Origin of the sequence: Clostridium sp. (assembly GCF_036642255.1) — a bacterium.
Classification (GTDB): domain Bacteria; phylum Bacillota; class Clostridia; order Clostridiales; family Clostridiaceae; genus Clostridium_J.
In genome coordinates, this window is the sequence record NZ_JAVWDJ010000015.1 from 1 (window position 1) to 57,671 (window position 57,671).

General features: G+C 31.1%; 47 protein-coding genes, 1 pseudogene, 2 riboswitches and 1 other annotated feature (1 of these 51 running past the window's edge). Of the genes and pseudogenes, 8 read left to right on the top strand and 40 right to left on the bottom strand.

Features of this window, described 5'->3' with window-relative positions; genetic code table 11:
* From RR409_RS10095 to asnA, 9 genes are all read right to left on the bottom strand, one after another.
* The coding region (locus tag RR409_RS10095; protein ID WP_332557627.1) for an SLBB domain-containing protein at positions 1 to 1,345 on the bottom strand (1,345 nt) is incomplete at its 3' end.
* 1 nt (position 1,346) lies between these two features.
* Positions 1,347 to 1,823, bottom strand: a complete 477-nt coding sequence (locus tag RR409_RS10100; RefSeq protein ID WP_332557628.1) for an NAD(P)H-dependent oxidoreductase subunit E — start codon at positions 1,821 to 1,823, stop codon at positions 1,347 to 1,349.
* A gap of 636 nt (positions 1,824 to 2,459) precedes the next feature.
* Positions 2,460 to 4,139 (bottom strand): methyl-accepting chemotaxis protein, encoded by a 1,680-nt coding sequence (locus tag RR409_RS10105; RefSeq protein ID WP_332557629.1) that lies wholly within the window; start codon positions 4,137 to 4,139, stop codon positions 2,460 to 2,462.
* Between the two features lie 328 nt (positions 4,140 to 4,467).
* Complete coding sequence (gene fdhD, locus RR409_RS10110) at positions 4,468 to 5,241, bottom strand: formate dehydrogenase accessory sulfurtransferase FdhD (RefSeq protein WP_332557630.1); 774 nt, start codon at positions 5,239 to 5,241, stop codon at positions 4,468 to 4,470.
* Between the two features lie 6 nt (positions 5,242 to 5,247).
* Positions 5,248 to 5,859 carry a molybdenum cofactor guanylyltransferase gene (locus RR409_RS10115; protein WP_332557631.1) on the bottom strand — a complete coding sequence of 204 codons (612 nt, stop codon included), beginning with the start codon at positions 5,857 to 5,859 and terminating at the stop codon, positions 5,248 to 5,250.
* A gap of 330 nt (positions 5,860 to 6,189) precedes the next feature.
* Positions 6,190 to 7,050 carry an FAD/NAD(P)-binding protein gene (locus RR409_RS10120; RefSeq protein WP_332557632.1) on the bottom strand — a complete coding sequence of 287 codons (861 nt, stop codon included), beginning with the start codon at positions 7,048 to 7,050 and terminating at the stop codon, positions 6,190 to 6,192.
* A complete protein-coding gene (locus RR409_RS10125; protein ID WP_332557633.1) occupies positions 7,050 to 8,165 on the bottom strand; it encodes a 4Fe-4S dicluster domain-containing protein in 1,116 nt (371 codons plus the stop codon). Before RR409_RS10125 ends, RR409_RS10120 begins: the two co-directional genes overlap by 1 nt.
* Positions 8,166 to 10,202, bottom strand: coding sequence for a formate dehydrogenase subunit alpha (fdhF, locus tag RR409_RS10130; RefSeq protein ID WP_332557634.1), 2,037 nt, complete (start codon positions 10,200 to 10,202; stop codon positions 8,166 to 8,168).
* Positions 10,203 to 10,603: 401 nt separating this feature from the next.
* Positions 10,604 to 11,626, bottom strand: coding sequence for an aspartate--ammonia ligase (asnA, locus tag RR409_RS10135; protein ID WP_332557635.1), 1,023 nt, complete (start codon positions 11,624 to 11,626; stop codon positions 10,604 to 10,606).
* A 92-nt stretch (positions 11,627 to 11,718) separates the two neighbouring features.
* Positions 11,719 to 11,968: a binding site (T-box leader), on the bottom strand.
* A gap of 446 nt (positions 11,969 to 12,414) precedes the next feature.
* On the opposite strand from asnA, the gene RR409_RS10140 reads away from it, so the two are divergent.
* Positions 12,415 to 13,518: a DEAD/DEAH box helicase gene (locus tag RR409_RS10140; protein ID WP_332557636.1), complete on the top strand. Its 1,104-nt coding sequence runs from the start codon at positions 12,415 to 12,417 to the stop codon at positions 13,516 to 13,518.
* Positions 13,519 to 13,798: 280 nt separating this feature from the next.
* On the opposite strand, the gene RR409_RS10145 is transcribed toward RR409_RS10140, so the two are convergent.
* From RR409_RS10145 to RR409_RS10255, 23 genes are all read right to left on the bottom strand, one after another.
* Positions 13,799 to 14,563: a MerR family transcriptional regulator gene (locus RR409_RS10145; RefSeq protein WP_332557637.1), complete on the bottom strand. Its 765-nt coding sequence runs from the start codon at positions 14,561 to 14,563 to the stop codon at positions 13,799 to 13,801.
* Between the two features lie 358 nt (positions 14,564 to 14,921).
* Positions 14,922 to 15,620 carry an L-ribulose-5-phosphate 4-epimerase gene (gene araD, locus RR409_RS10150; RefSeq protein ID WP_332557638.1) on the bottom strand — a complete coding sequence of 233 codons (699 nt, stop codon included), beginning with the start codon at positions 15,618 to 15,620 and terminating at the stop codon, positions 14,922 to 14,924.
* A gap of 195 nt (positions 15,621 to 15,815) precedes the next feature.
* Positions 15,816 to 16,658, bottom strand: coding sequence for an L-ribulose-5-phosphate 3-epimerase (locus RR409_RS10155; protein WP_332557639.1), 843 nt, complete (start codon positions 16,656 to 16,658; stop codon positions 15,816 to 15,818).
* Positions 16,659 to 16,703: 45 nt separating this feature from the next.
* A complete protein-coding gene (locus tag RR409_RS10160) occupies positions 16,704 to 18,215 on the bottom strand; it encodes an FGGY-family carbohydrate kinase (protein WP_332557640.1) in 1,512 nt (503 codons plus the stop codon).
* Positions 18,216 to 18,248: 33 nt separating this feature from the next.
* Positions 18,249 to 19,037: an inositol monophosphatase family protein gene (locus RR409_RS10165; protein ID WP_332557641.1), complete on the bottom strand. Its 789-nt coding sequence runs from the start codon at positions 19,035 to 19,037 to the stop codon at positions 18,249 to 18,251.
* A gap of 217 nt (positions 19,038 to 19,254) precedes the next feature.
* Positions 19,255 to 20,787 (bottom strand): FGGY-family carbohydrate kinase, encoded by a 1,533-nt coding sequence (locus RR409_RS10170; protein ID WP_332557642.1) that lies wholly within the window; start codon positions 20,785 to 20,787, stop codon positions 19,255 to 19,257.
* A 65-nt stretch (positions 20,788 to 20,852) separates the two neighbouring features.
* Complete coding sequence (locus RR409_RS10175) at positions 20,853 to 21,929, bottom strand: alcohol dehydrogenase catalytic domain-containing protein (protein ID WP_332557643.1); 1,077 nt, start codon at positions 21,927 to 21,929, stop codon at positions 20,853 to 20,855.
* A 76-nt stretch (positions 21,930 to 22,005) separates the two neighbouring features.
* Entirely contained in the window at positions 22,006 to 22,998 is a 993-nt protein-coding gene (locus tag RR409_RS10180; protein WP_332557644.1) for an ABC transporter permease, read from the bottom strand.
* On the bottom strand, positions 22,999 to 24,495 hold the full coding sequence (locus RR409_RS10185; protein WP_332557645.1) for a sugar ABC transporter ATP-binding protein: 1,497 nt from the start codon (positions 24,493 to 24,495) through the stop codon (positions 22,999 to 23,001).
* A 181-nt stretch (positions 24,496 to 24,676) separates the two neighbouring features.
* Positions 24,677 to 25,621, bottom strand: a complete 945-nt coding sequence (locus RR409_RS10190; RefSeq protein WP_332557646.1) for an ABC transporter substrate-binding protein — start codon at positions 25,619 to 25,621, stop codon at positions 24,677 to 24,679.
* A 700-nt stretch (positions 25,622 to 26,321) separates the two neighbouring features.
* Positions 26,322 to 26,906, bottom strand: coding sequence for a response regulator (locus RR409_RS10195; protein WP_332557647.1), 585 nt, complete (start codon positions 26,904 to 26,906; stop codon positions 26,322 to 26,324).
* A gap of 14 nt (positions 26,907 to 26,920) precedes the next feature.
* Positions 26,921 to 28,798 carry an ATP-binding cassette domain-containing protein gene (locus RR409_RS10200; protein ID WP_332557648.1) on the bottom strand — a complete coding sequence of 626 codons (1,878 nt, stop codon included), beginning with the start codon at positions 28,796 to 28,798 and terminating at the stop codon, positions 26,921 to 26,923.
* A 527-nt stretch (positions 28,799 to 29,325) separates the two neighbouring features.
* Positions 29,326 to 29,553, bottom strand: coding sequence for a TIGR04540 family protein (locus RR409_RS10205; protein WP_332557649.1), 228 nt, complete (start codon positions 29,551 to 29,553; stop codon positions 29,326 to 29,328).
* Positions 29,554 to 29,960: 407 nt separating this feature from the next.
* The gene (locus RR409_RS10210) at positions 29,961 to 30,449 is read right to left on the bottom strand and encodes a hypothetical protein (RefSeq protein WP_332557650.1); all 489 of its coding nucleotides are present in this window, start codon (positions 30,447 to 30,449) and stop codon (positions 29,961 to 29,963) included.
* 69 nt (positions 30,450 to 30,518) lie between these two features.
* A complete protein-coding gene (locus RR409_RS10215; protein ID WP_332557651.1) occupies positions 30,519 to 31,397 on the bottom strand; it encodes a radical SAM protein in 879 nt (292 codons plus the stop codon).
* A 699-nt stretch (positions 31,398 to 32,096) separates the two neighbouring features.
* Positions 32,097 to 32,840 (bottom strand): lysoplasmalogenase family protein, encoded by a 744-nt coding sequence (locus RR409_RS10220; RefSeq protein WP_332557652.1) that lies wholly within the window; start codon positions 32,838 to 32,840, stop codon positions 32,097 to 32,099.
* A gap of 330 nt (positions 32,841 to 33,170) precedes the next feature.
* Positions 33,171 to 33,365, bottom strand: a complete 195-nt coding sequence (locus RR409_RS10225) for a YwbE family protein (RefSeq protein WP_332557653.1) — start codon at positions 33,363 to 33,365, stop codon at positions 33,171 to 33,173.
* Positions 33,366 to 33,593: 228 nt separating this feature from the next.
* A complete protein-coding gene (locus tag RR409_RS10230) occupies positions 33,594 to 34,397 on the bottom strand; it encodes a MetQ/NlpA family ABC transporter substrate-binding protein (protein WP_332557654.1) in 804 nt (267 codons plus the stop codon).
* 217 nt (positions 34,398 to 34,614) lie between these two features.
* Entirely contained in the window at positions 34,615 to 35,256 is a 642-nt protein-coding gene (locus RR409_RS10235; protein WP_332557703.1) for a methionine ABC transporter permease, read from the bottom strand.
* Positions 35,249 to 36,217 (bottom strand): methionine ABC transporter ATP-binding protein, encoded by a 969-nt coding sequence (locus RR409_RS10240; RefSeq protein ID WP_332557655.1) that lies wholly within the window; start codon positions 36,215 to 36,217, stop codon positions 35,249 to 35,251. Before RR409_RS10240 ends, RR409_RS10235 begins: the two co-directional genes overlap by 8 nt.
* Positions 36,218 to 36,335: 118 nt before the next feature.
* Positions 36,336 to 36,441, bottom strand: a riboswitch (SAM riboswitch).
* 251 nt (positions 36,442 to 36,692) lie between these two features.
* Positions 36,693 to 36,813, bottom strand: a riboswitch (SAM riboswitch).
* Between the two features lie 218 nt (positions 36,814 to 37,031).
* Positions 37,032 to 37,637: a DUF3793 family protein gene (locus tag RR409_RS10245; protein ID WP_332557656.1), complete on the bottom strand. Its 606-nt coding sequence runs from the start codon at positions 37,635 to 37,637 to the stop codon at positions 37,032 to 37,034.
* A gap of 59 nt (positions 37,638 to 37,696) precedes the next feature.
* A complete protein-coding gene (locus tag RR409_RS10250) occupies positions 37,697 to 38,122 on the bottom strand; it encodes a flavodoxin (protein WP_332557657.1) in 426 nt (141 codons plus the stop codon).
* Positions 38,123 to 38,804: 682 nt separating this feature from the next.
* A complete protein-coding gene (locus RR409_RS10255) occupies positions 38,805 to 38,954 on the bottom strand; it encodes a hypothetical protein (RefSeq protein ID WP_332557658.1) in 150 nt (49 codons plus the stop codon).
* A 152-nt stretch (positions 38,955 to 39,106) separates the two neighbouring features.
* Between RR409_RS10255 and RR409_RS10260 the strand changes: the two genes are divergently transcribed.
* Positions 39,107 to 39,235: a DUF819 family protein gene (locus RR409_RS10260; RefSeq protein WP_332557659.1), complete on the top strand. Its 129-nt coding sequence runs from the start codon at positions 39,107 to 39,109 to the stop codon at positions 39,233 to 39,235.
* 160 nt (positions 39,236 to 39,395) lie between these two features.
* On the opposite strand, the gene RR409_RS10265 is transcribed toward RR409_RS10260, so the two are convergent.
* The 3 genes from RR409_RS10265 to RR409_RS10275 form a co-directional block, all read right to left on the bottom strand.
* Positions 39,396 to 39,758, bottom strand: a complete 363-nt coding sequence (locus RR409_RS10265) for a VOC family protein (protein WP_332557660.1) — start codon at positions 39,756 to 39,758, stop codon at positions 39,396 to 39,398.
* A 115-nt stretch (positions 39,759 to 39,873) separates the two neighbouring features.
* Complete coding sequence (locus tag RR409_RS10270; RefSeq protein ID WP_332557661.1) at positions 39,874 to 40,725, bottom strand: GNAT family N-acetyltransferase; 852 nt, start codon at positions 40,723 to 40,725, stop codon at positions 39,874 to 39,876.
* Between the two features lie 418 nt (positions 40,726 to 41,143).
* Positions 41,144 to 42,595, bottom strand: coding sequence for an amino acid permease (locus tag RR409_RS10275; RefSeq protein ID WP_332557662.1), 1,452 nt, complete (start codon positions 42,593 to 42,595; stop codon positions 41,144 to 41,146).
* A gap of 668 nt (positions 42,596 to 43,263) precedes the next feature.
* Between RR409_RS10275 and nadA the strand changes: the two genes are divergently transcribed.
* The 6 genes from nadA to RR409_RS10305 all read left to right on the top strand — a co-directional run bounded on the left by nadA (position 43,264) and on the right by RR409_RS10305 (position 49,291).
* Entirely contained in the window at positions 43,264 to 44,169 is a 906-nt protein-coding gene (gene nadA / locus RR409_RS10280; protein ID WP_332557663.1) for a quinolinate synthase NadA, read from the top strand.
* A gap of 5 nt (positions 44,170 to 44,174) precedes the next feature.
* Positions 44,175 to 45,521: an L-aspartate oxidase gene (locus RR409_RS10285; RefSeq protein ID WP_332557664.1), complete on the top strand. Its 1,347-nt coding sequence runs from the start codon at positions 44,175 to 44,177 to the stop codon at positions 45,519 to 45,521.
* Positions 45,457 to 46,299, top strand: a complete 843-nt coding sequence (gene nadC / locus RR409_RS10290) for a carboxylating nicotinate-nucleotide diphosphorylase (RefSeq protein WP_332557704.1) — start codon at positions 45,457 to 45,459, stop codon at positions 46,297 to 46,299. The genes RR409_RS10285 and nadC overlap by 65 nt, the downstream gene beginning before the upstream one ends.
* Before the next feature lie 256 nt (positions 46,300 to 46,555).
* On the top strand, positions 46,556 to 47,131 hold the full coding sequence (locus tag RR409_RS10295) for a GNAT family protein (protein ID WP_332557665.1): 576 nt from the start codon (positions 46,556 to 46,558) through the stop codon (positions 47,129 to 47,131).
* A 226-nt stretch (positions 47,132 to 47,357) separates the two neighbouring features.
* Positions 47,358 to 47,489: a hypothetical protein gene (locus RR409_RS10300; RefSeq protein ID WP_332557666.1), complete on the top strand. Its 132-nt coding sequence runs from the start codon at positions 47,358 to 47,360 to the stop codon at positions 47,487 to 47,489.
* A 509-nt stretch (positions 47,490 to 47,998) separates the two neighbouring features.
* A complete protein-coding gene (locus RR409_RS10305) occupies positions 47,999 to 49,291 on the top strand; it encodes an NCS2 family permease (RefSeq protein ID WP_332557667.1) in 1,293 nt (430 codons plus the stop codon).
* 164 nt (positions 49,292 to 49,455) lie between these two features.
* Here RR409_RS10305 and RR409_RS10310 read toward each other — a convergent pair whose 3' ends face one another.
* From RR409_RS10310 to RR409_RS10330, 5 genes and pseudogenes are all read right to left on the bottom strand, one after another.
* Positions 49,456 to 50,082: a GyrI-like domain-containing protein gene (locus tag RR409_RS10310; RefSeq protein ID WP_332557668.1), complete on the bottom strand. Its 627-nt coding sequence runs from the start codon at positions 50,080 to 50,082 to the stop codon at positions 49,456 to 49,458.
* 303 nt (positions 50,083 to 50,385) lie between these two features.
* Entirely contained in the window at positions 50,386 to 50,961 is a 576-nt protein-coding gene (locus RR409_RS10315; protein ID WP_332557669.1) for a phosphate propanoyltransferase, read from the bottom strand.
* A gap of 356 nt (positions 50,962 to 51,317) precedes the next feature.
* Positions 51,318 to 54,344 (bottom strand): helicase C-terminal domain-containing protein, encoded by a 3,027-nt coding sequence (locus RR409_RS10320; protein WP_332557670.1) that lies wholly within the window; start codon positions 54,342 to 54,344, stop codon positions 51,318 to 51,320.
* A gap of 317 nt (positions 54,345 to 54,661) precedes the next feature.
* A complete protein-coding gene (gene helD / locus RR409_RS10325; RefSeq protein WP_332557671.1) occupies positions 54,662 to 56,947 on the bottom strand; it encodes an RNA polymerase recycling motor HelD in 2,286 nt (761 codons plus the stop codon).
* Between the two features lie 494 nt (positions 56,948 to 57,441).
* Positions 57,442 to 57,671: pseudogene (locus tag RR409_RS10330) on the bottom strand (MDR family MFS transporter); it runs 1,237 nt beyond the window's last position.

Genomic DNA, 57,671 nt, shown 5'->3' on the forward strand with positions numbered 1-57,671 from the left:
CTGCCTTTTTAAGAGAATCAAAGTCTAAAGGTAAATCAAGATGTTCCTTTGTTAGGCATCCGCCTGATGGGCCCCCTATTTGTACAGCCTTGAACCCTGTACCACCTCTCATGCCTCCACCTATATCGAAGATAACTTCTTTTAAAGTCGTTCCCATTGGTACTTCAATTAACCCTGTATTTTCAATATTTCCAGTTAGGGCAAAAGCCTTTGTCCCTGGACTTTTTTCAGTTCCAATGGTTTTATACCACTGTGCTCCTCTATAAATTATTGAAGTTATATTAGCAAAAGTTTCTACATTATTAAGAACAGTAGGTTTACCAAAAAGTCCTTGTTCCACAGTTCTTGGCGGTTTTACCCTTGGCATTCCACGTTTTCCTTCAATAGATGCAGTTAGAGCACTTCCTTCACCACAAACAAAGGCACCTGCACCTTTATTAATCTTTATATCAAAATTAAAGTTCGTACCAAGAATATTTTCTCCTAGAATACCGTATTGCCTTGCTTGATTTATAGCATTATTAAGTCTACTCACTGCAAGAGGGTACTCTGCACGAACATATATATATCCTTCTTGAGCTCCACAAGCAATTCCAGCTATCATCATTCCTTCAAGTACTCGATGTGGGTCTCCTTCCATCATACTTCTATCCATGAAAGCTCCCGGATCACCTTCATCTCCATTACAAACAATATACTTTATCTTTTCCTGTTGACGTTTTACTTGAGACCATTTACGGCCAGCCGGAAAACCTCCACCACCACGTCCTCTTAAAGTTGACTCCTCTATGGTATTAATAATATCGTCAGCACTCATTTCAAATAGTGATTTTTGAAGAGCTGTATACCCTCCTACTGCAAAATATTCCTCTATAGATGTTGCATCAATATGACCACAATGTTCTAGCGCAACTCTAGTTTGTTTTTTATAAAAAGGGATCTCTTCTTGTCTCTTATGTATTTCTCCATCTTTGCTATACGCAAGTCTCTCTACACATTGATTATTAACAATAGTTGTATCTAAAATCTCCTCACAATCCTCTGGTTTTACTTTTATATATAAATAACCCCAAGGCTCAATTCTCACAAGTGGTCCCATTTCACAAAAACCATGACATCCACTTTTCTTAATTCCCACTGATTCATCATGTGGCTCTTTTTCAAGACTTACTTCACAGTTTATATCTTTTTCTTTCATCAGTCTTGTAAATTCATCATAAATATCTAACGCACCACCAGCAACACAACCAGTACCTGCACAAATAAGTATCTTTATTGTTTGCGATTCTAATCTCTTATTATATGTCCCTTGAATATTAATTAAATCCTGTCTATTAAGAAGCATATTATTTCTCCTCCTTAAGAGCATTTAATAGTTCTGTTACTTTTTCTGGAGTCATAGACCCGTAAACTTTTTCATTAATCGTTATAACTGGAGCAAGTCCACATGCACCAAGACAGGAAACAGTTTCTACCGTAAACTTCAAATCATCTGTAGTAGTCTTAATTTCAGATAATTTTAATTCTTTTCTTAACTTCTCCAATATTGGAATAGACTTTCTAACATGGCAGGCTGTTCCATCACATATCTTTATAATGTATTCGCCCCTAGGTTCTAAAGAAAAGTTTTCATAAAAAGTTGCTATACTGTATATCTTAGCTCTACTTATACTAAGTTTCTCTGAGAGATATGCAAATATCTCCTTAGGCAAATACCTATATATTTCTTGAGTATCCTGAAGAATTGCTATGATGTTGCTAGCTTTAAACTCATGTTTTTCTAAAATATTGTCTAAGTCCCGATAATCAAATAGCCTACTCATTATATTTCCCCCTTGAAATATTGTTAAATTATTATCACGATTATATATTATGCTAATTTTTAAAATATTTCAATAGTGACTAATATTTCTAATATTAAATAATTATGGGTAAAAAAAGCTTTTTTATTAATAAATGATTTTTATTAAGTTAAATCCTTCACAATTTTCAATAAACCTCCAATGTCAACGACAACGATATTTTGATAAAAGCAACGTGTTTTTATTTGTTTTTATTATATTTCCTCTATATTCTTTGGCCCTAGACCCTCCTAATAATTTTCTAACTATTTTATATAGGATACCAATTAAACCTCATATTCAAGATTTCTTTTATTTGTAAAAAGGAAATGCAAGAATATCGCAATATTATTGCTAAAAATTTAACTATTTATTCATTGATACTTTTTTATCAAATACCACTCTTGCTTTTTTAAATTGACACCCATTCATGGGACTTTTTTTGCACAATAACTTTAATACTAAGAACATTCATAAACTGAATAAGTAACAAATTTTAGTCACCGAATCTTTTCCTCAAAATAACTTCTCCTTTTTTGTTATTTTCTATTATAAGTTCTTTAAAATAGATATTTTACGGTAAAAAACAAAAGAGCTATACAATAGCTCTTTTGTAACTTATATTTTAAACTTATCAATATTATCATTTAATCTATTTGTCAGATCATTGATTTTGTCAGATAAATTTGATAATTCTTCCATGGTAGAGGCATGTTCTTGCACAGAAGATGCTATTTCTTGAGTAGATGCAGATATTTGCTCTGATATTGCAGATACTTCTTCCACATTACTCATTATCGCTTCTTCCTCTGATACTACGCTCTTTATAGCTTGAAAAATGTTTTTAAACTCAGGAGTAGTTTTATTAACTTCTGACTGTATATTTTTAAAGGCAGTCATTGTATTATCTACCATATGCATTTGATTGTCCATTTTAACTGAAATATCTTTTGTAATACTAGATACACTTTGTACACTGGTAAGAATTCCTGTAGTTATTTCATTAATACTCCTAGATGAATCCATTACCTGCTCAGCTAGTTTTCTAATTTCTTCAGCAACCACCGAGAATCCTTTACCTGCTTCACCTGCTCTAGCTGCTTCTATAGCAGCATTTAATGCAAGTAAATTTGTTTGTTCTGCCACACTATTTATAACGCTCATTATCTCGCCAATTTTATTTGCATCTCCATTTAAATACATTATATTTTCTGTTGCAGCACCAAATGAATTTCTAACATCTTCTATAGATTTAACTAATTCTGTCAGCCTTTCTGCTCCAACATTTGCAGTGCTTTCAATAGCTACACTGCTTGTAGTGGTATCTTTCACTTTTTCCTGTATATGATATAAAGAGGTACTAAATTTTTCTATGGCTTTAGTTGCATGATTCATACTACTATCTTGTTCACAAATTCCTTGTGCTACCTCTTGAATAGAATCAGAAACAATCTTACTAGAGTTTTCTACATTTCCACTTGAAGTTTTTAAGTAAACCGATATGCGACTAAGATCATGCATACTATCCTTCATTTCTCTTAGCATTTGTTTTATTATATATATGGACTGATTAAGAGCATCAGCTAATTTCTTTGTTTCATCATTTCTATTACTATTAAATTCTACTGTAAAGTCTCCCTTTGCAAAATCATCTAACTTATCTATAACATTAGTTATTGGTTTTGTTATTCTTTTAGCCATAATTACACCAACGACGATGGCGAGAGCCTGAACTATTAAAGCGATAATAATAATTTGCTTTAAGCTTGCAGTAATCATGTCATTCATTACATTTAAGGAAATTCCAATACTAATAGTTCCAACTAACTTTTCACCTTGATAAAAAGCAGTAGACACATTATAAACCTTCTCTCCAGTTTCTGTTTCAAAAATATATCCTGAAGATTTTCCTTCTTTTATACTCCCTGCAACTTCTTCACTTTGTTGCTCACTAGCACCAGTTACTGCATCGGTGCTTTCTCCTGAGTCTTGTGAACCTTCATTATCACTAGAAGCAATTATCTTTAGATCTGTATCTGCAAGAGATATGTATTTTATATTTTCTTTACTTTGCGACTTAACTTCCTTTAGTATTGTTTCAATTTTCTTTGAATCATTAAAATCATATTTACCTATTTCTCTGTTAATAACAGTAACAAGATTTGTACCATCATTTTTCATTTGATTGGTTACTGCAGATCTAATTTGATAGATAGAAACTGCTGTAAATATAAGTGTACAAACAAAAGTTAGCACTATGAAAGATGTCAATATCCTCATTTTTAATGATTTAAACATTATATTCCCTTACCCCCTAGTTCGACTAATTGCATTTTTTTCTCATAAAATAAACAAGTTCTTAAATTTATTTCGACACCCACTATTGAAATCCTCTATTTTTCACATGAATAAAAGTTTGTAATTGTTTACCATTACTTTATTATAGTTTTAAAATTAAGCTCTATTTGAATAGTCCTTACTTATGTACCTATTTATCTTTTTCACAAAAAAATCTGTGCAATCTTTTAATATAAATTAAAAATTATTATCTAAAAGAAACCACAGATTTTTATGGTATATAACAAATTATACTAATGAATTTTACCATGATTCTTTTAACTAGAATTCATCTAGTAATCCTATTTGCCCCACAATAAACATTCATTCTAAATCCACGTGCAAAGCCTATAACTGTTAGATTTGCAGATTCAGCTATTTCTAAGGCTAATTTTGTCGGGGCTGAATGTGATATTATCACTGGAATACCTGCTTTTATTGCTTTAATAATTATATCTGAAGAAATTCTACCAGTAGTCATTACAAGCTTATCTTGAAGATTAATGTTATTCATAATAGCTTTTCCAATAACTTTATCTAAGGCATTATGTCGTCCTATATCCTCTGCGAAAAGAAGAATACCTTCATTATCGCAAATAGAACAACTGTGTACTCCCCCTGTTTCTATAAAAAGCTCAGATTTACAATTAAATTCTCTCATAAGTTTTAAGATAGTCTTAAATGAAAATTCATGATTACTTTGAATTGCTTCAATTCCCCAACCCTCAATAAATCTTAGTTGAATACTCCCTTTTCCACAACCAGAAGTTGTGGCCTGTATTGTATCAAAACCCATTTTAATGTGCTCTTTTAAAATTACACATACCCTATCATCGAACTTCTCTTCGATACTTTCAATAGATTCCATAGATGAAATGACGCCTTCAGAAGATAGAAATCCTATTGTCAATTCAATGGCTTCACTTGGTGTGCACATCATAACTGTATAAAATTTCTCATTTATATATATTTTCAATGGCTTTTCTACTATTATAGAATCATGCACTTCTTCCCATGCTTCATTATTTATTTTTAAAATGTTTATTTTTTTTGTATTATTCATAGGCAACTATTCCTCCAAAGTTAAATTACAAGCTTTTTCCAGCAAAATCAAATCTGTCTTATAGTTTAAGTTTGTAAAAATACACATATCCTTACAGTATGTTCTTACAATTTCATCTTCTACATAATGCATATTGCAATTGCTGATTACCTTTAATAACTTAAAGTTATTTTCATCTAACTGATGTTTAAAAATAGACACCATTCCTTTTGAATAAAAAGCTTGTAGAGGCTCAATTTGTCCAGAATTATATGAAGCCACACCCTGATAATTTTCACTTTTTATAAGTTCTTTCATGTATTTTATATAATGTAGATTTATTATAGGCATGTCACATGCAGTTATAAAGACATAGTTAGAAACTGCATAGTTTAAAGCAGTATAAATTCCGCCTATAGCTCCAGAGTCAGGAAGCGAATCTTCAACTACCCTGTATTTCATATGTCTAAACTTTTTCTTGTCATTTGACACTAAAATTATCTCTTCAAAAACTTGCTCCAATTGTTCTGCAATGATTTCAATAAGGAGTTTACCATCAATTTTAATATCTCGCTTATCAAAACCCATTCTTCTACTTTTTCCACCACATAAAATTGCCGCAGTTCCAAATTCTTTCAATTGTTTTCCTCCATTGTGTGTACATACCAAGTTTGTGTGTACAAAATTAAATTTTCTGTGCAAAATCTAGTTTTCTGTCCAAATAGATAGCTTCAACAGCACTAAGGTAATTTTGTGAACGAAAAAATGTCTACATACTTACGTAATAGGCATTTACAAAATTGAAAATTTAAATCCACCTAAAAATCAATTCATCTATGCTTTAGTTTTCATATATAAATTGTGGTTTGTAATCCCTTAATAAATTTAAATACAAGCTTATCGGATAATCTCACGTTGATAATCTTCATTATAAGTTACCTGAGAAATGCCCGAATAGCATTTATATTCTTAGAACTCAGGTGGTAATGCTAGCATCTCCTCATAGTTGAAAACTGGTCCATCAATGCACATATACTTACTTCCCACCTTGCAGTGTCCACATTTACCTATACCACAGCGCATATGTGTTTCCAGCGAAGTATATATATCCGTTGCTTTCATACCGAGATTTATTAAATCCTTAGCTACTGCTTTTATTCTTCTAGGTGATGCACAAATAATTGCAGAAGCATTTTTCCAATCTAGGCCCAAATCAGGTAGCAAATCATTTATATAACCTACATGAGCTTCAACCTTATCCGTGGGATTGCTTAATGCATATAGAACTTCCGCACCTTCACTATTTTTCCATTGTATCAAATCTTCCTTATAAACTAAATCCTCATAAGAAAGAGCGCTTCCGATAACAACAACTTTGCCAAAATCTTGTCTATTTTCCAACATTCTAACTATCATTGTCCTTACTGGAGCAAGTCCTACTCCACTTCCCACAATTATTACATCTCTACCTTTGAAGTTCTCATCTTCAAAACCTTTACCAAATGGTCCTCTTAACCCAACCTTATCTCCAACCTTCATGTCGTGTATTGCTTTAGTTACTTTTCCAGCTTTTTTTATACAAAAATCGAATTGATTCTTTGTGTTTGGAGAAAATGGAATTGATATAGCTATTTCCCCTACACCAAATACTGTTATTTCAAAAAATTGTCCATGGAATTTAAAATTATCATGTAAGGTTTTATCTTCATACTGCATTATAAAACGCTTTATATTTCTTGTTTCCTCAATTATATCTGTAATCACTGCAACTTGTGGTGTGTAAACCTCCTCACAACTAGTTCCTTGATTTAGTTCATGATTATGGTTCATTACGCTTTCACCCCTTCTACATTGCTATATTTCTTATTAAATTCACTATCACTGGCAACTTCGCTATTTAACGTATCTAAATCACTTTCAATGTCAATGCCTTTTTCTGATAACTCATTGATGATATTAACAATATTTATGTTTGCTGGACAAACTTTTATGCATCTTCCACACCCAGTGCAGCCCTTCATATTAAATCTTTCTTCTATATATTTCAATTTGTCGTATATTCTATATCTTACTCTTGAAACACCATTCCTTGGATTATGCTCTCCAGCATTTCTAGTAAAGGAATCACTTTGGCAAGAATCCCAATATCTAACTCTGCAGCCGCTATTATTACAATTATTTTCCTCTACCACATTGAAACATGTACATGTAGGGCACATCATTGTGCACCCTGTACATCTAATACAGTCCTTAGAAAGTTGTTCCCATATTGTGTTATTGAAATTTTCCTCAAGAACCTTATGCACATTATGTGCCTTAATCTCTGTTTTGAATTCCTTCATAACATTGTGCTGTATTACATTTTTTTCATCTAAGCTTAATTCATCAGCTTTCTCAAAGAAATCTTCAGCAAGAGCCATTAGTTCTTCGCCTTTTTTGCTTCCTATCTCTATTAAATAAACATCTTCAAGAGGGGTTAATAGAACATCATACCCCACTTCAGCAAAAGGCCCGATCTTCAATGAATTACAAAAACAACTTTCTCCAATCTTTACACAGTTTGTAGCCACAATATAAGTTGAATCTCTATGTTGTTCGTAATTCCCATCAACGTAATCTTCTAAGAAAAATTTGTCCATATATGCAATCCCATAAGCGTCACAGGATCTAACTCCAAAAAGTATCTTTTTAGTATTTTTAGAATCTTTGTAAGTCTCAACTTTTATGTTTTCACCCTTTCTTTCCCATTTAAAAAGTGCCTCTCTTTGTTTAAAAAGAAATTCCTTTACAGGAAAGGTAAAATTAATATAATCTAAAGTTAATTTATCTTCCTCATAAGGAAGAAGCATAACTTCTCCTTCCTCTTCTGTGGGTGCATAAACTACAAACTCCTTAGACCAAAGTTTCAGTAAACCTTGCAAATTTTCTTTTTTTAGTGTTACCATTTATTTCACCCCTTCTATTTTCACTGCACAAACTTTGTACTCTGGAATTTGTACAACTGGGTCTAAATTCCTTCCTACAAGGTTATTTACGGCTACTTCCCAAAAATGGAATGGAATAAACACAACACCTTGCACTATTTTATCAGTGATGTGAACTTCAGTAATTACATGCCCAATACTAGAAGTTACCTTAACTTTACCACGCTCTCTTAAGCCAAGATTTTTTGCATCGATTGGATTAATCTCCATAAAACCATGAGGATATTCTCTATCTAGTGCCCAAGCTCTCCTAGTCATAGTACCAGTATGATAATGATGCTGCAAACGACCTGTAGTTAAAATATATGGATATGCTTCAGTAGACTTCTGACTTGATTCTTCATATTCATTTACAGTAAACTTTCCAAGTCCACGTACAAACTTTTCTTTATGCAAAAATTTTGTTCCTGGATGATTTATATCTGTACAGGGCCACTGCAAACTTCCTTTATCAAGTCTTTTGAAAGTTATACCACCATAACTAGGCACCAACGATCTAATTTCTTCCATTATTTCTTCTGGTGAAGAATACTCTGCAGGATGTCCTAAAGCTTTAATTACTTGGCATAAAACTTCCCAATCTGCCTTACTGTTTCCAACAGGTTCTATGGCTTTTCTTACCCTTTGAACTCTTCTCTCTGTATTTGTAAAAGTACCATCCTTTTCAATAAAGCTTGCTCCAGGTAATATTACATGCGCAAGCTTTGCAGTTTCAGTTATAAAAATATCTTGAACTACAAGAAGTTCTAAACTTTCTAAAGCTTTTTTAACATGATTAAGATTTGGATCAGAAAGCATTGGATTTTCTGCCATTATAAAAAGTGATTTTACACTTCCATCAATTGCACCATCCATCATTTCGCCTAAGGTCTTTCCATTATCACAGGCAAAATCTTCTCCCCATACCTTAGAAAATTTATTAAATATCTTTTCATCTTTTAGAGATTGATATCCTGGAAGTGTATTTGGAAGTGCTCCCATGTCACAGGCTCCTTGCACATTATTTTGTCCCCTTAAAGGATTCACACCTGTGCCTTCTCTTCCAATATGCCCAGTTATTAAAGCAAGGTTAGCAATTGCTCCCACAGATTTTGTTCCTGTAACATGCTGTGTTACCCCCATTGCATAAACAATTGAAGCTGTTTTTGCCTTAGCATACAATCTTGCTATATGTCTAATGGTATCTTCAGATATCCCGGTTTCAATAGAAACCTTGTCAGGGGTATACTTTTCAACTGAAGCTTTAAATTCCTCAAAACCTTCAGTTAAATTGACCACAAAATTTTCATTGTATAAATTTTCACTTATAATTACATTCAATATACCATTTATAAGTGCTAAATTACTTCCTGGTTTAATCGGAGCATAAGTATCTGCATATTCTGCAAGAGGTATCTTTCTTGGATCTGCTACAATAAGCTTAGCCCCCTTACTTTTAACTGCATTTATTATCCTCATGCCAATTAAGGGATGCTGCTCTGTAGTATTAGACCCCATAACAAGAATAACTTCTGCATCTTCTAATTCTTCAATGGAATTCGTCATAGCTCCACTTCCAAATGCTGTAGCTAAACTAGCTACTGTGGGGCTATGTCAGAGACGGGCACAATGATCAATATTGTTAGTTTTCAAAATAGCTCTTGCCAGTTTTACAATTAGGTAATTTTCTTCATTAGTACATCTTGCAGAGGATAAGAATCCAAGCGCATCAGAACCATTTCTTTTTATAATATTCTTCAAAGATGTTGCAATAAATTTAAGTACAGTATCCCAAGAAACCTCTTTAAAACTTCCATCTTCATTTCTCATTAAAGGCTGTTTAATTCTATCTTTATGTTTAACAAAACTATATCCTTGCCATCCTTTAACGCATAGTTTTCCTTTGCTCACTGGATGATCATTTTTAGGCGTAACACCGACTATTTCGTTTTCTTCAACATTCAAGTAAAAATTGCAACCACAACCACAATAACCACAAGTAGTGAGTACTTTTTTCATGTACCTTTACCTCCACTTAAAATACTAATAAATTTTTAAGAATCATTTTAAACTTATGAATATCTTTTAATTTCATTACTATTTATTCAATATTTTTAATGGTTTTTCCTTCTTTAACAAGATATTTAATTTACCTTTTTAACATTGTTAATAAAATGTCAATATTGAACATTACAAAAATTATCGTAAGTTCAGCAAGTTTAATGAAAATATCTATTTTTTAGACTAAATTTAATTAAATTAGATTTTGATAATATATATTCTAAGTTTTTATAGAAATTTCATGAATAAAGCTTCAAGAAATTATGATTTATAATTAATTAATTAACAATTTTATTAGTTATCTTTTAAAAATAAAACTCCCACCTTAAGTAGATGGGAGTTTTGCGTTATAAAATAGATTATAGTAAAATAATATTTTCTTCCATGCAGTCCTGTATCATTTCTGGTGACCATATTGAAGCGTGAACTTCTCCGATATGAGCCTTCCTTAACATGTACATACATATCCTCGATTGTCCTATTCCACCACCTATAGTATAAGGAAGTTTGCCTTCCATTAATAACTTATGGAACTCTAATGATTTTCTATCTTCACAATGTGCTAACTTAAGTTGCTTTTCAAGAGTTTCTTCATCAACCCTTATTCCCATTGATGAAAGTTCAAAAGCTTTTTCTAACACAGGATACCAAAATATAATATCACCATTAAGTGTCCAGTCATCGTAGTCTGGAGCTCTTCCGTCATGCTTTTCTCCAGATTTTAGCGTGTCTCCTATTTTCATAATAAATACTGCTTTTTTGTCTTTACATATAGCATCTTCTCTTTGCTTTGGAGTAAAATCCGGATACAAATCTTCTAGTTCTTGAGTAGTTATAAAATAAATATCTTCTGGTAAAATTTTCTCTATTTGTGGGTATAATTTGTTAATACAGTGTTCAGTATCTTTAAAAACCTTATATATAGTTGTTACTATTTCTTTTAACTTATTTATTGTTCTTTCTTCTTTTAAAATTATCTTTTCCCAATCCCATTGGTCAACATATATAGAATGAAGATTATCTAAGTCCTCATCTCTTCTTATTGCATTCATATCTGTATATAATCCTTCACCATTATTAAACCCATATCTAAATAAAGCCATTCGCTTCCATTTAGCAAGTGAGTGTACAATTTCTACATTAGCTCCAGCCATATCCTTAATATCAAAGGTAACAGGGCGTTCAACACCATTTAAATTATCATTCAAACCAGTGTCGGTTTTTACAAAAAGAGGTGCTGAAACTCTAGTAAGATTTAATTCTTCTGATATTTTTGTTTCAAAAAAGTCCTTCACTTGTTTAATGGCAATTTCTGTGTCCTTAAGTCCAAGAAGTGGTTTATACCCACTTGGTATTGCAAGTTGTTTTTTATAAGTTATCATAGTTTTTACCTCCCGAGTTATTATTGATATTAATCATGGCCATGATTAGTTTTAGAAAATGAAAGAGAATACAAAAAGCCCTTCATCCTATACAATAGGACGAAGGGCTGGACTTTCGCGGTACCACCTAAATTAGCTATAAAAGCTCACTCTAAATCAGTACGGAATTTTCTTCGATACTGCCCTATATATAACGGTTAGGCTCCGTCCACACCTACTCTCACAAAGATTTCAGCTAGCAACTCAGAGATGTTCTTCACTATAGACTTCGTGTGGAACTTTCACTATCGTCCACTCGCTTTGACTACTTTCTATACCTACTCTTCTCGTCATAGTTTTTCAGAAAATTAACTTATTGATATTTTAACTTGCAAAAATAACTTTGTCAATATATCATTTTTTCCCATATATAAAAAATAAGATTATTGATTATTCAATTTGTTGATTTATAACAATTGAATACGATTACACTTTTTCTTGAATTTTTTAAAAAATATTAAACTTATATTAATTGATGATAATGTAATAAAAAATCTCATACTAATTATACTATTATTAGTATTAATTCTCACAGTATGGTATTATTAACTGATTAAATAAGTTGCTTTAAATACAATCAGTTAATTTATAGTGTTTCTTACTTCATATTTTGTAATATGAACTTTAGCTTTAAGAAACATCGCATGGAAATATGTTTTATTATCTAACATAAAATATTGGTAACATTTATCCATCCTTATTTAAAATGGTAAATAAAAATGCAAGCTTCAAATGAAAGGTAGAAAAGAATGAATTTTAGAGAATTAGGTATTAGTGAAGATATAATAAAAATATTAAAACATAATGGCATTACTGAGCCAACAGCTATTCAACAAGAATGTATTTCTGTTATTAAAGCTGGTAAAGATGTTATAGCAGAATCCCAAACTGGCACTGGAAAAACCCTTGGATTTTTACTCCCTCTTTTTGAAAATATATCTATAGAGAAAAGTGAAATTCAAGGGTTGATTGTAACTCCCACAAGGGAACTAGCTATTCAAATTACTGAGGAAGCTATGAAGCTTAAAGAAGGTAAAGATATAAATATTTTAGCTGCATATGGTGGTAAAGATATCGGCTCTCAATTAAAGAAGCTAAAAAACAACATTCATCTCATTATTGCTACCCCAGGCAGACTTTTAGATCACCTTGAAAGAAAGACAGTGGATCTAAGTAAATTACAAACCTTAATAATAGATGAAGCAGATCAAATGCTACTTATGGGATTTAAGAATGAAGTTGAGTCTATTATAAAAGAAACTTCAAAAAAGCGACAGACTCTTTGTTTTTCTGCCACTATAAATTCTGATGTTAAAAAGTTAGCCTATAAGTATATGAATGAACCTTCAATGATTTCCATAAAAAAGGAAGAAATTACTCTTGATGCAATTAAACAATACGTGGTAGAAACTACTGACAGAAGAAAACAAGATGCCTTATGTGCTATTCTAGATCAAGATAATCCCTTTATGGCCATCATCTTCTGTAGAACTAAAAGAAGAGCTGACGACCTTGAGGTTGCACTATATAGACGTGGGTATAACTGTACTAAGTTACATAGTGATATAGTTCAATCAAAACGCGAAAGATTGATGAAAGCTTTTAAAAATGCTGATTTCCAGTATTTAATAGCGACAGATGTAGCCTCTAGAGGTTTAGATATTAGTGGAGTTAGCCATATCTATAATTATGATATTCCAGAAACTGTTGAAACCTATATACATCGTATAGGTAGAACCGGAAGAGCTGGTGAAGAAGGCTACACTTGTTTATTTGTAGATCCAAAGGATTTTAGGCTCTTAGAAGATATTGAGAGAACTATAAAATTTAAGATCCCTAGAAGAACTGTATAGTGTGTAAGTGTATATAATAAAAAAAGTTTTTATATAAATTAACCCTCTACCTTACTAAAATTATTAAGGTGGAGGGTTTTCGTATGATTTTTTATAATTTTATATAGAATCTATCTATAAATCAGTTAAATATTTAGTACATAAATTATCTAAAATTATTTAAATCCAATATTATTTATCTTTAGCTTTATGCTACCCCTGTAATTGAACTCTTCTTGAAAATCAATCTTTAAGGATATTGAACTTTTTAAATCAGAATAGAGTTTTCCTTATTTTAGATTTATTTATTCATTCCAGTATAAATAAAAATTGCATCCCTTAAAAATTCAGCACATCCAGGTTGCTTATCATCATAGTAGGCTTTAAATCTTTCATCATCCACATACATTTGAGCAAGACCTGCATGAGCTTCTTTGCTATACTTTGGCCAAGAGTAAGTTAACCATTGCTTGTGTAAATCTGCTGCTTTTTGTGCTAATTCACCAGCTGGGTCACCAGTTTTAAATGCCTCCGCTAAAATTTCTCTTACTTCTTTTTCAAGACTTGCTACAGCCTCATACTGTTCTTGAGTCATATTCTTGAACATTTTATTGGATTTTTCTATTGTATCATCACCGTATTTTTCTCTGATTTCTTTGCCATATTTCTTCTCATTATCATCTATCATCTTTTGTTTAAAACCTTCAAATTTTTCTTTATCTGCCATTTTAATTCTCCCTTCAGTTAGAGCTATGGTTTTATCCACATTAGCTATTAACATGTCTAATTGTTGTCTTTTTTCAAGGAGTTTTTCACGATGTTCTCTCAGTGCATTTGCTCCATCAAAGGAAGGTGCAGTTACTATATCCTTTATACTTTCTAAGCTTACACCTAACTCCCTATAAAATAGAATTTGTTGTAGTCTATTAACTTCTGCTTCACCATAAATTCTATATCCTGAGGAATTAATTCTTGCCGGCTTAAGAATTCCTATTTCATCATAATATCTTAGGGTTCTGGTGCTTACTCCTGCTAATTTTCCAAGCTTTTGCACTGTGTACTCCATGGTTTCGCCTCCCTTTATTATTACTTTACACCTTTACGTCGCGTTAAGGTCAATAGGTATTTTAAAAATATATATCTTTTTATTGTTTATCATAAATAAATGTTTAACAATATATTTTATCTTTGAATATCACTTTAAAGTTGTAAAAAATGTGATTTTTTTAACTCAATACTGAGGTATAATTCTGGCTTTTAGAATAACATTTATATAATTTAACTCTAAAACTACTAAGTTTATTATAATATAAGCAAAAACACCTCAACATATAAGTTGAGGTGTTTTCTATATAAGAACAACAACGGGGACTAATTGTTCTTCACTTCTACCCAGTGAAAAGCAGCCTGTGTTGAAGTTTTCATTATGCTTGTTTCTTTTGACCGTAATAAGCATTACTACCATGCTTTCTAAGAAAATGCTTGTCTTGTAAATAACTTTCAGTTGCACTTTGGCTAGAGTTTATTGTTATGGTTCTATAAGCCATTTTTGCTACTTCCTCTAAAACCACCGCATTGTGAACGGCCTCTTCTGGACTCTTTCCCCATGAAAAAGGTCCATGATTACATACTATTACACCTGGAATAAAGTTTTCATTTAGTTCATTAAATCTTTCAAGTATTACATTACCAGTTTGTAATTCATATTCTCCTTCAACTTCTTCTTGGGTCATCTTTCTTGTACAAGGAATATTTCCATAGAAGTAGTCACAGTGTGTTGTCCCAAAGCATGGTATATCTTTTCCTGCTTGAGCCCAACTAGTAGCCCATGGTGAATGGGTATGTACAACCCCACCTATCTCAGGAAAAGCCTTATATAAAACCAAATGAGTTGGTGTGTCTGATGAAGGATTTAACTTTCCCTCAACTATGTTTCCATTTAAATCTACTACTACCATATCATCTGCTTTCATATCTTCATAAGATACTCCGCTTGGCTTTATAACTACTAATCCTTTTTCTCTATCAATTCCACTTACATTACCCCAAGTATAAGTTATTAATCCCTTTTTGGGCAATTCAAGATTAGCATTTAAAACCTTTTCTTTCAATGCTTCTAACATAATTCTTCTCCTTTCATTTCTAATATATATTTTTCCACTAACTAATAAACAAGTTGTTTTATTCAATAACTTTCACAGAAGATTTAGTTGTTATCCGGATTTTAATTTAAAGCTGTTACTTCACTTTAGGGTGAAGTGGACACTTTTAATGAAAATCCTGTTAAAAAGTAGTATATAATCACCTAACTACCATGTTCAATTTTGGTTGCTTTTAAAATTTGCTCTTAAAAAGTTATTAGCAAAAATCAATTCTTGTCTCCAATTTAAATTCTCATTGTACCAAAACTCCGCAGTAAACATATTAACACCATTTTCTTTAAGCAATTTAATAGCACTTTGAAAATCTACGTGGCCTGTGCCATAAGGAATTTCTCTAAACTTTCCTGGCAAAGATTCTTTAAGATGTGCTGCTACAATCTTTCCTTTTCCTTTTGAGATATCATCTAATACATCTGTAAAGTATTTCTTAGATGCATTTGTAATATTCCCAATATCAGGATATACATTTAGATATGGTGAATTAATTGCTTCTACATATTTCATTGCTTTTTCAACAGTGTTCATAAACTCCGTTTCCATAGTCTCAAAGCCTAAAATAACACCTTTTTGTGATGCATATTCAACAGCTTGTTTTAAATTTTTACCAAATCGCTGTATTGTTTCAGATGTAGATTCCTCATAATAAACATCATATCCAGCAATTTGTATAATTCTAATCCCTATATCACTTGCTAGATCAATAGCTTTTTTCATTATATCCATTGCTTTTTCAACAATTACTTTATCATTACTTCCAATTGGAAACTTTCTGTGCCCACTCAAACACATAGTTTTTATCGGAAGCCCTGTACGAAACATGGCTTCAACTATTGCCTTTCTTTCTTCATGGCTCCATTGAAGTCTCTGCAACTTTGCATCTGTTTCGTCAATGCTAATTTCTAAAAAATCAAAGCCAGCATTTTTACCTTCCATTAATTTTTCTTCTAAAGAAAGTTCATTAGGCATGGATTTTTCATATAGTCCTAATAGATATGACATAAAAGCCTCCATTTCAATTCATATACTATAAAAAGCTTTAGTAATTTAAAACTTCTTCCATAAGCTATCTAAAGCTTCAGTAGTTTCCTTATATAAATTAAATTTAGATTTATAAATTTCAACATTTTCTTTAATGGGTTCAACTCTTTGTTTTACTTTAACTAATACTTTTGCTGCTTCTTTTAAATCTTCAAAAACACCAGCAGCTACACCAGCAGCCATAGCAGAACCTAGTGCCCCTAACTCCTTCGTTTCTATTATCTCAATAGGTAAGTTAAACACATCAGCAAATATTTGAACCCAAACTTTAGAATTTGCAGCACCACCAGCTAATCTAACAGCCTTAGGCTTTGAACGATTCATAAGTAGCTTTTCAGTATGAACCATATGACAAAAAACAATTCCTTCAAACACTGCGCGGGTCATTTGCTCTTTTGTGTGGGAACTATCCATTCCAATTAGACAAGCTTTTGCTTGTGGATTATAGTTTGAACCAAAGATATATGGTAAAAACATGATGTTCTGTTCACCTGGATTTACAGATTCCACCATTTCATTAAGCAAGTCATAAACATTAATCCCTTTTTCCTTAGCTAATGCTCTTTGCTCACCCATAAATTTATTTAAAAACCATTCGTTATTTGCCGCAGAAGTTGGGCTGCACTCTTCAATAAGGTAATAACCAGGAATACAATATAATGAATTCATCATAACTGTTTTATTAAGAACTGGTTCCTTAGAAATATATTCATTAATGCTCCATGTACCTGCAATAACACAAAGATTGTCCTCATCTGTAATATCCATAGCAATAGCACAAGCATCAATGTCAAACATTCCAGCTGCCACAGGAGTTCCTTCAGCTAGTCCTGTTTTTCCACTAGCATCTGCTGTAATATATCCTGATATTTCTGTGGAGTATTTCAGTGGAGGAAGCTTGTCATAGATATCTTCCAATCCAAAGTCCTTTAAAAGTTCTCTATCATATTTTGCTTCAATAATATTTACAAAGCTTGAACCTGAAATATCTGTAATTTCAGCATTAGCCTGTGCTGTTAATCTAAATCTAATGTAATCTTTAACTCCAAATATCCACTTAGTATTTTCTATTACCTCAGGATTATTATCCTTCAGCCAACTAACAAGCGATACAGGCTGACAAGCTAAAATCTTTTGGCAAGTTTTTTCAAATACCTTCTCTGCTGTTCCATCACTATTCCACTTTTCTGGATACATATAGGCCCTTGTATCAGTTGAAACAATCCCGTTATATGCAGGCTTGTTATCTTTACCCCATAAATAAAGTCCTTTTCCATGCCCTGAAAGAGAAATTCCCAAGATTTCTTTTGGTTTAATCCCAGCTTTTTCAATGGATTGCTTTAAGACTCCACAATTTGCCTCCCATAAGGCATCCATATCTCGTTCTGTACGTCCCTCACCAGGTGTAATCAACTCAACCTGTTCATATGCAGAAGCTATTGTATTCCCTTCTACATCAAAAATAACTGACTTTATATATGTTCCACCATTATCTAAACCCACTAAATATTTTCCCATAATAGCCTCCTAATTGTAGTAACTGCTATAGCATTAATAATTTTTATCAACTTCTTGAACTTCATTAAGAAGCAAATTGCATATTGTTTCATTACCAGCAATAATTGAGATTTTCCTATCATCTCTGAAGTTAACAACTTTACCTCCCGCCTCTTCTACTAAGAGGATTCCAGCCGCTACATCCCACAGATTTATATTCATTTCCCAATATCCATCAAAAAATCCTGCCGCTACATATGATAGATCAACAGCGGCAGCACCACACCTTCTAAATCCTCTTACTTTTGGTACAATTGCTGTAGTATATGTAATGTTATTTGCTTTGTGAGTAGCTTTATCATATGGAAAACCAGTAGCTACAATGGACTGCACTAGTGAATTTTTAGTTCCTATCCTTAATTTCCTCTGATTTAAGAATGCACCTTCACCTTTAATTGCCGAAAACATTTCATTAATATAAGGTGCATACACAACACCTAGCATAGTCTCAACTTTATATTGAAGTGCTATGGATATGGCGAATATTGGAATACCATTAGCATAATTATTCGTGCCATCAAGCGGGTCCACCACCCACAGATAATCTGATTCTTTATCAAACTTTCCACTCTCTTCAGAGAGAATCCCATGATTCGGGTACACATTCTTTAAATGATTTAGAATTATTTCTTCTGAAAGTTTATCTACTTCTGTAACCAAGTCTATAGCGGTGGATTTTGATTCAATATATAAATTCTCTTTTCTAAAGTTAATTAACTGTATACTTCCTACCTTTTTAGCAAGTTCCTTAACATCATCTAAAATTTCATGTAAATCTTTCATCACAAACCTCCATATCCTTCAATTTCCTAAGAAAAATCACACAATAATTTTGCAATTTATTTTTATATCTTCAAAACTAATCAATCTATATGCTAGTGATTTTTGGTAATATCACAACAACAGGACCTATTAATAACCTAACTATCAATAAGGCCCAGTCTGTATCTGTTTTAGATTATTGTTAGACGAAATATATTAGATAACTTTAACATGTTAATTATTTCAAACATGCTATTTCAGCCATATTATCTTTTAAATTCAAATAAATCTTTTTATATATTGCAAAATTTCTATCATATAATTTTGTATTTTCTAAGTTAGGCTCAATTGTTTCATCAAATTCTAACCACTGAGCCAATATGCTTGGATTTTCGAAAACCCCTGTTGCTAGCCCCGCTAACAATGCATCAGCTAACGGTGCTTCCACGTCATTTTTTATAATCCTCACCGGCTTACCTGTAACATCAGCAAAAATTTGTGGCCAAATCTTTGATTTTGAACCTCCACCAACAAGAATAATTTCTTTATCCAACTGCACATTTGTACCTGATACCATTTCAATATTGTGACGTAATGAGTAAGCTACACCTTCCATAAATGCTTTATATAGGTGTCCTTTATTATGAACAAGACTTAATCCAAGTATAGTTCCACGAGCGTTACTATCCCAAATTGGACTTCTTTCTCCCATAAAGTATGGAAGTACAATCAACCCTTCCGAACCTGCTGGGATATTCACAGCCTTATCTTCCAATAAGCTATAGGCATTAATTCCTGTTTCTTCTTCCTGAGATAATTCCTCTACTCCAAGCACATCTCTAAACCATCTCATCACAGCTCCTGCAGTAGCAGCTCCTCCAAAGGTATAAATTTTATTTATTGAGTCTATCACATGAGGCATACTAACTAAACTCTCTGAAAGATTAGACTCTTCAGTAATAAATCCCCAACACATAGAAGTCCCCATCATAGCCACATGATTTCCATCATTAAATGCTCCTGCCCCTAATGTAGCAACCGCTGCATCAACACCACCACAAATGATTGGAGTTCCAACTTTCAATCCTGTTAGTTTAGCAGCTTTTTCAGTGACTCCACCTACTACTTCAGTACATTCTACAAGTCTTTGAGGGAAGAATTTCACTGGTATTTCTAAGCTTTCTAGCATCTTAGTTGACCATTTTCTTTCTTTTAAATCATATACCCCACCGATATTTCCTGCTGATGAATGATCAGCAGCCACTTCTCCAGTCAGCTTATATACAATATAAGAAGCTGGTGGTAAAAAATAATGTATTTTATCCCATATATTTAGATTGTTTTTCATCCATAAAATTTTAGTGAACCCGAAATATGAATTAACAGAGTTGCCAGTGGTTTTAAACAATTCATCCAAATCAACATTATCTTTTACCCAAGTAACTTCATCTTCAGCTCTACGATCCATCCAAATTAAACAAGGAGCTAAAGGATTCATTTCTCTATCAACAGGGATGCCGGAACCACCATACAAACTACTTATAGCAACCCCTTTAATATCTTCTGCGTTAACATTAGATTTATCAACAACACCTTTTATGGTTTCGAAAGTGGCTTCCACCCATGGCTCAGGCCATTGCTGTGCCCAGGAAGGCTTTGGAGTTTCAACATCATATCCTTTATAACTATGTGCTAGCACTTCACCTTTTGGATTTATCAAAACTGCTTTAGTTCCCTGAGTTCCTATGTCAACTCCAATTAAATATTTCATATCTTCAACTCCTCTTGTTAATTCAAGTATTAGATTTATTTTTATCACTTTTAAAGCATTCCCTTTTAAAAGGTAATTGCTACTTTAAAATCTCCATGTTTACCTGTTGCGTACTCAAAAGCCTCTTCCCATTGTTCTATCGGAAAACTGCGTGACACTATACCATCTGTTTTTAAGTTTCCATTAGCAATGTTTTCAATAACAAATGGATAGCAATATGGGCTTAAGTGAGCACCTAAAATATCCAATTCTTTACGGTCACCAATGATTGACCAATCAACAGTTGTTGGAGCACTAAACACACTAAACTCAACAAAACGACCTAACTTTCTTATCATACTTAGTCCTTGAGTCACGCTAGAAGGATGACCGGTTGCTTCAATGTAAATATCACAACCATATCCCTCTGTCATATCAAGAATTTCTTTAACCACATCAGTTTTTGATGGATTCATTACAATATCTGCACCAAATTCTAATGCTTTTTCAAGACGTGAATCAACCATATCTAAAACAATTAGTTTTCTAGGATTTTTCATTCTTGCATAAGTAACCATACCTAATCCAAGGGTACCTGCACCAGAAATTACAACAATATCTTCACATCCAATTTGAGCTCTATCTACACAATGCTTAGAACAAGCATAAGGTTCAATTAACAATGCATCTTCTAGTTCCATTGACTTTGGCACTTTGTGAATCACAGAAGTTTTAGGATAGCGAACATATTCTGCCATACCACCATTGTTTTGTTTCTGGAATCCGAAAATATCATGAGGTTGGCACATCCAATAATGTCCGTCCTTGCAGAATCTACATTCCCCACAAGGAACTATTTGGTCAGCAGTTACTCTATCCCCTATTGAGAAATTCTTTACATTTTCACCTACTTCAACAATTACTCCAAGAAATTCATGACCTGGTATAAATGGAGGTTTTACCCATGAAGGTTGTACTTCATCTCCCCAGAACATTGCTGCACCATGTTGGCATTTTAAATCTCCAGCACAAACCCCGCAGCCTTCAGTTTTTATAATAATGTCGTCTTTTCCACATTGTGGTGTAGGGTAATTTGCTTCAAAACGATAATCACCCTTACCATATGCTACTAAAGCTTTCATTGTTTCAGGTAGTTTTGACATATTAAATCCTCCTTAATATTTCACATTCATTAATAATTTTTATTCATTCATTAGTTTTCAAAATTCAAACTACAATCTATTTTTTCTTTTTTGAACTAAAGTAAATAGCTAAAAGTATTATTAGTCCTTTTAACACTCTTTGAACGTATGGAGAAACTCCCATAAGGTTAAGTCCATTGCTTAGTACTCCCATTATAAGTACACCTAAAAAAGTTCCTAAGATATTTCCACGTCCCCCTGCGATGTCAGTTCCACCTAACACTACTGCAGCTATAGCATCTAATTCAAAGCCTACACCCGCCATTGGTTGCCCTGACATAAGCCTAGAAGTTAACACCATTCCACTTATTGCAGCAGTTAAGCCACTTGTAAGATAAGCAATGATTTTATATTTGTTTACCTTAACCCCTGATAAACGAACAGCTTCTTCATTTCCACCAATTGCATAGATGTATCTACCCATAGGTAAATGATTTAAAATTATATAAGCAATTGCATAGATAAGAAGCATAACAATAACTGGCATTGGGATTATATTGAATAAATATCCTCTACCTAAGAACGAAAATCCATCAGGTAGCCCAGCTAATGGATATCCTCCAGTATATAAAAGGGCTAATCCACGAGGAATCTCCATCATTGCCAAGGTAACAATGATTGGAGGCATCTTTGCATAAGCAATCAAGGTACCATTTATAAGTCCAAATATTGCCCCTACAGCAATACCTAGAAGTACAGCCACAATAGGAGGCATTCCAAAATTAATCATAGCACCAGCCATAACGGTACTTGCAATTGCCATAACAGATCCAACAGAAAGGTCGATTCCTGATGTTAAAATAACAAAGGTCATACCCACAGCTAAAATTCCATTTATTGCAACTTGTCTTATTATGTTAACTAAGTTATCATAATCTAAGAATTTATCCGAAGCTAATGTCATTAATAAACATAGTCCTAAAAATCCCAAGAAGGTTACAAATTCTTTCTTTAACTCTTTTCCTTTTAAAATTCCAGTTAAAAAATTTCCACTTTTTTTTGGTTCATATGCTTTTTGAGAATCAATCATTTACTCTACACCCCCGGTTGCATAATACATAATTTTTTCTTGACTTGCTTCTTTTGCACTTAATTCTCCAGTTATCTCACCCTTACGCATAACTAGTATTCTGTCACTCATTTCTAGCACTTCTGGAAGTTCTGATGATATCATAATAATCGAAATCCCTGTATCAACTAATTGCCTCATAAGTTTATATATTTCTGATTTTGCTCCTACATCTATACCTCTAGTAGGTTCATCAAAAATCAAGATTTCACTTTCTGTATTTAAACATTTAGCTATTACCACTTTTTGTTGATTTCCACCACTTAAATTTTTTACTAATCTCTCAATACCAGGCGTCTTAATACTTAAGCTTTTCACAAACTTATCAACAATGCTCTTTTCTTTAGTCTTATCAATAAGTTTAAACTTGCCAATAATATTATCAAGCCCAGCTAAACTAACATTACTCTTAATAGATGCCTCCAAAACTAGTCCTTGGCTTTTCCTGTCCTCTGGTATTAAAGCTATACCACTCTTTAATGCTTCATAAGGAGATTCAATATTAGTCTTTTTCCCCTTTATAAAGATCTCTTTTTTCTCTACTTTATCTGCACCAATTAATGCTCTTACCACTTCAGTTCTTCCAGATCCTACCAGGCCTGAAATCCCTAATATTTCACCTTTGTTAAGTTTAAAAGATACATTTTTCACCTTGCTGTTATTCAGGTTTCTTACTTCCAAAACCACTTCTTTTTCATCTTCAAGGTTTTTATGTTGTGGGAAAGTCTCATTCAATTCTCTTCCAACCATCATATGTATAATTATACCTTCAGTAACTTTATCAATTGATTCAGTACCAATCCATTTTCCATCTCTTAAAACACTAAACCTGTCTGCTATCTCAAATATTTCATCCATATGGTGAGAAATAAAAATCATAGTTACTCCATTTTTCTTTAAAGTATTCATTAAATCAAAGAGATGTTTTGTCTCACCCTCAGTTAATGTGGCTGTTGGTTCATCTAATATTAGGAATTTTGAATTCACTGAAATTGCCTTAGCAATCTCAATAAATTGCTGCTCCGCTACACTAAGTTCGTCCACCGTTACATCTAAATTGACCTCAACATCAATTCTTTTTAACAGCTCCTGAGCCTTTTCTTTCATAGCCTTCCTATCTAGCAGACCATTACTCTTTCTCAATTCTCTACCTAAAAATATATTATCAACAGCATTGAGATAAGGAATCAAACTAAATTCTTGATGTATAATGGTTATTCCTAATTCTTGTGCTTGTTTTGTATTTTCTAAAACAATCTCTCTTCCATCAAAAATCACCTTACCACTGGTAGGTTTATAAATTCCAGATAAAATTTTCATTAAAGTTGATTTTCCTGCTCCATTTTCTCCAACTAAGGCATGAATTTCTCCACGCATTACATCAAAACTTACACCATCTAGAGCTTTTGCACCAGGAAATTCTTTTCTTATATTCACTAACTCTAAAATTTTATCCACTGTAACACCTCCTCCATTTTCTTGCTAAGATCATTTAAATAGTGAACTTAATCACTATAATAAGCTAGTTTTATTGAATCATATCTGGAAAGACATTCGATTCCACCAGTACATATTTCACTAAAAAAATTAAAGTATGGCACTCCAAAAATTGGAGTGCCAATATTATTAACAAAAACTCTTACCAACTGAAACCATTAGCATTTTCTTTTGTCAATAACTTTACATCTACTGGTACTTCTGTTGGGACATGAGCACCTAGTTGTTTAGCTAATGCTATTCCAAAAGCTATTCTTACTTGGTCACGAGGATATTGAGCAACTGTAGCTTTGAAGATTTTCCCTTCAACTATAGCTTTTACTGCTTCTGGTGCACCATCAACACTGTAAACCCCAATATCTTTTCCAGCACTTTCTATAGCAGCAACAGATCCAAGAGCACCAGTATCATTAACACTGAAGATCGCATTTAAATCTGGAGTTGTTTGCATCATATTTTCTGTAACAGTCATTGCCTTACTACGCTCTTGTTCCCCATTTTGATTATCTACAACTTGAATATTTGGGAATTCCTTCATAGCAGCTTCAAAGCCTTTTACCCTTTCAAGAATTGGAACTACTGGAATACCATTAAGAATAGCAACTTTTCCTTTTCCATTTAAATCTTTTGCTAACTGTTTTCCAGCTTGATATCCTGCATCATAGTTTTTAGAGCCTACAAAAGAATCGATTGGTCCATTTGCTTGTGCGTCAACACAAACTACTGTAACTCCGGCCTTTTTTGCTGTAACAACAGCTGTTTCGATCCCCTTACTATCTGTTGGGTTTAGTAGTAAAATATCCACACCCTTTTGAATCATATCTTCTATATCACTAGTTTGTTTATTTACATCATGCTTTGCATCAGTAACTATAAGATTAGCTCCAACCAAAGCTGCTGCTTCTTCAACAGCCTCATTCATAGTAATGAAATAAGGATTGTCCATTTCTTGGAAAGACATTCCTATAGTTATTTCCTTAGCTGCACCAGTAGCTTCTTTGTCTGTTGATGTTTTTGCAGTTGTACTACATCCTGTAACTAACAAAGTTGTAGCAATTACTAAACCTAATATTTTTTTCATTTTCATTATAATACCCCTCCTAAATTAAATAACAGTAAACCTTTACTTGAAGTTTTCATTTTGAAAGTCCCTATTCATCAATCCTTTGAATCTCCCTTTAAATCATAACTCCTCCCTTCAAATAACAAACTTTAGTAACTTGTTATGTATAGTTTAAGATTATTTTTTAAATGCTATGCAGTGCTTTATGAAGTGCTTTTACTATCTAGAATTAAGAAATATTCTAATGTTTTTAATGACTTGAATAAAATGTTACTAGCATCTAATAAATAACCTTATTTAGTTTAGAAATTAGAATTATATAAAAAGAGATGCCTCGTCTATACATGAGAAGGGCATAAAACTCCCTAGGGCTCATGTATATACGAGGCACCATAACCTCTAGAATTCTGAATCTACCATAAACACAAAATTCAATATATTTAATTTTCACTTTACTTTAACTATATGATTAATTCTTGTAATTTATACCTGCCATAGGAATAACTCAAACAAAATTAATCAAAAATTTTATTTATTAATATTTATTTTATTATTATTTAAAACGTATACATACAAGATAAAAAAATAAACATCTAAAACTTCATTTATTTTTCAACTTTTTTTATGTTTATTAAAAGTTTATTCTATTTTTTATATAAAGTCAAGAATAAATACTTCTAAATTTTTATATTTTTATATCAAGCATTTTATGATTAGAATTTTACTAACTTAAAAGTTTATTAGCTTCAATAATCTCTTTAGCTATATCTATCATTTTTTTATTTTTATCCTTACTCATTTTTTGCAATTTCTTCATAGCCTCAGCTTCACTTAGGTAGAACCTGTCCATTAAAATGCCTTTAGATTTTTCTATATGCTTTCGATGTTCAAGAGTTTTTTCAGTCTCATCTAACTTGCTCTTAATTTTTTTAAACTCTTCAAACTTAGACATAGCCACTTCAATAGCAACTTTTAAATCCCATGCATCTACAGGCTTAATTAAATAATTAAATATACCTTGTTTCGTTGCTCTTTCTATTAACTCTTTGTCATGATAACCACTTACTATTATACTTGGAATAAACATTACTTCATTAATCCTCTTAAGAGCTGTAATACCATCTAAAAAGGGCATATTAATATCTGTAATAATTAAATCTGGCTTCTTTTCAAGTGCCATTTTTACAACCTCTTCACCATCACAGGCTTCTCCGATAATCTCATGCCCAAGCTTTTTCAAATTCGCTACTAGACCCATAAGGCATAAATATTCATCTTCTGCTAGTAAAATCCTTAATGATTTACTCATTAATAAGCTCCCCCCTATATACTTTCATTTCTTTTCATATAAGTTACAAAAACCTTTTCATTTGGTAATTTTATCTTAACCTTTGTTCCTTTTGCCTTTAAGATAAACTCTATATTTCCTTTGAATTCATACTTTATAATAGAGGATACTATCGACACTCCTAAGCTATTCATGTTATCAATATCAAATTCTGGGGTAATACCTACACCATCGTCTTCAACCGATAGTAAAATATAGTCTTTATATTTTTGACACTTTATATCGATAATGCCCTTACCATCGCTAGGAAAGGCATGTTTAATACAATTACTTATAAGTTCATTTATAATTAAAGCAATGGACGTAGCTTTATTATACGGTATAAATATATCATCTAACTCTAACTCAATCTTTAGCTTTTTATTCATTGCACTTGAATATTTCGCTACTATTTCTACTATATCTTTAATATTAATAATACTTCTACCCAATTTATCCTTAGACAACAAGTCATGAACCGCTGCTATACTTTTAATCCGAGATATAGTATTATCCAGAACTTCATTTAACTTATGTTCAACCTCAGTTTCACTTACTTGTTTTTGCAGAGAGATAATATTGATAATTCCTTGTAAGTTATTTTTTATTCTATGGTGACTTTCTTGAAGTAGCGCTGACCTCCCCATTAATCTAGTATCTTCAATTGCCAGTGCAGCATGTCGTGCAAAAGCCGATAAATACTTTGTCTCCTCTTTGGATTGAGCATAAAATTCCTCATAGAAAATTTGAACAATTCCTGTTACCCGAGATCTTATTAAAACTGGAACACAAATAATAGTTTTTACTTTATTATTATGTTCAAAAATAGAAGGAAAGTCTTTATTATTCTGATTTGTATAATATAACTTTCCCTTTTCAACAATGCTCAAGATAATCTCTTTCTTTAACTTCGCGTGTAATTCCTCTTTAATCTTAAACTCCAAAGTATCTATAATTGTATTTGTACCTTCATCAATTAAATGAATGGTGCAGCCATCTGCATTCATGAATTTTGTAACCTGCTTGGATAGTAATGATAGTACGTCATTTAACTCATATTCGGAAGTTAAAAATTCCGCTGCCCTAAAAACAGCATCTAAAACTTCCTCGTTCTCACTGTCTATTTTCTCCTGATTATCTTTACGATTATATCTACCTAAAATATTTAGTAACTCTTGTGGATTCTTTTTAGCCTCTTCTGACATAAAAGTTTTTTTAGTCTTACCTTCTGATACTACTGAAATTCTGTCTGCAACTTTTAAAGCTTCTTCCCATACTTTTGTAACATATATTATGCTTTTTCCATCAACTTTATAGTTCTGAATCATTTGATATAATTTCTGAACAGACTCAGAACTCAATCCTTCAGTTGGATTATGTAAAACTATAAAATCTGAGTTATTAGAGAAAGCTTTAGCGATGCTTACTAATTTTCTTTCCTCATCTGATAACTTAGATACTGTAGCTTTATAATTTACTTCGAAGTTGAACTTTTCTAGCAGGTCTTTAGCATTTTTTTTAACTTTTCTCCAATTGACTAAGGGTAAAAAACCTAAGGTTGGCATATTATCTAATGATATATTTTCAGCAACTGATAGAGTTTTAACTAATAATGACTTTTGAAGTAAAAATGATACACCATGAATTTTATCTATTTGTGAAATATCAAGTTCCACTCCTTTAAATATTACTCTACCCTTTACATTCTTTTCTTGCCCTGAAACAGCTTGGGTAAATGTTCTTGTTATGGAATCATTATCACCTACCAAAGCAAGAACTTCATTAGGCTTTAAATCTAAATCTATACCATTTATAGTATCACCAATAGAATTGGAACTTTTTAAATCCTTAATTTGAAAAATAAAATTATCCAAGTAAGCCCCCCCCTAGCTATGAAAAAACTTTCAACTTAAAAATATTCAAATTTAACGTGGATTTTACAAATCTCATTAAATTACTAACTTCAATTTAGACCTTTTCCCCTATTCATCAAATAATTATTTAATTACGCTTTAGAGTGATCATTTTTCTATTTTTTCAATATTTAAATGAACTTCAGCTGGATATAATCTACTGTAAATTAAAATTCATACAAATATTCTTATTTCTTTAAATTATTATTAGTATAAAACAATATTAATTAATTTACCATATACAAATTCACAAAAAAATCATCATTTACCTTCTATTTATTTAATAATCACATATTATATAACGCAATTCTTAACTTATTTAATTAATATAAATTAATGTTAGCCTATGAAATTATGTGAACTTCCAGTATCTTCGGCCAAGTTCTAAATGAAAACACCTTTATTTAACAATTGATTGTCTTGAGATTTTTACAAAAAATGCCTCAACAATTTTGTTGAGGCATTTTTCAAATGTTCAATTTTAAGGATTATTTATCCATTATTTTATTAACTATTTCTACCCTTGACTCACCTAACACATTAGATATTTTTAAAGACATTATTCCATCCTTATAAATCCTATCTTCGTTAGCCTCAACAAGCTTTATTAATCTTTCTTTCAACTTATCATAGTCTATTAAATCGTCCAAATACGAATCAATTAAGTCTTTCAAAGCTGACGCTAGTTCTTTAGGAACTTTGTAATTTAATCTCATAGTTTACTCCTTAATTCTTTTGTTTTTCAAAAATGAAAAAATTCACTTAATATCACCTTTAAAAAGAAACTTTTACTTCATAAAGACATGCTCATGCAAATGTATTTTTAAGAGTTATTCTTCTAAAAAGCTATTAAATGCACTTTTTAATATTATATCCTTAGTTTTTGAAATTATCTACATTAAAAGTTAAATTCATACGCTTCAAGAGTCCATTTTGGCATGACAAACCTTGCTGTCCTTTTTGGATCAACTACCTGACAAATCTGAGCATTCCATATATCACTAAATAGCATTGTAATATCTTGTATCTTTGGTAGAATCCTCACCATCAATATTCTAGCATTTTAATTCCTAAAATTTTATATTGAAAAAGTAATGTTCATATAAACAAAGCAAATGATATTCTAATTCTCAGAATTATATATTTTAATGTTACCATTTTCTTTAATAAGAAGCTTTATCTCTCCCTTTGCATCATTTCCAACTATCTTTAGTCTACTTTTCCCGTTTTTTATGTTCACAGTAGTACTTCCATTTTGGCTCCCCTCAAAAATATTAATTATTTCATCGTCAGGGTTTATTAACACTAGTTTAAATAAACCACTATTAATTTCAGAATTGTAGTCTAGATTAATAGTTCCTTCTTCCTTTGAATCAATGTTAAAAAGAGTTTCCATTCCATTAAAGGTTATAAATTTTATTTCAGTTTCATTTCCATTTGTGCTACCACTTCTCAAAGCAAAACTATAGCTATCACCTTGCTTTGATATTTTAGAATCATCATCATAAATTTCTTTTTGGTAAGAGCTAATATTACTACAACCACCTAATATTATCAAGAATACCAATATTAAAGTAGTAGTTAAAAACTTGTTTTTTTTCATTTTTGACACCAACTTTCCCCATATTAATCCCCTTAAACTTTAGCCTATACTAATTATGAAAATTATATAAACCATAAGCTAATTACCAAATTTCCTTCTGTATCCACATTTTCTGCATAGTTCCTCAACTGCTTCTCTTCTTGAAAATCCATGGAAAATATTATTTGCTCTTTCACTTTCTACAATGTGAGAAAAGTTCGTTTTGTTAATATTGCCCAAGTTAATTATCCCCTCTCCATCGAGACAGCATGGCACTACTGTGCCATCTACCAATATAGCTACTTGATTTCTGAGCCCATAGCAAAATCCCTTTCCCTCATCTTCCTCTTCATTTAAATCTGGCCATTTAAACTCATGATCCTGATTTAAATATATTCTAGGTGAAATTTTTATACCACTACCTGGAATGACTTTTTCCTCTATTTTGTAGTTTAAATTAAATTTCTTCTCAATTACCTCAAGAATCTCACCATTCTTTTTCTTTTGAATATTGGTTTCACTATCTTTATCTACATTCCATAACCTTAAAGATATATAGACATTTGTATTTTCAACAGCTTCTTGTACAAATGAAAGAATGTTATTAATATATTCATTCTTACTTTTTCCACCTTCATTACCATCAAAGCTATGCAATGAAAAGTTAACCTGTCTTAATGCTGGTTTCATCATTATTTTATCCTTAACTTTATTTATAAGGGTTCCATTAGTAGTTATATTAACCTTAAAGCCTTTTTCATAGCTTAAATCGAGGAATTTATCTATTTCAGGATGAAGAAGAGGTTCCCCCTTCACATGAAAATATATATACTCTGTGTGAGCCTTTATTTGATCTAGTATATTGCTAAAGGTCTCTAAACTCATAAATTCAGCCCTTCTCTTAGTTTGCGGACAAAAACTACACGCAAGATTACATACATTTGTGATTTCTATATAAAACTTTTTAAATTTCTTCATTCGATTTTACTCCTGTTCTATTTGTTTATAACATTAGAAGTGTGAAACAATATAATTTTTAAACACCCTACTCTATTAAATAATTAACAAGTTAAATTTGCAATAGTTTTCATGTGATTTTCCAATGAAAGGAATGCCATCTCTGACTTTTAACAACATTTTGGAAGCTTAAGTCTGTGAGCTACTACAAGCGGTATTGCTTAGTCTCGAAAGCTTTCTTTGGTGGCAGTCTAAACCTACGTCCTGTGTTGTTAGACCTAAGCAACTTGCTGTGACTTTAATACTTTCATAGTGTTATTAATAAATAAAACGCAATAAAGTTACTTCCTTGATTTTTAAACTTATAATTATAACTAAATTAATATAAACTCATTTGTTACATATTAATAATATAAAGAGAACTCTGTCACATCAAAGTTCTCTCTATTTTTTAAACAAGTAAGTACAATTATATAAAAAAATTTATTCTTTAATAAACTCAATCAATCTTGTAAATTTTTTAGTTCTTATAAAAACAATTCATGGACACAGTTTTCAAAAGCTATAAGTCGAGTTTTTAATTCTTTTATTTCCCTCTATAGCTAAGAGAAATGACTTGGCAATCATTATCCTATATACCATCATGTTAGCACACAGACTTCACCTGTAATAAAATAATCTCCAGTAGAATGTTATTCATGTAGCTTTAAATAGGTGAATTTATTTTTTTATCATGTAAAACTTATATCCACTTAAAGCTAAAAGCACTTGAGAAGGCAAATAAAAAAACCATACTAATTGTCGTGAAGTATTGTAAAAACCTTCAGTAAAATAACCTGATAAATATGAGAACCTAGGCATATTGTATATACCTACATTTATATCACACAAGAGAAAAAGTATCATTCCAAAGGCAATCATGTACTTATTATGACATAAAAATGTGTTGTTTTTGCACGCTTTTAAGGCTTTTACCACACTACTTCCCAAGCATATAGAATAAAATAATGCTATTACAAATAAAAACGGTATTCTAACAAAAAAGAAATTTGCTACAATGTATAGAACTATCAATGCTTCAAATAAGATTAGAAATCTTACAACTGATGATTTACCAGATTGATTAACTTTGTACCTAACAAAGTAAGTTATCTGAACTATACAAAATAAAACAATGCCTAAAACAAAATAATCAAGAATAAGTAGGCATAAGTCTGCCATTATGGTGAAAAAAAGCCCAACTTGAAGTAAATGCTTATCTCTTATATTAATGGCATCTTTTCCAGTAAGTAGACCTATTAAAAAGCAGAGTAAAATGGATATAAACTTAATTATATCAGTTGATATATAACTTCTTATACTAAAAAAATCCATATATAAGAATGAAACGTAAAATATACTTATTATTAATAATATAGCTTTTAATGTCATGGATTTAAAACTTTTACCTTCCACTGTTTTCATTCCTCTCTAGCAAAATACCATATGAAAAAGTCTATTCATTTCTGATTTCACATAGTACCTTTTAAGCAATTAACAAGGTTATTATATTTTCATTATGGAATAAGATTTGATTTCTGCCATAAACAAGTTTAAGTATTATGGATGGATTAGAAATTTATTTTCCAAAATGTCGTTATAATTTTGTTATTGCTTTTGAATTAGTTTTATCCATTTGAAGATTTTCTATAATTGCATCAAAAGTTGTATTATTCCACTAATTCAAAAAACACACCACAAAAGTTTTACTCTTACAGTGTGTTTACTCTTTGCTTAAAAATGATTTATGCAAGCCTAAGAAAGTACTTCTTGAACTCTCCCAACAATTCCTCCCACAAGTCTTACTTTAATTCCATGGGGATGATTAGCAGAATTGGTAAGTAAGGTCTCCACAATGCCCTCTGTTAATTTACCGCTTCTTTGATCTTGTTTTTGCACTACCTTCACATGGCTACCTGGTTTTATATTTGCACGAATATTCCCGTTCATAGATATCTCCTTAAATATAGCTTCTTTACTTGCTACCTCTGATTTGTTTTTCCTTTGAAATTAAATTATATCACTTTATATGGTAAAGACATACTAATCTATTATCCTAAGTCCGAAAAAAGATTAAATTCACTGTAGTAAATAAAATTTATTGTAGCATAAAAGAGGTGCTATATAACACCTCTTTTAAATGTTTTTTGCCAATATTGTTCATAATTGTGTAATTATCTAAAATCCTGGAACTATATTACCTTCATATTTACCTTCAATGAACTTTTTCACTTCTGGTGAATTTAAAGCCTTTGAAAGTGTAACAATGGCAAGTTTATTTTTATCTTCTTTTCTAACCGCAAGCACATTGGCATATGGTGAATCATTTGCTTCAATAGCTAATGAGTCCTTAGTTGGATTCAAATTAGCTTCTATTGCATAGTTTGAATTTATTACCGCTGCATCAACATCATTTAAAACTCTTGGAAGTTGAGGGGCATCAATTTCTGTTATTTTAAAGTTTTTTACATTCTCTGTTATATCTAGTTTAGAAATAAGGTCCCCATCCTTTAATTTTAATAGTCCTGCTTTTTCAAGTACTCTAAGCGCCCTCGCTTCATTAGTAGGATCATTTGGAATAGCTATTTCAGCTCCATCTTTTAATTCACTTAACTCTTTATACTTGCTAGAGTACAAACCCATTGGTTCAATATGAACCTTCACAGTATAGTCAATCTCTAATTTTCTTTCAGCCGCAAATGATTGTAGGTAAGGTACATGTTGAAAGAAATTAGCATCGATTTGTCCTTCTGCAAGAGCTGTATTTGGAGTTACATAATCAGTAAATTCTACTATTTCAAGCTTATATCCATCCTTTTCAAGTAGCGGTTTTACTACCTCTAATATTTCTTTATGAGGTACTGGTGATGCACCTACTTTAATTACTTTTCCCTCGGTTTGTACCACTTCTGTTTTTGCTCCACAACCACTTAATGTTGAGATTAAAGCAACTGATAATAATAAACTAATTATTTTTTTCATTTTAAATTCCTCCTAATATTTTTTATTTATACATATAGACACTTAATGTCAATTCATCGTTTTTATAATCTTAAATTAATCAACCAGTTTTTATGTTGATGTATATCCTTTTAAGTGTAGTGTTTATAAACTCTAATTGTAAAAGCCTTTGTGTAAAATGACCTTTACTCGCATTAAGTCACTCTAGAAAAATTATTTATAAAAAGTACCTTACTTATCATCTAATCATTTTTCTGTACAGTAAGTTTCCTACACCTTGGATAATTTGCACAACAATAATTAATATAATTACAGTGTAAATCATGATATCAGTTTGAAATCTATAATAGCCATATTTTACTGCAATATCTCCTAGCCCTCCTCCTCCAATGGTTCCAGCCATGGCTGAATAACCTATAATGTTTATAATGGTTAAAGTAATTCCCAAAATTATGGAGGGCATTGCTTCTTTAATCATCACCTTGAATATAATTTGATGAGTTTTTGCGCCAACAGATTTAGCTGCTTCAATAATTCCATGATCTACCTCTAAAAGTGCAGACTCTATTATTCTTGCTGCAAAGGGAGCTGCTCCAAGAGTTAGTGGAACTATAGCCGCATTTGTACCGATAGTTGTTCCAACAATAAACTTTGTTAATGGAAAAATAGATATCATTAATATAATAAACGGGAAGGAGCGAAGTATATTTATCACCAAATTTAAACTCTTATATATTAAGTCATTTGGTTTCAACCCTTTTGGACTGGTTATTATCAGTACCACCGCTGGAATAAATCCTAAAATCACTGTAAAAATTGTAGACACAGATACCATATACAAGGTATCTAAAAGCGCAGGCAATAAAATATCCTTAAACAACATCTAAAATCAACTCCCATCCTATAGATTTCTCATCTAAATAACTTAATATCTTTTCCTTACTCTCTTCGCTGGCATTAATAATAAGACTTCCCATTACGTTATCTCTAAATTTTTCAAGCCTTCCCCAAACTATTGAAAAGTCAACATTTAATTCCCTTGCCATAGAAGTAATGACACATCTTTGACTAATTTCCTTTGGAAAAAATATCTTGATATTGTTACCATTGTTAGGTAACAATTCTTCCTCTCCCATGAGAGTTTTCATTTCCTTTGTTGGTTTTACAAATAAATCATCAGTACTCCCTTTGGTTTTAATCTCACCTCCTTCTAAAAGAATAAATTTGTTACAAATTTCTTTTACCACCTCCATTTGATGCGTAACCACAATAATTGTTATATTTAACTTATTATTGATATCTCTTAAAAGCTCCAATATGGATTTTGTTGTTTTAGGATCTAATGCAGAGGTTGCTTCATCACAAAGCAATATTTTTGGATTCAAAGCCAAAGCTCTTGCAATACCAACCCTTTGCTTTTGCCCTCCACTAAGTTTCTTTACGTTGCTACTTGCTTTATCATTAAGTCCTACTAAATCTATTAAACTATCAACTCTCTTCCTAATAAAACCTTTATCCATACCCCATACTTCCAGCGGAAAAGCTATATTTTCAAATACATTTTTTCTATTAATTAAATTAAAACTTTGAAATATGATCCCCACATCTTTTCTAAACTCTCTTAATTCTTTAGACGTTAGTTTCTTTACATCTTTTCCCATTATATTAATGGTTCCTCCATCAAAGGTTTCGAGGCCATTAAAGCACCGAAGTAAAGTTGATTTCCCGGCACCGCTATGTCCAATAACACCATAAATATCCCCTTCTTCAACACTAAAAGTAACATCATTTAACACCCTCACTTTTGAAAAACTTTTACTCACATTACAAACTTTAATCATGCCATCCCGTCTCCTTTATATTGCTTCTAATTTATGTATAACTACTAATTTACTTTGTAGCGACTCAACCTAAAAAAATAGAACCCAAGAATAAACTTGGGCTCTAAAACCAAACTTATTCTTATCTCACAGCAATGCTGCAGGAATTAACACCGTGTATCAACTTATATGATATCGGTTGTTGGGTTTCATAGGGCCAGTCCCTCCACCTCTCTTGATAAGATTCTATTAAATTGTATTTTTAGTTTGAGCAACTTCTAACATAGCTAGTACCCATGTTAGTGTTTTGTGTGACTAATTGCATTGTCAGAACCCTGAGTTATCACAACTATCACAGTAAGTTTTCTTCTTGTGTAACATAAAGTGTTCTCCACATCCTTGACTAGTTATTCTATTTGCATAGTAAATAGAATAACAAAAAACCTCTTCCATCAAAATAAAATGATGAAAGAGGTATAACGATTCAAACACACCTCTCTCATCTTCAGCCTAGCTCAAAGGAACTTAGCACAGGAATTAGCACCTTTTCAGACAAATGAAATCTGATGGTTGCTGAGGTGTCATCGGGCCGGTCCCTCTACCTCTCTTGATGAGAATTAATTTATTAAATTATATTTATAGTACCACAATTTATATGGAATGTAAAGTATATTTTGAACTTTATTGCGATTTCAATTGACTTAAAATTGAAAGTTATACTGATTATTGAACCATTTGTTACGGCTCAAAATTGTTAACCTTTTCATGCAATAAAAAACGTCGTTAAAAGAAAATAAAGATGTTATCAATGGTTTTGATAACATCTTTGCTAAAATTATGATGCTATAGTTTTCACTAAATCAATATTTTTACATAGTTGATTTACAATTTCAAACTTTGCCTCATCATAATGTTTAAAGGTTTTTAAAGCCTTATCTTTATTGTAATAGACTTTCCAGTATCCACACAATAAGCACTCCTTATGAGGATTTTCAATAAATTCTTTCACATCTTCTAAAGGAAATCCCAAAAATATTCCAAGCTCATGAGGACACACAAATTTTTCAAATCTATCTCCTAGTATTTTTAAATTTTCCTCTATATGCCCTTGAGGCTTATAGCCAAAATTAATTAAAAAATTCGAATTACTTACTTCTTTAATTTTTTCTTCTAATAGCTCCTTATCATAAAAAAGCACAATTATTGCTCTATCCGTTTCTTTTAACTCAAAAGCGCTAATGTTCAATTTCTCTGTAATGCTATGTTTATGCTTCTTCCAATGTTCTAATATATTTCTATCATGCTTACATAAGGTTACAGTTGTAGCAGCTTTAAGTCTTTTTAAAGTTGGAGCTATATTATAAGCTATAACATTAAACACATAGTCTATATCATTTAATTTATTTAAGTTTGTTCTAAAAATTTTCACTGCAGAATTCACTGTAAACACTCCTTATGGGTTAAATATTATTTTGATTATTTCATCTATTAATTACTTATTTACTTAGCCAGCTTTTGGCCTAATTCTATGCATTCTTCTTTTTTATCATCATTTGGTTCATAATTTGCCATTACACAGTCACTTACTATAACAGCTCCGTTACTAAACATTCTCTCTTCCCAATCTCTCATCCACTGACCATCTCCCCAACCATAAGAGCCAAACAAAGCCAATTTCTTATTTTTAACTATAGATTCGATTGATTCAACAAAGGGTTCCATTTCTGATTCTTCTAAAACTTCATCCCCCATGGATGGGCAACCTAATGCAATAATATCAGCTTCTTCTATATCACTATTAGTTGCATTAGCAACTTCTTTTAAGGAAACTAATGCTCCTTGATTTTCAGCTCCTTGTGCTATTAACTCTGCCATTATTTTTGTATTGCCAGTGCCACTCCAATAAATTATTGCTACTTTATTCATAAATACACCTCTCTCATTGGTAATTGATATTGATTATCATTATCGTTAATTAAATTATATTTGTCCTGTTTTTATTTGTCAATAGAATTATCCAGCATTTCATAAATTATAGTAATTGCAGTTAATTTTACATTGACTTTTATAACAACTTATTAAGATTGAGTCTAAAATAAAAAAGGGCTATTCCTAAATTAAGCTTTGGATAGCCCTTTCATTATATTAACTCAATTAATTTCTAAGCGAATTGTACTACTGCTTGTTTAATACCATTTACTATACCATCTAAATCAACAGCATTATTTCCACCAAGTAGCGGTATTCTTATTTTTAAATATATTCCAATAGGAGAGGTTAACTCTAATAAATTTAATAATTTATTGTAGTCCCCACAGGAATACTAATTCTTAATATAGTTTTTGGTAAATATGGGCAGTTCTTATGTGGCTATTTATCATTAAAATGACTAATAATGCTATTGTTTGCATTCACTAAGTACTAGCTTGTTAAATTTTATAGCTAGTATAGATGAGAGGTAATAAGTATTGTTTAGTTTCAAGTTCATTATCTAATACTTTTTTCTATATAGCATTTTTAATGCATTTTTGCGAATATCTAATTTTTATTAAACGAGTCACGAGTATACATTCACTCATGACTCGATGATATGAATTCCATAAAGTTATTATATAGTCTCCACTTTTATCCCAGCTTTTCTAATACCATCGATAATCCCTGATAAACTAAGATTATTTTTAGCTTCTAATAATGGACTTTTTACTATTAAACATATACCACTTGGAGATGACAATTCTAATAAATCTCCTATATTCACAGAAAGCCCCACAGGAATATTAACTTGCACTATAGTTCCAGGTAACCTTTCACAACTATTTTCATGAATAATTTCTTAAAACATTGATATCACCTCATAAATTATTCACAATATATTACTCAATTTCTTTTTTAAGGTTACTTTCCTCATTTGTGGCTCCAATTCTTGGTGCAGCATACAGCGAAGCATTAGTTCCAATCGGAGTTGTAATGGCGCTAATGGGTTATAGAATTGGAACTGGTGGCGGATTACTTGTAGGTAAAATATTATCTATAATGTAATATTAATAAAAAATGAAAACAATTAACTAATGATAAAGAAAGGGGGGCATCACAAAAACTTATTTTGCGATGGCCCCTTCTTTATCTATTTTGTTATTTCAAAAAAATTCTTCATTCAAGAATCATTACTATAGTTCTTATACTAACGTTGTCTTATTATTTATTTTGATTCAACAAATTGAATTTTCAACCCATTTGGATCTAATACAAAGAAATATTTTGTATGTTCATTAGGTTGAAATGGGCCACTGTGAATTTTAATACCCTTTTCTTTAACAAAAGTCATCATTTCATCAACAGAGTCAACTTGAAAACCTAATGAAATATTTTCTCCAAATTTAAATTCTTTTACTTCCTTATTGCATATAAGCTCAACCTTTGTTTCTCCTTCTCCAAGAAATGCTAACTCCATTTCTGGTGTAGGTTTAAACCTTCTCTCAATATTAAGTCCAACTATTTCTTGATAAAACTGTACGGATGCCTCCATATCCTTAACCGTTAAGGTGCTCCACATAAATTTCATAATATACACTCCTTATTCAACATTTGATTTTTTTAGTTTTCTAGTTCTTCAGTAAGTTTAATTTTTTCATCACAAAAGCAATAGCATTATATATTATCTATATTATGTTTATTACTTAGTAAACATAATAGAAGTAATCTGGCTTCCAATCTCCCCAAGATGTATATCCTGCATTTTTAAACTTTTCTATTAACTCCTTATCATGTGATAAAAATGGAGTAAATAATTCCTTAAACTCTTTATCCTTATAGGATAGTAAGTAGTAATCCATAAAAGTGTTTATTCCTTCAAAGGTATCATCCATAACAATAAAATTTGGCTCTCCTTTATATTTAAACACTCCCTCATGCTGATTTATTTTAATAAAACAATTGCTTTCTTTAAGTTTTTCGTATAATTCACGAGTAACCTCCTCATAAACGAATGCTAAAGGTAAAAACCCTTTTCTTCTTACAAAATATGGGTGATATTTAAACTCCTCAAAACTAACATTCCAAGGTTCAACCTTGAAATTTTCTAAAGTTTGTTCTGTTTTTAATGAAGAGATATTCTTAATTGCTAAAGTATTAGCTTGTTTCACCTTAAAACCAAGACTCTCCATCATTGTTCTGCTTTCCACATTAGTTATATGAGTAGAGAAAGCAATTTTATCAATTTCTCCTTGTTCTAATGCCATTTTTGCTCTTTGTAACATTTCTTCTGAGATTCTTCGACCTAATCTTTGGCCTCTGTAGTCCTTATGAACTCTAAGCCCTTCTAACCATCCGCTTCCATCATACAGTTTAGATAACTTAGCTACAGCAATTACTTTATTTTTATTACTATCTACTCCACCCAAAAATATACCATTATCATCCACCCAATTATGAAACACATGTGGCAAGTAGTCAGTACCTTCCCAAATATCTTTTGATATATCTAGCATATCTTGATAATCTTCATGCTTTAATTTCCTGAATTCTATCATAATAATAACTCATAGCCTTCCTTTCTTTAAAATACCCCTTAAGAAACTTCTTCATAAAATTCAGAAGAAATATTATATTACTTATTATACTTTAATTTCCAAATTAAGAAAGTTAAAAAATTATATTTTTGATACTTTCCTATCCTTAAGTAATATTTTAGCATTTTTTGTCTGGAATGAGTTAATAAAATTCATTTACTTGTATAAATCACGGCATTTTCTATTGTAAGAAGTTCATTTATAGAGCCAATTTAGAATACTTCGAATTAAATATATTTCCTCAAAATACATTCTAAAGAATTCTTTAGCCAAACTTTCATTTTTCATAAAAATAAAGTAAACCCTTAGTTAAAGCTTCTAATCAACTTTAACTAAGGATTTACTTTATTTAATATTACAAAGCTTGTACCTAATAATTCTAAGCAGCTTCATTTTTAGATTCTTGTGAGTTTGATTTTTTTGCTATAATTGGTAGGATTAATCCTAATCCTAATAATACAACTGGAGTTAATATGTTAAGTGTTATTTGGAAGAACCATTCACTTGAGTAAAGTTCTACACCCTTAGGGAACATACCCATTATACAAGCAAATGCTGTAAATCCAAAGCACCATAGTCCTATTAAAAACCCAACTGTTTTATTTTTAGTGAACTGATAAGTTGCTTGGAAATCGCCTGCTGCAGCTTTCTTTAAAGCCATGTAAGCAAAGAATACCCATAAGTATCTTAATGGCATAACTACTGCATTTAATCTAAGTAACCAAGTAAATAATGATGTCATATCACCTATTCCGAAGGCTGGAACTATTATAAGTATTCCAACAAGCACTGCAGTTAATTTATATCCGTTAATTGGTGTTCCATTTTCATTAACTTTAGTTAATGATTTTGGTATAAATCTGTTATCAACATCAGCTAACAAAACTTTTATTGGTGCATCTATTGAGAATGCTAGTGCTGAGATTTGAGCCATCATATTTGCTATAGCATATATTACTAAGAATAAGTTCCCTACTCCATAGTATTCACCTAACTTTTGGAATGAATAATATGCACCATTCATCATTAAGTCTTTTGGAATATTGTTTGGATCAAACATCATCCCCATTGCAAAGGAACCAAGTAAAGCTGTTACTGCAACCATTATTGCAAGTGCTATCATTCCCTTTGGAAAGTCTTTTGATGGATTTTTCATATTATTTACATATGGTGATATCTTTTCACATCCACCAACTGCAAATACTAATATTGCTAAAGTCGTTAAATATTCAAAGTTGAAGTCCGGCATTAATGATTTCATACTGAAGTCAATGCTGTATGTTTGAACATTAGTTATTGCAGGTGCTGCTATGGCTAAAACTACGTAAAGAAGGGACATAACAAACATTGATATACCTGCTATTGTACCAATTCTTTTTATAGAACTTATACCTTTTGATGAAATCCATAAAAATCCTAAAAATATTGCTAAACATATTAATTGTAATATCATTGGATTCATGCTTTTCACAAGTGTTCCATCTTGGTTAACAGCCCATCCAAGAGCTATTAGTACACCTTGTGGTTTTTGAGCTAAGTAAGGAACGTGAACTACCCAGTAGGTCCACCCAGCTAAGAATGCTAATTTAGCACCAGAAGTTGTTCTAATCCAAGAACTTACTCCTCCTTTACTTTCTTTAAATGTTGAACCCATTTCTCCTACCATAAGTGCATATGGTACAAAGTATAATGCAAACATCAGTATCCATGAAACAACTACTTTCATACCTTGGCTAGCAAAACCATTTACTACGTTTCCGAAACCCCATACACTAACAAAGGCCATTAAGGCAAGGTTGTTCCAACTTAATTTTTTGTTATTCTCTGCCATGAAATTGTCCTCCTTAAAAGTAAATTTAAAGTACGTAATAATTATACAAATCATTTCGATGTTTTCTATCATAGCATGGTTTTTTTTAGTTGACAACGCCATTTTACAACAGGTTTTATAGCATTTCTGATTTTTTTACTTCATTTTGACATTATACCAATCGAAAATTGCATTTTAAATTGCAATTGAGTTGTTTGTTTTGTTTTTATTAATTTCTATAAAACATAATAAATAACATTTCCATTTTTATGAAGCCTCCATTGACACTTGACCGATCATATTAATCTCAATTAACTTTTTATGGAGATATTTGTTTTATTATTTAAATTAATTTTAAATATTTAAAAAAATGCTTAGCTTTATCTATAATATCATAACTAACTTAATATTGCGTATTTTTCAATTATACTGATTTCACTTATAGTTTTAATCCTTCCACTAATTCTAAATTTTCAACTGAACTTATAAATACTTACCTTTTGCTTAGTAAAGTTAGGTTTTGTAAAAATAATCTTATATTAACTTCTTATATTTAACCTTTTAATAGTTAAAGAAGCACTTATCATAACACAATGAATCTTAAATAATGTTGCAAATTAGCATACGCAGTGCTATAATTCATTTACAGGTGTATATACACCTGTAAATGAATTAATGGAGTGATGTATATGACATTAGTAGAAAATATAAAAAAACTTAAAAAAGAAAGAAATGCGCTTATACTAGCTCATTATTACCAGAGACCAGAAATTCAAGACATAGCTGATTACGTAGGAGATTCCTACCACTTAAGCAAAATAGCTAAGGATTCGCCTGAAGATATTATTGTTTTTTGTGGTGTAAAATTCATGGCTGAAAGTGCAAAAATATTATCTCCTCATAAAACTATTCTTTTACCAGTTATGGATGCAGGCTGTCCAATGGCAGATATGGCAGATAGTGACGCCCTTGTTAAGTTAAAAAATGAACACCCTAATGCTGCTGTAGTATGCTACATAAATTCAACTGCTGAGGTTAAAGCTGAATGTGATGTTTCTGTTACATCTTCTAATGCTATTAAAATTTTAAAAAAATTGGACAAGGATGAAATTATATTTTTACCTGATAAAAATCTAGGTTCTTATCTAGCAGATCAATTACCTGAAAAAAAAATTATGCTTTGGCCAGGGTTCTGCATAACTCATAGAAAAGTAAATCCTAGTCACATAACAGAGATTAAAAAATTAAAACCAGAAGCTCTAGTACTATGTCATCCAGAATGTGAAAAAGAAGTAAGAGATCTTTCAGATTATATAGGAAGCACTTCAGGAATCATTGACTATGCTACTGACAGTGATTCACAGGACTTTGTAGTTGTAACAGAGCAGGGTGTCCATCATGAACTAAAAAAGAAAAATCCAAACAAAAACTTCTATTCACCAGGTAATACAATGACTTGTGTGAATATGAAAAAAACTGTCCTAGAAGACATTTATGATTGTTTATTTGATTTAAGTAATGCAATAGAATTAGAAGAATCACTTAGGTTAAAGGCACTAAATTCATTGGTAAACATGCATAATTACGCGAGGTAATAGATATGGATATTAATACTGACGTTCTCATTGTTGGAACTGGTGCTGCGGGGCTTTACTCCGCTCTTAACTTAAGAGAAGATTTAAATATAATTATGATTACTAAAGGAAATTTAACACAATGTAATTCTTACCTAGCTCAAGGTGGAATTTCAGTTGCTGTAGGAAAAGAAGATGTTCCAGCTTTTATTGAAGATACAATGAGGGCAGGAAACTATAAAAATAACAAAAACTCTGTGAAGATACTATGTGAGGAATCCATGGAATGTGTTCATGATCTTGTTGAGTTTGGTACTCCCTTTAACAAAGTCAATGAAGAGTTGTGTTACACCCGAGAAGGTGCCCATAGCACATTTAGAATTGCATACTGTAATGACAACACTGGGAAACATGTGGTAGATACCTTAATAAATAAAGCTAAGAAAAAGAAGAACATAACTGTAATAGAAAACTCTCAAGTAGTAGACTTGATCACAAAAGATAATACTTGTTCAGGAGCAGTAATAATCCAAGGTAGAAAACAACTAAATGTATTTTGTAAAGTTTTAATACTTGCAACGGGAGGTATTGGAGGTCTATTCAAAAATTCTACCAATGAAAGATCTATTACTGGTGATGGCCTGTTTATTGCCTTAAAATATAATATCCACCTAAAGGATATTTCATATATTCAATTTCATCCTACTGCCTTTTATAAAAGAAATTCTAGTTCTAGAAGATTTCTAATATCAGAATCAGTAAGAGGTGAAGGAGGAAAACTATTAAACTTAAAGGGTGAATCCTTTATAAACGAACTTTTACCTAGAGATGTGGTGAGCCAAGCTATTAACAAAGAAATTGCTTCCTCTGGAATCCCTTTTGTTCATTTAGATATATCTCACCGTTCTTCAGATTTTATTAGAAATAGGTTTCCTTCGATCTATAAGGAATGTATGATGCAAGGTATTGATATAACTAAATACCCTATTCCCGTATCACCTGCACAACACTATTTCATGGGTGGAATAAATGTAAATGAATTTTCTCAAACTTCTATGAAAAACCTTTATGCCGTTGGAGAAACTTCTTGTACTGGTGCGCATGGCAGTAACAGATTAGCTAGCAACTCATTATTAGAGGGATTTGTATTTTCAAAACGAGCAGCGAAAATTATAAATTCAACTATTGATAGTTTAGGTATTACTTTCAACAAAGTTCCACTCTTAGTCTCATCACTGGAAAATATTCAAGATTATCAGCGAAAAACTGTTATAGAGGAGTTAAAAAGGAGGTCACATTTATTAAATGATGAATTATTTAGTTATAGACAAGATAATATTAAATGCTCTGCAGGAGGATATGCCTTATTCTGATATTTCAACCTGTGCCATTTTAGATGAAACTTCTCGCTGTGAAGTTCAGTTAATTTCAAAGGATTCAGGTGTTGTAGCAGGACTTTATATATTTAAGAGAGTTTTTGAACTCCTTGGTAATATAGTTATAAACTTTTATAAAAAAGATGGAGATATAGTGCAAAATGGAGAGCTAGTTGCTAAGATATCTGGTAGTACTTCAGTTGTTTTAAGTGGTGAACGTACTGCTCTTAACTTTTTGCAAAGAATCAGTGGCATCGCTACCCTAACATCAGAATTTGTTGATAAATTAGAGGGAACAAATACTAAACTTTTAGATACTAGAAAAACTACTCCTGGGCTTAGGATGCTAGAAAAATATGGTGTTAAGGTCGGTGGTGGTTGCAACCATAGATTAAGCCTTTCTGATGGAATAATGTTCAAAGACAATCATATAGCAGCTGCCGGCGGAATTAAAAATGCAGTAGAAATGGTAAGAAAATATGGTTACTATGGCAAACAAATCGAAATAGAAGTTGAAAGCATAGATATGGTGAAAGAAGCTTTAGAAGCTGGAGCTGACATTATCATGTTAGATAATATGGACATTGAAACCATGAAGGAAGCTGTAAAAATAATAGCTAAAAAAGCTATCACTGAGTGTTCAGGAAATGTAACTTTAGATACAGTTGAAAAAATAGCACTAACAGGTGTAGACTATGTGTCAGTAGGTGAATTAACTCACTCTGCAAAGATACTTGACTTTTCAATGAAAAACTTAATTTTAAGTAAAATTTAATTTTTAATCGAAAAACTCATGGGTTTCAAGAGTTTTTTATTTTTATTCCTATACTTAACATACAATAAGGTATTTTCTTAATAATATATGTATTGAACAATAAAACAGTAATTTCTTAACAATGGTACTCTGGATTCTTTGGCCATTACTGGAATAATTTATCCACTTTATGGCACATACTATAAGCTATAGCTAATTTTCCAAGTTTTTCGATACAAGTATTGGCTACCTAAAATACCATGAAGGAGGATTTATTATGTACATAGGAGAAAAAATTAGATTAAGAGAATACAGAAAAGAAGATATACCTCTTAGATTAACTTATATAAACGATCCTGATATAGGTGTAAGTTTAACACCAGATATTCCTTATCCTATGACTTTACATGAGGAAGAGAACTGGTTTCACTCTCTCACCGCCATAAGCGATACATATAAATTCGCCATTGAAAGTCTTGAGGATAATAAATTTATTGGTGGTTGCAATATAAACGGTGTTGATTGGAAAAATGGTGTTGCAACAATCGGTATATTTATTGGTAGCAAGGAACATCGTGGCAAAGGTTGCGGTACAGACGCTATGAAGGTTCTTGTAGAATTCATATTTATGCAAATGAATATGAATAAAATCCGGCTTACAGTATACTCCTACAACCAAGCTGCCCTAAGATGTTATGAAAAATGTAATTTTAAAATTGAAGGTGTTTTAAGACAGGAAATCTATAGAGATGGGAACCATTATGACAAAATAGCAATGGGACTTTTAAGGGAAGAATATTTATCCAATAAGGATATTAATACTTCTACAAAAATTAAATCCTGGAAAGTTTGATATGTTTAATATTGATGAATATAAATCTGTACTTGAAGGGCTATCACAAATGACGCATAGCAAACTTATTGGCATAATTGCTGTTCCCGAAGATAGACCTGACTCAACCATCATAGAAGTCGGCAGAATTTCAGGAAGTTATTTTGCAAGAAATTTTATATAGAGAAGATAGAGATAATAGAGGAAGAACTCTTGGAGTGGTTTCTGAATTATAAAAGAAGGAGTTTTGTCTTCAGAATTTTATAACAGGAATTTCAAGATAGTTTTAGATGAGGAAGCTGCCTTGAATGAAGTACTGGACTCTTCAAGCTTAGGTGATATAGTTATATACTTTTTTGATGAATATGAGCCTGCTTAAAATCTATAAAAAAAGAATGGCTAATGAAATATGTGCAGTTTCTAAAAAATTATACCAAATATAAAAGTATGAAGTATTTTTTCACTTCATACTTTTATATTTATACTTTAGGTTAATCATAATATCATCCTTAAACATATAACAAATCAAAACTAAATACAAAGCCCTATTAAACAGTGAATAAGTTCATTATTGTATTCAAGGGCTTTGAAATGAAGTTTGCCTTTGATTTCAAAGTTTCACATACTTTCTAACTTCCTTGTACTGTATATAATTTTTTATATACATATAATTGTAATATTAAAATTTATATGGTTATACACAATCCACTATTTAACATATCCTAAACTAAATTTTTCCTTTATATTTGCTACATTATATAGAACTGTTAAACCAATAAAACTTTTAACTTTAACTTGTCCATCTTTATTGACTCCGAACATTTTATTTGATATCATATTAAATGTTCTTGTATTAAACGCTTTTAAAATTACTGAAGAGGTGACAAAATGGATAAATTTTTTGGAATAACAGAAAAAGGAAGTAGTGTGAAAACTGAAGTTCTTGCCGGAATAACTACTTTTATGACAATGGCATATATCTTAGTTGTAAACCCTGCAATACTTAGTGACGCAGGAATGAACTTTGGTTCAGTATTCACTGCAACTGCAGTTTCAGCTATGATTGGTACATTAATAATGGGTTTGTATGCAAAACTTCCCTTCGCACAAGCTCCAGGAATGGGACTTAATGCTTTCTTTGCATATACTATCGTTTTAAGTATGGGTTATACCTGGCAATTTGCTTTAACAGCAGTATTGTTAGAAGGTATTATCTTTATCTTACTAACTATATTTAATGTTCGTGAGGCTATTGTTAATGCTATTCCTAATAATATAAAGAAAGCAATATCCGTTGGTATTGGTTTATTCATTGCTTTTATTGGACTTGAAAACTCTAAAATTATTTTACATCCTGAGAGCGGAACAATTTTAGCTCTTGGTGATATAACTTCTGGTGTTGCATTGTTAGCTATAGTTGGTATTCTTATTACAGGATTATTACTTGCTAAAAATGTAAAAGGAGCCCTTTTAATAGGGATTGTAATTACAACAATAATTGGAATTCCAATGGGGATTACCCAATTACCACAAGGTAATATTTTTAGTTTACCACCTTCCTTGGAACCAATTATGTTTAAATTTGAATTTAAGCATATATTCACAGTTGATATGTTCATTGCTTTATTTACTTTACTGTTTATGGATATCTTTGATACAATAGGTACTCTTGTTGGAGTTGCTACTAAAGCAAATATGCTTGATGAAAATGGAAGAGTTCCAAGAGTAGAAAAAGCTCTTCTAGCTGATGCGGTTGCAACAACTGTAGGTGCTTGCTTAGGTACAAGTACAGTAAGTACCTTTGTTGAGAGTGCTTCTGGAGTTGCAGAAGGCGGGAAAACAGGATTAACTGCAGTATCTACTGCTGGTATGTTCTTCTTAGCACTATTTATTTCGCCACTATTCTTAATGATACCATCTCCAGCAACAGCTCCTGCTTTAATACTTGTAGGACTATTCATGATGGAGCCTATTAAAGAAATAGAACTAGTAGAATTTACTGAAGCTATACCTGCATTCTTCACAATAATAATGATGCCTTTAGCTTACAGTATTTCTGACGGAATAGCATTTGGTATGATATCTTATGTATTCCTAAAAGTTGCTACTGGAAAATTTAAAGATTTAAATATAGCTACAGTTTTAGTAGGTATGGTATTTATTATTAAGTTCTTGTTATAAATCAAGTTACTAATAGTTTTAATAGAAGGTTACACCCCAATATGACCTTATACCCAACGTTTAAAAGCCACATATTTATATATGTGGCTTTTAAATTTATATAGATTAAATTTACAAATATTAAGAGGTTTTATTTTCTTAATGTTTTAAATTTCTTTAATCCTCTAATGGCACTTTTTTTCAATTTTATAACGTAATACAGTATTAAGTTTAGAAACCTCTGTTTTTCTAGGATCTGACAAGTATATTTCTTTGTGAATTTTACTAATTCTTTCATATTCATTTTCCTCACAAAACTTATCCATTAGTCTAAAGCTTTCAGGTTCCTCATCATAACTGCCAATGTGTAACATCTGGCAGCACAACCCATCTTCTATTGTTTCAAAATATAATTTATCAAGATAAGTGTTACCCTTTTTCTTTTTAGTCATAAGTAAAAAACTCTGAAACAAATCAAGGGTTAAAAAGTCTGGTTGTCTAATCATCAATTTGTACTTATAATTACTTTTCACAGTAGAAGCTATAGTTTTATCAATTAAATCCCATTCGCCCTCAAGTGGGAAAACCGTATAATTGTAATACCCCTCAGGTATGTTGTCGCTTTTATAACTCATTTTTACTGTATAGCTAAAATTATACAATGCAGCGGTTGCAAAAATAAATTCCTCACCATTAGGGTCACCCTGTCCCTCTATTACTACAAAATTAATTTTTGGCACAGTAACAACATTTGGTGTCCTCTTTGGCAAATACAACTCCTTATACGCTTTTTTATAATCTAACTTCTCCAATATGTATTCCCCCTCATTTAATTATCAATAAAGTTCATCAATAACTGAAATCATCTAAATCCCACTATCTAATTCGTACTTTTACTTCAAAAGCTTAAGTTAATATCTTGATATTTATTTTGAAAATAAAAATGGTTTATTTGCATCCTTTTATGATAAAAGGTTACGACCCCTAATTTATATTATATATAAATTTACTGACAACAGTATGTCATAGATTCAAACTCAATTACATATAAAAAAGAAAAGGAAAGTTAACAGTTTATCACTGCTTACCTTCCTTTTACTTTTAAAGTATATATTCTACTTTAACAATTCCACCATTGATCCATTCTTAAGACCAGCTGCATTACCTTCTTCAATGTCAACATGCATCTCAAGAGCGTATTCTTTATGAACTCTTACTAAAACATTATCAAATACTAAACCTCTTTTGCCTTCTACCTTAACGCTAACAACTTCTTTGTCCTCAACTCCAAAATTTTCTGCATCAGAAGTGTGCATATGAATGTGTCTAGCAGCTGCAATAATACCTTTTTCTATTACAACTTCACCCTTAGGTCCAACAATTTTAGCTCCTGGGCTATCTATTAAGTCCCCAGAATCTCTAACTGGAGGAATTACTCCTAGTACAAAACCATCAGCTAAAGAAACTTCTATTTGTGTTTCTTTTCTAACTGGTCCTAGTATTCTCACTCCTTTTAAAGTTCCCTTTACTCCTACAATATCAACCTTTTCGTCTGCTGCATATTGTCCTGGTTGAGATAAGTCTTTGAATTTTTTTAATTCATAGCCTTCTCCAAATAAAATATCTAAGTGCTCCTGACTTACGTGTATGTGTTTGTTTGATAATCCTACTGGTACCATTTTCTTTTCCATTATGTATTCCTCCCTTGATTTAAATCCACATATATTATATTCCCTTTATCAAAGTAAATCAAACCCTTATTGTATAATTGATTAACTTTACCTTTCATCATCTTTGTAAAGTTGCTGATTTCACTACAGTAGAGGCTTTTTTTATGAAAACAGTAAATTATTTAATTAAAGAGATTTCATAAGCCTTATTAGAATATTACTTGTAACTTCAGCAAATTTAATGAAAAATTCAATTAAAATTAATACATATAAAATTAAATATGTATGAAAAGCTTCTACCTTAAACTTGTTTAGAGTCTTAAATAGATTTAAGCACTTGAGCTTGTTAACTACAGAAAAGCATGTGAGATCTAATCTCACAAAATATCATGGAAATACTTGTTTATTTTTTCTCTATTACTTCCTAAGTTTATACTTTTACCACTTATTTGTATTTTAACTTCATTTTCTAATTTAAGATTTACATTCCAATGAAGCCTTCTTTTTTCATATTGAGCTTTTAGGTATTCATTAATAAAGTTCTCTGTATGCTTTATTGTTTTTAAAGTATTATTCTTTTTAGAAGCCTTTATCTTTATTTTCAGGTCCTCTTCTATTTCTCTTAATATCTTGAAAAGATTCATAGTCCTCCATCTAAGATTTCTTACCTCCAAGTCCTTAAAGGTATCTTTAAAATTCTTTCTGATAATAGGAACTCCATAAAGTAATCTTTCCACCTTACTTACTGTGGAATTATTGCTGTTATCATTATTAAATTTGCTTAAAATAAATAAGGATCCATAGTCATATTCAGTTCTTATTAATCTTCCATATATTTGTTTTAAATCTATAGAAACAACGGGGAAATTTATATCTTGATAGGCCTCCCAATATTTTCTACCCTTTTCTAATTGATTATCTATAAGTGCCTGAAAAAACGGGTCACCACTATTTATATTTGGTAATTTATCAAGAATCACATTAGTCATTGCATCCCCAGGAATATCCACTCCTTCAAAATATCCTTTTGAACCCAAAAATATATACCTATTATCCTTTATTTTTAGTTTTTCGATTTCTTTTTTGCTTTGCAATACTCTTACTCCTAAAGCATTCAGTTCTGAAATCGCTTCACTTTTAAAGGCCTTTAATCTTTTTATACTGGTAAAGAGCATCAGGATATTCCCTTCTGTTTTTTGTAAAAGTTCTAATACAAATTCTTTCATTTTAAAAATAAATTCCTCTGAATTCTCCCCTTGATATTCTAAGGGCATATAGGGGGCATAAATTGCGCTTCTTTCATTATAATCAAATACAGGCTTTATAGGATTAACTTCCACTATTTTTTTATTTTCTGCTTTTGCAATATCAATTCCCAAAGCATTTCTAAATCTCCCATATCCCTTATCCGTGGCTAAAGTGGCAGAAATAAAAGAGCAACTTTTGACTTCACTTAAAATCTTTTCATAAAAAATACTAGATACATCTAAAGGAATGTAGGACACCTTCCACCATTTAAAGCTTTTCTCTACCTCAAAGTAATAGCAGTAATCTCCTTTGCTTTGTTCTATTACATTCTCTAATAAGGAAATATATCCGTTAATACCCTCAACTTTATCTTTTAGAATTTTTAGTCTCTTATCCTTTTCAAGGGTGGATATTTCTTTAAGCATCATCACTGTTTTATCTAAATATATATTATAATTTGTAAGATTTTCTTTAAATTCCTCTAGGACATATTTTATTTCCCGATGCTTTGCATCATTAACTTCAAGTTGTTCTTTTATATTGTACTCTGTGGACAGATTAAAATTTCTAATATATTTTCCAAAGACTTGCTCTACTCTATCTATATTTTTAATACAAATTTCTTGATTTCTGTCTATATCCTCAATGGGTATATTTTTAGTGTTACCCTTTTTCATAAGATAAAACAAATATCCGCTTTTATCTTCTTTATTATAAATTTCCTCAAGAAATTTCTTTAATTCTTCTGAAACCAAAGTATTCTCAAAAGCATCAAAGGCTTCTTTCGAAAGATTATGAGCCTCATCTACCACAATATTTTTTAACGGAACAATGCCATTGTAAGGCCACTTTAATAAGAGAGAGTGGTTTATTACTACCAGTTGGGACTCCTTAATCATCTCAACTTTTTCTGCATAATAACATTGTTCCTTATACTTACAACTATTCACATCACAAAGGTCTGAGTCACAGTTACACTGTGGAATTAAATAATCTAAATTGAAGGCTTTTCTTATAGCATAATTAATCTGTTCTATATCTCCTAATCCTTTTTCACTTATATATCTTCTGATATACGTGTATCCAAGCAAGGTTTTCATATCTGTTGGATATTCTATCTCCTGAAATCTTTCTATACAAAAATAATTTCCCTTCCCCTTTATTAAAGTGTAGATAATGTCATTTTTTAAGTTTAACACCTCTAAAAGATTAGGAATATCTTTTTCAACAAGTTGAGTTTGAAGTCCCTTAGTATTAGTAGATATGATTACTTTTTCTTCTTCAGAGTTTCTATTAAGATGAGTGTGAATCACTGCAGGAAGCAAATAAGCAAGGCTTTTACCAAGACCTGTTGGTGCTTCCATTATAGTAATATTGCCTTGCTGTAATCCTTCTCTCAAAAATTTTGATCCATAGATTTGTTGTGGCCTTTCTGTATAATTTTTGCCATTCCGACTCCATAGACTTTTATTTTTAAATAACTTCTCATAATCCTTTAATGCAAAAGTCGGATAATGTTCTATAGTTTTAGAGTCATTATTTTTAAGTTTGTGTCCAATGAAATAATTCACACTCTCAGAAGTTAGTTTTGCTAAAAATCTATACCAACCCCAATTTTCCAATTCTAAAATACTTAGAGGAAGAGCATAACCACTTTCTACATAGAAGTTACTTATGATGTAATTTAGCACCTGCATAGTATCCTCTGAGTCACTTAATCCACGGTGTTGCTCTTCCTTACTTCCAGGTAAAAACTTACTTATTAAGTATTGAAGATTAAACTCTAAAAGCTCAGGGTAAAGTATTGCCACAAGTTCCATGGAATCTAAAAATTCATTAGGAAGTTTTAAAAAGATCTTTTCAAACCTGGCATTATGGCATACTAATGGTAAATCTTCAATAAAGTGCAAAAACTTTCCCATAACCACATCTATAGTATCTGCATTTTCTAAGGCTTCCTTTGTGATGCCCTTGCAAAGATCAAAGATATTTAAAGATACTTCAATCTCTGGATTTACTAAGGTATTAAACCTAGTAACTTCTTTATCCTTAATTTTCACGGCACCAATTTCAATAATTTTATCACGAAGTGGATCTATGCCTGTGGTTTCTATATCTAGAAATATAACATTATCAATTAATGAATAAGGTTTCATAGTCACCTCATATTTTCTTATCTATTTGCTCCATGATACAAGGGACATACATTATAATTTTATAAATACCCTTGTATTTTAATGTAATAACCATATAATACTACCCTTTATTTATTAAGTAAGCAAATATTCTTGAATCTAATATATATTTTCCCACTCTTCTAATCTATATAAAATCTACTATTATATCACATCATACTGATTTTATTGAAAATCCATGAGCTTATCTTCTTTCTTCTTCAAATTTTGAGAAAACACATTAATCAATATAATATCCTCATTAGCAATGCCTATGGATTTTCCCTCTAAATCTATGACTATATTATTTCTAGCATTTTTGCTTTTACTCCCACTGAGTAAATATAAAGCCTATGAAGTGGTCTTGTCATTGCTATATATAAAAGTTTCACATCTAGTGGGTCTGTGGTATATGCATCACTGCTTCCATTTGCAACTATTACCACATCAAACTCCAAACCCTTTACTAAATAACAAGGAATCAATACAACTCCACCTAGGTATTGGCTTTCGTTTCCCGTAATTATATCTACTTTTAAGCCAAAACTCTTTAATTCCAGCTTCATGTTTTTACATTCTTCTAGCGTTTTACAAATTATAGCTACAGATTTGAAGCCTTCCTGCAGCACTGTATTCACCTTATTTACAATATCCTTTGACACTTCACTTAAGCTAGCTTTCTCTAAAACCATTACTGGATCTCCATGTCTAATTACGGGCTTTGGATTTGGAAGATTTGGGTCTTTTAAAAAGTTTATAACTTTGCTCGCAGCTTCCATTATCTCAATAGTTGTTCTATAACTTTGCTCTAGAGTAAGCATCTCAAAATTATCTTCTCCAAATATTTTTTTTGAAACCTGTTCCCAATGTTTTATACCCCTATAGGAGTATATTCCTTGGCATAGGTCTCCCAAGATGGTAAAGGAATTCACTCCAATGAGCTTTCTTAAAATAAATAACTGGAATTCACTAAAATCCTGTGCTTCATCTATTACTACGTGTCTTACAGTGATTGGTTCCTCTAGTCCTTGGGTTAACTCTCTTATATACATAAGTGGAGCTAAGTCTTCCATGTCCGTAGTGTTATTTTCTATATTACATAAAGTTTCAATTCTTAATTCTTCTGCTATATTTTCACTAATATACTCTTTTGTATAATTATAAAACACTGACTTATCCATAAATAAATTTTTGTAATAATCCATAGGAGTTAATATTTTGAACTTGTTTAAGTACTCCCTAACTATGGTTTTTGTTTTTCTCTTTATCTTCTCTACAAGAGCATCTCTAGTGACTGCAATTTCAATGATGATTTTTCTTCTCTCATCACAATCCTTCATATCATCTTTCACTCTATGAATTTTTCCATCATATTCTGCTATTACTTCTTCTATAATACGATTTTTATTTTGCTTTAAAGTGTTATTCAAGGTTTTCTTAATTTCATTAATTCTTTTTGTCATGGGTAGATTTTTATATTCTCTCATAAAAAGATCATTTATTTTTTCATATTTTACAAGAGAAAAGGTTTCTATAAAAAAGTCTTCTTTGGGTATGAAATGATTTTCAATAACTTTCATGTATTTATCTATGGTGTCTTTAAACTCTAGGGAAGATTTAAAAGATGAGATGGTTTTAATAAGTTCATTTTTATATTGAAATTTGTCCTGTCTATTATTTACTAAAGAAGAAAGTTTCTCATGAGGACTTTTAAATTTTAATTTTTTACCTATTATATTAAGGGCAAAGTCCTCGAATGTAGTCTGTAAAACATTTTCTACACCCAAATCTGGAAGAACTTCTGAAATGTAACTTAAAAAGAATCTATTTGGTGCTATTATCATAAAGTTCCTTGGACTTAACGAACTTTCATAATTATAAAGAAGATATGCAATTCTATGAAGAGCTATAGTAGTTTTACCTCCACCAGCAGCTCCTTGCACAACTAAAGGTTTCCACATATCTGCCCTAATCACTTTATTTTGTTCTGCTTGAATAGTGGAAACTATATCTTTTAGTCTATTATCTTTACTTGATCCTAAGGCAGCTTGAAGAAATTCATCATTAGTAGTTATATCTATATCAAATATTTCTTTTAATTCAGCGTTTTCAATGGAGTATTGTCTTTTAAGTCTTATCTCTCCACTTATTTCTCCATCAGTACTGTTAAAAGTGGCCTCACCTAATCTTCCTTCATAATAAAGAGTTGCAACTGGTGCCCGCCAATCAATTATAATTAGTTCTTGGTCACTGTCTCGCATTAAAGATATTTTTCCAATATATAAGTTCTGTTTATTACTTGTTCCTTCTTCAATAAAGTCTACTCTTGCAAAATAAGGTTTTGACAAGCTTTTATCGAGATTTTTTAACTTTTGAGATAGTGAGTCTTTTCTTGATTTATTTATTACAAGTTCATTAAATTGCTCAGCGTTATCTGAGTTATAATGACTTAAACCATACTCAACTTCCTTATCAATTCTGAACTTTTCTCCTTGTATATTTTTGTTATAGTTTCTTAAATACTCCATGGTATAAGCTAATCTTTCAGTTTCATTATTATAATCTGGATGACTAAGTGCAGACATTTTAACACCTCACATTCTTTTAGGCTAATTGGTTTTTAAAATTTTAATTCTTGCTGATCCAATTGCCTTATTTTTCTGTCAGCTAATATATTTTACATAATTTAAAGGAAAAGGTAAAACTCTCAAAACCCTGATTTAACAGTAGCTCATGCTCACCCATAAAAGAATCCTACAAGAGATTTATTTTTCATTTATTTTCTAAGTTTTTCTTGACAACTCACCGTTTTTATTCTATGATATTAATATAAGGTATTAGTAGAAATAAAATAGTAAATGTATGCTTAAAAACGACTAGTTATAGTTGTTTATTTTATTTTTTGGAGAAATATTATAGAAATAACTTTCTTAACTTATAAAAAGAGCTATCTAAGTAATTTTTTACTTAGATAGCTCTTTCTGTTATTAAATCTATTTATATACCTTTTTAGACCATGAAATATCTGATTTCAGTTATTATATACAATTTAAAAATAATAGAAAAATTATTAAGTAAATTAATTCACAACTTTATCTTTAATATTTTCCTTTAGTCCCTTAGACAAGGTAAATGAGATTACAAAACAAATCAAAGTTATAACAGTCAAAATGATAAATATTGTGTGAACCCCTGAATATATTGAACCTTTTATTTGTTCTGACGGTAAATTACTAGCTATAATATTTGACGAATACAAATTATTAGGTTTTATATCCTCGATTCCTAAATTGCTAAAATATCTTACTA

Coding starts and splice junctions, on each gene's coding strand:
- RR409_RS10100 (WP_332557628.1), bottom strand. CDS start 1,823: ATGAGTAGGCTATTTGATTATCGGGACTTAGACAATATTTTAGAAAAA.
- RR409_RS10105 (WP_332557629.1), bottom strand. CDS start 4,139: ATGTTTAAATCATTAAAAATGAGGATATTGACATCTTTCATAGTGCTA.
- fdhD (WP_332557630.1), bottom strand. CDS start 5,241: ATGAATAATACAAAAAAAATAAACATTTTAAAAATAAATAATGAAGCA.
- RR409_RS10120 (WP_332557632.1), bottom strand. CDS start 7,050: ATGAACCATAATCATGAACTAAATCAAGGAACTAGTTGTGAGGAGGTT.
- RR409_RS10125 (WP_332557633.1), bottom strand. CDS start 8,165: ATGGTAACACTAAAAAAAGAAAATTTGCAAGGTTTACTGAAACTTTGG.
- asnA (WP_332557635.1), bottom strand. CDS start 11,626: ATGATAACTTATAAAAAACAACTTGCAATACCAAGTGGGTATAAACCA.
- RR409_RS10140 (WP_332557636.1), top strand. CDS start 12,415: ATGAATTTTAGAGAATTAGGTATTAGTGAAGATATAATAAAAATATTA.
- RR409_RS10145 (WP_332557637.1), bottom strand. CDS start 14,563: ATGGAGTACACAGTGCAAAAGCTTGGAAAATTAGCAGGAGTAAGCACC.
- araD (WP_332557638.1), bottom strand. CDS start 15,620: ATGTTAGAAGCATTGAAAGAAAAGGTTTTAAATGCTAATCTTGAATTG.
- RR409_RS10155 (WP_332557639.1), bottom strand. CDS start 16,658: ATGTCATATCTATTAGGACTATATGAAAAATCCATGCCTAATGAACTT.
- RR409_RS10160 (WP_332557640.1), bottom strand. CDS start 18,215: ATGGGAAAATATTTAGTGGGTTTAGATAATGGTGGAACATATATAAAG.
- RR409_RS10165 (WP_332557641.1), bottom strand. CDS start 19,037: ATGAAAGATTTACATGAAATTTTAGATGATGTTAAGGAACTTGCTAAA.
- RR409_RS10170 (WP_332557642.1), bottom strand. CDS start 20,787: ATGAAATATTTAATTGGAGTTGACATAGGAACTCAGGGAACTAAAGCA.
- RR409_RS10175 (WP_332557643.1), bottom strand. CDS start 21,929: ATGTCAAAACTACCTGAAACAATGAAAGCTTTAGTAGCATATGGTAAG.
- RR409_RS10180 (WP_332557644.1), bottom strand. CDS start 22,998: ATGATTGATTCTCAAAAAGCATATGAACCAAAAAAAAGTGGAAATTTT.
- RR409_RS10190 (WP_332557646.1), bottom strand. CDS start 25,621: ATGAAAATGAAAAAAATATTAGGTTTAGTAATTGCTACAACTTTGTTA.
- RR409_RS10195 (WP_332557647.1), bottom strand. CDS start 26,906: ATGAGTAAATCATTAAGGATTTTACTAGCAGAAGATGAATATTTATGC.
- RR409_RS10205 (WP_332557649.1), bottom strand. CDS start 29,553: ATGAGATTAAATTACAAAGTTCCTAAAGAACTAGCGTCAGCTTTGAAA.
- RR409_RS10215 (WP_332557651.1), bottom strand. CDS start 31,397: ATGAAGAAATTTAAAAAGTTTTATATAGAAATCACAAATGTATGTAAT.
- RR409_RS10220 (WP_332557652.1), bottom strand. CDS start 32,840: ATGAAAACAGTGGAAGGTAAAAGTTTTAAATCCATGACATTAAAAGCT.
- RR409_RS10225 (WP_332557653.1), bottom strand. CDS start 33,365: ATGAACGGGAATATTCGTGCAAATATAAAACCAGGTAGCCATGTGAAG.
- RR409_RS10230 (WP_332557654.1), bottom strand. CDS start 34,397: ATGAAAAAAATAATTAGTTTATTATTATCAGTTGCTTTAATCTCAACA.
- RR409_RS10240 (WP_332557655.1), bottom strand. CDS start 36,217: ATGATTAAAGTTTGTAATGTGAGTAAAAGTTTTTCAAAAGTGAGGGTG.
- RR409_RS10250 (WP_332557657.1), bottom strand. CDS start 38,122: ATGAATAAAGTAGCAATAATTTATTGGAGTGGCACTGGCAATACAAAA.
- RR409_RS10265 (WP_332557660.1), bottom strand. CDS start 39,758: ATGAAATTTATGTGGAGCACCTTAACGGTTAAGGATATGGAGGCATCC.
- RR409_RS10270 (WP_332557661.1), bottom strand. CDS start 40,725: ATGATAGAATTCAGGAAATTAAAGCATGAAGATTATCAAGATATGCTA.
- RR409_RS10275 (WP_332557662.1), bottom strand. CDS start 42,595: ATGGCAGAGAATAACAAAAAATTAAGTTGGAACAACCTTGCCTTAATG.
- nadA (WP_332557663.1), top strand. CDS start 43,264: ATGACATTAGTAGAAAATATAAAAAAACTTAAAAAAGAAAGAAATGCG.
- RR409_RS10285 (WP_332557664.1), top strand. CDS start 44,175: ATGGATATTAATACTGACGTTCTCATTGTTGGAACTGGTGCTGCGGGG.
- nadC (WP_332557704.1), top strand. CDS start 45,457: ATGAATTATTTAGTTATAGACAAGATAATATTAAATGCTCTGCAGGAG.
- RR409_RS10295 (WP_332557665.1), top strand. CDS start 46,556: ATGTACATAGGAGAAAAAATTAGATTAAGAGAATACAGAAAAGAAGAT.
- RR409_RS10305 (WP_332557667.1), top strand. CDS start 47,999: ATGGATAAATTTTTTGGAATAACAGAAAAAGGAAGTAGTGTGAAAACT.
- RR409_RS10315 (WP_332557669.1), bottom strand. CDS start 50,961: ATGGAAAAGAAAATGGTACCAGTAGGATTATCAAACAAACACATACAC.
- RR409_RS10320 (WP_332557670.1), bottom strand. CDS start 54,344: ATGAAACCTTATTCATTAATTGATAATGTTATATTTCTAGATATAGAA.
- helD (WP_332557671.1), bottom strand. CDS start 56,947: ATGTCTGCACTTAGTCATCCAGATTATAATAATGAAACTGAAAGATTA.